Origin of the sequence: Arenibacter sp. F26102, assembly GCF_023015865.1 — a bacterium.
In the GTDB taxonomy this organism is placed as follows: Bacteria; Bacteroidota; Bacteroidia; order Flavobacteriales; family Flavobacteriaceae; genus Arenibacter.
Genome location: NZ_JALKBC010000004.1, coordinates 1 through 57,671 on the forward strand (window position 1 = coordinate 1; position 57,671 = coordinate 57,671).

Genomic DNA, 57,671 nt, shown 5'->3' on the forward strand with positions numbered 1-57,671 from the left:
TACCGTACTTTTTCACATGAGCGGTTACCGGACCTTCAAACATTTTTATCTTTATTATGTCAAGGAGCATTTAAGGGACGAGTTCCCCGTTACGGTCTCCTACAACCGGTTCACCGAACTGATGCAATCCAATATGCTGCACATCGTGATCAACGATAAGGGGGAACTGTTGGACTTCGTGATTACCCAGGCCAACGAGAATGATAGGGCACCGCTGAAGGAGGGCAATGTGTTAAAAAAAATCTTTGGCAGTCTATATGCCGACAAAGGATATATCTCGAAAGAACTCGTGGAAATGCTCTTCGACCAGGGCCTGCACCTGGTCACCGGGATCAGGAACAATATGAAGAATGTGCTGATGGACATGCGGGACAAGATACTNATCGACAATGGGATGGTTCTATGGCTTTAAGCTGCACATCGTGATCAACGATAAGGGGGAACTGTTGGACTTCGTGATTACCCAGGCCAACGAGAATGATAGGGCACCGCTGAAGGAGGGTAAGGTGCTAAAAAAAATCTTTGGCAGTCTATATGCCGACAAAGGATATATCTCGAAAGAACTCGTGGAAATGCTCTTCGACCAGGGCCTGCACTTGGTCACCGGGATCAGGAACAATATGAAGAATGTGCTGATGGACATGCGGGACAAGATACTTCTTCGAAAAAGATCCGTCATCGAAACGATAAACGACCAGCTCAAGAATATCTGCCAGGCAGAACATTCGCGCCACCGAAGCTTTGGAAACTTCATTACCAACTTGGTGGNAAAATCTTTGGCAGTCTATATGCCGACAAAGGATATATCTCGAAAGAACTCGTGGAAATGCTCTTCGACCAGGGCCTGCACCTGGTCACCGGGATCAGGAACAATATGAAGAATGTGCTGATGGACATGCGGGACAAGATACTCCTTCGAAAAAGATCCGTCATCGAAACGGTAAACGACCAGCTCAAGAATATCTGCCAGGCGGAACATTCGCGCCACCGAAGCTTTGGAAACTTCATTACCAACTTGGTGGCCAGCCTTATCGCCTACTCCTTTCAAGAAAAAAAACCGGGAATCAAATTTGAAACAGAAAACACCTCACAATTGACATTATTTTATTAAAAGCTTAGATCGAACTCAGGTTAAAAACAAAACGCAATTATATTCGGTAAATCCTAAATACCTTCCCATGGATCTCAATTTTCCTAAAAATAAAGTATTGGGGGTTTTAATGGCATTATCCAAACCTTTTGTTCAAACAAAAAAATCGAGTGCTAGGCTGAGAATGATTGAATATAGAGGGAGAGTAACTGCTACAATGGCTTATGATGCAAAACCAATAAATGACCATTTTGTAAAAATAGATGATCATACGGTTTTAGGTGTAATGGATAAAAAAGGAGATTCCAGAAATTTCCCTTATGCATTCGTACTTGAGCGAGACGATAAAACAAACTTCGACATAAAATTTTAACCTATTAATAATGGAATTTAAAGGCTAAGTAGTCCTTATCCCCCTAGCTGGATCGAGCTTGCCTCGCCGTCAGGCAGGCGCAACGCTTGTACTTTTGTCTCGTAGGCAGCCAGGCCTTTGTTAAAGGATACAGCAATATAATACCACCCATAATGTCCATGGTCATTGGGACAAAATGTTGCAATTTAGTTAATGTTTTATAGTCTATTATTTTCCTTCAGGAGTCTTTAAACTGTTCAAGTTGCCTGAGTCAATTATTTGAATACTACTGCCCTCAAAATCGTCGCCAATATCCTGGTATCTACCACCAATGTGTTGGGCAAGGAATGCCTCAGAAACCGCAAAGAACGAAAGATTATTTTCTTGTCTTGCAAAGCCATGTCCCTCATCAGGATAAAGTACGTAGGTTACAGGAATTTGTTTCTCGTTCATAGCCTTGACAATCTGATCGGCCTCAGCTTGTTTAACACGTGGATCATTCGCCCCCTGCCCTATCAGCAATGGTTTTATGATACTGTCTACGCGGTTTAACGGTGAGCGTTCTTCAAGTAGAGCAAGGCCTTCCTCGGTATCCGGATCTCCAATGTGCTGAACAAAGACATCACGGAACGATTTCCAATATGGTGGAATTGTATTGAGAAGGGTTGTGAGATTGGATGGGCCAACGATGTCCACACCGCAAGCGAATACATCTGGGGTATAGGTAAGGCCTACCAAGGTGGCATAACCACCATAACTTCCTCCCATAATAGCTACATTTTCCTTTTCGGCAATTTTTTCTTGCACCATCCAGTCCACGGCATCTATTAGGTCATCATGCATCTTACCGGCCCATTCCTTGGCAGCAATATTGATAAATTTCTTCCCAAAGCCGATAGATCCCCTAAAATTGGTGCTTAGTACTACATACCCCCTATTGGCCAACCATTGGTGTAAACCGTTGAATCCAAAATTATCTCTACCCCAAGGTCCGCCATGGACCAATAAAACGGTTGGAGCTGGTTTGGAGGTTCTACCATTAACATCCAATTCTCGGGGTATGGTGAGGTAGGAAACCAATTTATAACCATCCCTGCTCTCAATCTCAACGGGGTACATATTGGCCAATGGCACATCATCAAATTCAGGTTTGGAGGCAACTAGGAATTCGGCTTTTTTCGCCTTTAGGTCATACTTGTAATATTTTAAATATTCCTGTGGCGAATCATAGGATAATATCCAAGTGTTATTATCCGTAGATCTAAAATGTACAGTTAATTCGCCCTCTTTAAATGTATTAAGATAATCCAGGTTCCCCTTTGCTTCTTCGGTCAATGGAACCCATTCCTTGCGTAGATAATTGGTGGCATAGGCCTCAACTTCATAGGTGGTAGGATGCACCAAAATATCGGCAATATCAGATTTTTCGTTTTCCGCTATTACTTTCTTTTCATCGGTTTCCAGATTTAAGGTGTACAGGGCCGCTTTGTCCCTGTCCCTGCTGTCTATCATATAGGCGTTCTGGTTGTTTTTGTCGAATCCAAAGAAACCAAACGTAAGCATATCCTCTTGTGGAACCCTAAAATATTCCTCCCACTTGCCATTATTGTATTTGTAAACAATTTGGCCCCCAGCTGGATTAGTCCTCGTGGCCAGACGGATATTGTTTAGGTTATCGGGCAAAATCTGTAAAAAAGATTCATCTTTCAATACTAGCTTCATTTTGTGGGTATTCAAATCTACTTTGTAGACATCCATATTGGAAGGGTCCGAATTATTTATCTGGATGAGTATTTCCTCTGGATTCTCCCTGGATACGCTTAGAATATCTGCCCTTGGCCGCACGATCTGCCCTGTATTGGGGTCTGTAATCGGTTTCCCATCAGCTCCTATAATCTCCTCCTGTGGGGTAAGGTCAGTATCCGTTTTGCTTTCCACATCCACTAAATGAACATGCCAGTTCTCATCACCACCCTTATCCTGCGCATACAATATATTTCCTGGTTTGTAGCTCCATTGATAGGCCTGTATCCCGCGCAAGGTATCGTTGGTAATTGGCTGGGCGCTCTCCGGATTTTCTATAGGGGCCACCCATATATTCATAACGTTGTTGACCGGGGCTCTATAACTAAAATATTTACCGTCTGGGCTAATCCTTACCTGTATTTTGTCAGGGTTCCCAAAAAAAAGTTCACGGTCTACCAGATCTGGGACTTTGACTTCTGTCATTTCTTTTTCTTTCTCGGCACATCCAAAGATTAAAAAGCAAATTAAAATGAATAAAGAGGTAGTTGTTTTCATATAGTCAATGGTTTAAATTGAAGTAAAAGGTAAGCAATTAATTGCTGATTTACAGTGGTTTATCTCGATTATTTTGTTGATTTAGTAGATAAATTTTATTTTTTTCAACCACTGTTGACTAGTCATTTGTGACTTTTGGCTTAATTATGCCATTCTTGTCCGTAGGGTTTCTAGACACCATGGCAATACAGAGGTCTTAAGCTGACTCTAAAGCAAAATGTTTTGAGCTATTTTTTGGAATATATCTAGAATACTTTTAATGTCACGAGCTAGCCTAATAGTGAGCAGATGTGCCATTTAAGCCAACGGACTAATCAAGGAAATAATAGTGTAGTATTTACTGGGAAGTCGCCTGTAGTTACACCTCTAATTGGAAGAAAATAAGGGCTGGTGCATACTAATACAATGTATGCCCCCACCACCTAAATTAACAGCAAGGGCATCGATCATGGCTATTTTTCGGTCGGGAAAAGCGGATTGCAAAATTTGAGCGGCCTCTTCATCCATAAGTTTCAATTCGTTAGACATGCCTTCCCTCCAACAACGCTGTCCAATGACCACCTTGTTGGTTATAATGAAATTAAGATAGCTGAGTGCCGCCATGACTTTTATGGGCTCTCCATTCGGAAAGGTACTTCCGTTGGTATAGTCCAGAGTCTTAATGTACTCGTAAACATAATCCCCTGGATTCATACTTGAAAAAATTGTTCCGGGTAGCGGCATTCTGATAATAGTAAATGGCTTGCCGTCCTGGTCTGTTGCTTCAGTCAATATTCGGTAATTTTCCTCCATGCGTTTGTGGTTTTCAAAGGCAATTGGATCTTCGAGATCTACACTGTCCACCTTAGCGAAAAGGATTGTGGAATCATTTACAAAGCGGGCAAATTCGTCAACATGACCATTGGTAGTCACTACCGTGTAGGCTTTGTCACCGTCTACGGTGGTTATGGGGCCACGGAAAGTATGATCGTCTTCCACCAAACCCTGTTTTAACCAGATAATCTTTTTAACCCCCAAAAGCCTTTTGTATTCCTTCTCCATATCCACTTTGGTCATTTCTGGATTTCTGTCCATTTCTACTGCTTCCGTAGTAATTAGGGTACCTTTGCCATTCACCTCCCTATTTCCCCCTTCACTGATCATTGTACTGGAAATTATGGGTAGCTGAAAATGTTTGGCAACCCTTTCATCATACAATTCCTCGGTTTTTGTATCTATGTCCAAAGTATCGGAATATCCCCAAGAATTAAAGTTGAAATCGGCAATGGCCCAAGTGTTTTGATTGGTTTCCACAAATATGGGTCCCATATCCCGTGCCCAGATCTCCACGGATGGGAGTTGCAGAAGTTTAAGTTTTGGAAGTTCTCCAAAATGCTTCTTTAGGGATTCCTCGGCTTGGGCCAAAAGTTCTTTGTCCTTGCAAGTTATTACGATATCTATATTCCCCAATAATGCTTCAACAATATCAAGTGTTACTTTTTCTACGGATTCTCCTTCCTTATGGTCCGTTGATGGCCATATTAACCAAATGGCTTCTTGGGTTTCGAACTCTGCTGGTTGATTTAAAACAATTATTGGGTCGGTTTTCTTGGGAGAGGAACAAGAGAGAATAAGCACCACAAATATAAAGCTATATAAGATTGACTTCATACTAACTTGTTTTAAGGATATGTAACGATTAAATATAGTGAATAAACGTATCTGTTGGACATTTATAAGCTAACATTAATATGGCCCTTGGCTGGCACCGACGTCACGCCTACCTCGCGTCAGGCAGGCCCGTGCACCAATACAATTCCTAGCAACAATGTCACTCAGAATTTTATGCTGGGTCGACTACTATTGTGTTTTCCTTACGGTACTACCCCAACCAACCTTCACGGTCTAAAGATCTGTACTGAATGGCTTCGCCAATATGATTTCCAGTGACATCCGTGGCGTTTTCCAGATCGGCGATCGTTCTTGCTACTTTCAGAATCCTGTCATAGGCACGGGCAGAAAGATTTAATCGTTCCATTGCATTTTTCAACAGCTCCTTGGAAGGGTCGTCCATCTTACAATGTTTACGAATGTGCTTGGTATTCATCTGGGCATTGTAGTGTACATTTTCCATTTCTTCAAAGCGCTGGGTCTGAATTTCCCTGGCGGCCGTGACCCTTTTCCTAATTTCCACACTACTTTCCCCTTTGCGTTCTTCTGACAATTTTTCAAAAGGTACCGGGGTTACTTCTATGTGAATATCGATACGGTCCAACAATGGCCCTGAAATTTTGCTTAAATAGCGCTGCATATCAGCAGGTGAAGAGGTTACTGGCGAATCGGGGTCGTTAAAATATCCCCCTGGACTTGGATTCATACTGGCTACCAACATAAAGCTACTGGGATAGGTTACGGTAAACCGTGCCCTTGAAATGGTCACTTCCCTATCCTCCAAAGGTTGTCTCATGACCTCCAATACACCCCTTTTAAATTCGGGGAGTTCATCCAAAAACAAAACTCCGTTATGGCTCAATGATATTTCTCCGGGTTGTGGATAGGCCCCGCCGCCAACCAGGGCGACATCTGAAATAGTGTGATGTGGGCTGCGAAACGGTCTTTGGTTCATAAGTCCCATATTCTTGATCTTCCCCACTACAGAGTGAATTTTGGTAGTTTCCAAAGCCTCATGTAAAGTCATTGGTGGCAATATAGAAGGGAGGCGTTTGGCCAACATGGTCTTCCCCGCACCTGGGGGACCTATCAGGATAATATTATGTCCGCCCGCAGCGGCTATTTCCATACACCGTTTTATGCTTTCCTGCCCTTTGACATCGGAAAAATCAAATTCAGGGAAATCCAGGCTTTTATAAAATTCTTCCTTGGTGTCGATTATGGTCTGCTCCAAGGGAGTATCCTTATCAAAGAAATCGATAACTTCTTTTATATTGTCTATGCCATAGACTTCCAGATTATCCACAATAGCGGCCTCTCGGGCATTATCATTTGGCAAAATAAACCCCTTAAACCCTTCTTCCCTTGCCTTAATAGCGATTGGCAAGGCTCCCTTTATAGGCTGCATACTGCCATCGAGGGAAAGTTCTCCCATGATGATGTATTTTTCAATGGACTCGGATTTTATCTGATTGGAAGCCGACAAGATACCAATAGCTAGGGTAAGGTCGTAGGCCGAACCTTCCTTGCGAAGATCGGCAGGGGCCATATTTATGGTTATTTTTTTTCCGGGAATTTTGTAGCCATTGTTTTGCAATGCTGCTGCAATACGATAATTACTTTCTTTAATGGCATTGTCCGGTAAACCTACTAGATGGTAGCCGATGCCTTTGTCGATATTCACTTCAACGGTTATCGTCGTAGCTTCCACCCCAAAAACCGCACTACCGTAAACTTTTGTAAGCATTTACCTATTATTTCTCTAAATGTAAGTAAATAATATAAATTTTTGGTGTAGCCAATGTGCTAAATTTTAAGGAATTATGGACTTAATGCAATTTAAAGTAGAGAGGTGACTACATATTCGGCCTTCAATATGGGACCTTCGATTTTATGACAGAAACTAGTTCTCTCCACAAAGTTAACAGGATGAGCTAGAAAGGACAAAAGAGGAAAGTCTGACCTGAGTATTTTGGATGTAGGTGGTTTTTGGACACCCCTAGCCTCCCGCCGATAATACTGGACAGGCATTCTCGAGAGGGAAATTGTTTTGAACTGTCAACTTGTAATGATGCGACAAGGGCTCCTTCCCTTGAATAAGGAAGGTGGATCCTCCGCCAGCGGCGGAGAAGACGTAAGGGATTGAAAACCTAGGTCTTCGGGGGGGAATAGATTGGGTATGAGCCTATGACTCAGGATTTCAATCTCCCCTTTCTTTCTCCACCTAAGGGCGGGGAAATTAATTTCCCTCTTCGTTCCAAGAGGGGAGCCATTAGCTAATTGGCAATGAGGCAGTTCCCAAACGGACAATTGTTGATTCAAGAGACAAGTGTTGGAAGTATATTACTTGAAACTGAAAACTACAACTACCAACCTACCACTCATAAGTACAGTATCAAATAGCCACTGCAGTCCACAAATTACTTTTTAGGTTCAAAGACCAGTAATGATTTCTGGGTTTTGATAATCTCCTCTTTGTTCATCATCATTTTTCGAAATTTCCCCTGAATGTACATTTCGGACTGATCGTCATAATGTTCGCTGAAAGGATTCCCGGACTGTCCCGTAGGCAGGATACTGGTACTATTTTCAATATCCGAAAAGTCGATCACCCTCCTTGTGGACGGACCCGAAGTAACTGGGTAGAAACCTGTGTCGTCATAGTTAAAGTACATATTATTGATGACCTCCCTTGTTCCCGAAACGGGGAAAGGACCAACATTAAAGAGAAATCTTAGGGCTTTGATCTGCCCTATGGGATGTCCGTGTTCCAAGGTGTGCAGCTTATTCCAGGTCCATTTGTCCGGGTTATTGCCAAATTCCTCTTCCAAGGACTGGTAGGCCTGTCTAAAGGAAAGGTTTACCCTTTCTTTTTTTGTTTCTACACTGTCTGTGGTGGTTATATCGTCCCACCATACTGAGGTTTCCTTTTCGGCCATATGTGCTATTAGGCGTTTGTGGAAGTGGGTGTCCAACATTTGCCCAAACATCTCTGTTCCCAGTTCATCCGCGAAAGTATTCTTCAATATAAAATATATCCAGCGATTGTATATACCGGGTTCTACTTGTTGCAATTGACTACTGCCGTCCCATAAGTTTAATTTGTCCAGGATAGCGATCTGTTTATCGTTCAATTGCTCCACTTCCATGCTTTTGGATAAATTGGTAACCACTTCGGTATTTACCATAGAGGTATCATCCAACATCATCTCCTGTACGGCCTCCCTGTCCCAGTCATCTTTAGGCTCTAAAAGAGATACAATTCGCTTCGCCCTATCCTCGGGCAAGTAATAACCAGGGTATAATTTGCCGTTTATGGAGTCCGGCTGATTGTTGGCGGAATACACATAGTTCCATGACGGATTAATAGCCATGGGGTTTTCAGAAAAATCCAAATATCGTAAGGGTTCATCTTTTCCTGTACTTCCTTCCAAAATAAACTTGGTATTGGTGCTATCCGGCATTTCGTATAATTTTGCCGTAGCAAACCATGCTACATTGCCCATTGCATCGCCATACATCATGTTTAAACCCGGCGCGTGTACATTGGGAAGTGATTCACGGAATTCTGATAAATTTTGGGCGTGCGACATGCCATAAAGCGCATCCAAGATTTTGTTTTCCACTTTTGTATAGATCCAGGACATGGCTATTGGGCGTGTATCCGATACCTGATCGGCAATTCCATTTAGAATTGGACCGTGATCTGATTTTTTATAGGTGAACATGACATCCTTCTTCCCTTTTACTTTTATAATTTTGGAAATAACTTCATATTTTTTCCATCCAGAGGGTGTTTTATAGGAGTTGGTGTCATCCTCATTTTCTTCCTCATAGTAAAAGTCTATATCATCGTTTTCAAATATAGTAATCCCATATGCCAACTTCCTGTCATGGCCCAAAATGGGAAATGGGACTCCGGCCAAATGATAGCCATACTTTTCGTAGGTAGGGGCATTTAAATGTGCTTCATACCAAACGGAAGGTTGTGCAAAACCAATATGGGGATCGTTCGCCAAAATAACTTTGCCATTCTTGGTCTTATTAGGGGCTATAACCCACGAATTACTCCCTTCGAATAGGGGGACAGGGAAATCCTTAAGCATCTCGGAAACGAGGCCGGCAACCTCATTTTTAATAGAATCGCGAAGGGTAGGTTTATAATTTTTTATCAATGTTGAATTGGGATCTGTGTTTAACCCCAAATCAGTTAAATAGTCAGGCCCTAATTTGTTCTTGATGTTGGTAAGCAAAGGATCGGTCTTATGGGCCATGGCAAAATCAAAAGCCATATAACCAATGGTATTATAGATATCCTTCAGTGTAAATGGTGTTTTTTCCAAACCCGTAAGATGAAATTCAATGGGTGTAGGACCTTCCTCTATATATTGATTTATTCCATCCAAATAAGCTTGTGATAACCGAACCACGGGGCTATTTTTGGAAATCATTTCCACAGTCTTTACGGAGGCATCATCTATCCCTAAAGACAAAAAGAATTTGTCCGTCTTAAGCATATCCTCCCCAAAAATTTCGGACAGCCCGCCTTTGCCGATCCTACGCAACAATTCCATTTGCCATAATCTGTCCTGAGCATGTACATACCCTAGACTTCTAAAAGCATCTTCTTCCGACTTTGCATAAATATGGGGTATACCATAGGTGTCAAAATAAACCTCCACCTTTTGGGTTAGCTTATCCAACTCCTTAGTTCCAGTATATTCTGGACTGTGTGTGTAGATATATACCGCACTGCTAAGAGCTAGGACAACCACGATTCCCAAGATTATCCAAAGTAACTTTCTAAATACTTTCATATATGTGTTTACCTAATTAAAGGTATATTAATTTAGGGTATAAAAAAAGTACCCAATGGGGTACTTTTTCTTTTTTTAATGGGAATATTCTTTCAGAATCTTAGGGTTTTAACAGGGTGAATTCTATTAACGAAGTGTTGTAAACACGATGTGTTTGTTTTTGAAAATCCTCAGGTTTTGCTTCAAAAATGTTGTCTACATAGGTTTGTGGATTTATATCGATGTACGGAAACATGGTACTTTGTACCTGTACCTGTAGTTTATGTCCCTTTTTAAAAGTATGGAAAACATCCTGAAGCTGAATGTCTACCTGCGTCACCTCCCCTGGCACAAATGGCTCTGGTTTAGAAAAATCGTTCCTGAATCTGCCTCGCATGGTCTCGCTACGTACCATTTGATGATAATTTCCCATTTTTAAATACGACTGGGTTTCTTCATAGTTCTCATGATCGGCAGGGTAAACGTCTATTACTTTTACGATCCAATCAGCATCAGTACCTGAGGTGGAAACACTTAGTTTTGCCAAAATATCACCGGCGAGGGTTAGGGGTTCTTCCAAAGGTTCGGTCTCAAAAACCAAAACATCGGGTCTGCGGGCGGCAAAACGCTGATCATCTGTCATGAACTTACGTGGGGTAAACACCATTTTTATGTCCTCTGTATAGGGTACCGGTTTTTTGGGGTCACTTACAAATTCCTGAAATGAATATTCCCTGGTTGCAATTTGTCCAAGTCTTTGGTTGCGCTGTAGGGAATAGGTTTCCTTGGAGGTGTTTTTGGGAGGCCAGCTATCAAAGGATTTCCATTCCTTGGCACCGGTATCAAAAACATAGGCTTCGGGTAAACCAGTGGTCCCTCCCTCTCCTTTAAGAAAGTGATTAAAAAATTTGGTTTCAATATTCTCCTGATAGAATTTGGATATATCATCCCCAAAATAAACATTGCCAATGGCCTGGCGTTTTGTTTCTTTGGACCAGTCCCCGTGGCTCCAAGGTCCCATTACGATTGTATTATAATTGGAACTGTTTTTTTCTATATGCCCGTAGGTGTTTAATGGTCCGTATAGATCTTCGGCATCAAACCACCCTCCTACTGTCATCACTGCTGGTTTAATATTTTCCAGATGCTGGATTATTCCACGCTTTTGCCAAAAGTCATCATAATTTGGGTGCTCTTTTAGTTGTTGCCAAAAGACATTATCTTCCTTATAATACTTATCCAAATTGGATAGTGGGCCGGCATCCAAAAAAAACTGATATTGGTCTTCCGTCCCTAATTCCGGGAAAGAATACCATTCTTCGGTGGTTGGTTGGTCTTTCATATAACCAAATACCGCTGTAGCCCTCCAATAACTAAGTAAATACGCCCCGTTATGATGAAAATCGTCGAAAAAGAAATCCCCGATCGGAGCTTGAGGTGAAACCGCCTTTAATGCAGGATGGGCATCCAGCAGAGAATAGGTAGAATAAAATCCGGGATAGGAAATTCCCCAAATGCCCACATTGCCATTGTGGTTTTGAACATTATTGATCAGCCACTCTATGGTGTCGTAGGTATCCGATGCCTCATCTACTTCCCTTTCTTTTTTATTGGGAATATAAGCCCTCATATTGTCGTAAACACCTTCACTGTTCCATCTGCCCCTTACATCCTGATAGACCACAATATTCCCTTCTTTCATCATTTTTCTGTTGGGCGATATTAGGGCTTTATATTCATTGGAACCGTAGGGCCTACAACTGTATGGCGTCCTGGACATAATAATGGGGTACTTCTTGGAAGTATCCTTGGGAGAATAGATGGTGGTATGCAATTTTATTCCATCCCTCATAGGAATGGTGACTTCTTTTTTGTTGTAAAAATCTATGGGGTTATACGTATCAACAATTCCGGTGCTGGTTTTATTTGTGGTAGGTTGTACCCCTATTCTTCCACACGATACCAGGATAATAGCTGATAAAATAAATATGATCTTTCTCATGAAGGTTGAATTTGTTGTGATTAAATCTGTAGAATTTTCTGCCAATGTCACGTTTACCTATCTTGTCAGAGGCAAGGTTAAACTGTTGAATTACCAAGAACTCTTTTATTTAGCTCTTATTTAAGCTGCCCCAATTCCTTAAAATTACTTGCTCCTTTTTTTAACCACTCCTTGTAGGTGTCCCGATCTGTATATTGGACGGCACTGTTCAAAATTTCCAAATCAGGGGAAAGAAGTACATAATAAGGTTGTGAAGCTGCATTGAAATTTAAAGTCTGGAAAGTACCCCATTTTTCACCAACGGTATTTATTTTCTTTACGCGTCCAGACTCGTATTTAAAATGGAATTGTTCCTCTTCGGGCAATTCCTTTCTGTCATCTATATACAGCGATATTAAAACATATTCGTCTTTAAGAATGGGATAGATATCCGGCTCGCTCCATACCGTTTCTTCCATTTTTCTACAATTTACACAGGCCCAGCCCGTAAAATCCAGCAGGACCGGTTTGTTTACTTTTTGTGCATAAGCAAGGCCTTTGTCAAAATCCTTAAAACAATCTATTCCCAAGGGACAATCGCTCTCTGTTTCAAAAACACTGTAGAAATGAGGTGGTGGAAAACCGCTCAACAGTTTTAAATCGGTAATTTTCGCTAGGCCCAATATCAGATAGACGGCAAAAGCGGTACTAAGGATTGCGGTAAGCTTCCTACCAGCCGACAAGCGTTGTTTGGGGCCGTCATGAGGAAATCTAAATATTCCAAATAAGTAAAGGGAAAGCAATACGAATAATAATATCCATATCCCTAGGAAAATTTCCCGTTTAAAAAATCCCCAATTGCCTACTAAATCGGCATTGGATAGAAATTTAAAAGCCAACACCAGTTCCAAGAACCCAAGGGTAACCTTTACCGTTGTCATCCATCCTCCAGATTTTGGCAAGGAATTTAGCCAAGTTGGGAACAATGCAAATAGACCAAAGGGCAAGGCCAAGGCGACTCCAAAACCGACCATCCCCATGGAAAGGTTGGTAGCCACATCTCCGTCTGCCAAAGCAGTGCTTCCCAATAATCCTCCTAAAATAGGACCGGTGCAAGAGAAGGACACTATGGCCAAGGTAACTGCCATAAAAAAGATACCAAAAGCACCTCCCACCTTGGTGGAGGCCGAATCCATCTTATTGGCCCATGAACTTGGAAGGGTCAACTCATAATATCCAAAAAACGAGAAGGCAAAAAAGATGAAAATGAGAAAGAAAAATAGGTTTAGCCAAACATTGGTAGCAATGGTGTTCAATATTTGTGAATCAACAGAATCGAACAGATGAAAGGGCAAACTCAATAAAAAGTAAATCAGTACTATAAAAAAACCGTACAACAAAGCATTGGCAATCCCCTTAGATCTATTTCCTCCCTGCTTGGTGAAAAAGGAAACCGTTAAGGGTATCATCGGAAAAACACAGGGTGTTAGTAGCGCAATCAATCCGCCTAAAAAACCCAAAACAAAGATGGTCCACAATCCCGATTTTTCATTTACGGCATTGTCTACCCCGCTAACCAGCAATTCCTTGTTCTTTAGGTCCAGTATTAGTGCACTGCTCATATCCAGACTGCGTTGGTCTACCGTCTGGTCCGCAACAGTTACTTCCTCGCCCGTCAAAGAAATATGGAATATTTCATCCTTTGGGATACAAACCTCCTTGCAGATTTGATAGAACAAACCAACATCGACTTGAGTGACCTCTGGATTTAACAATTTTATTTTTTGGGTAAATACGGCCTCGTCCTTAAAGAAGGTTTCATCTACCTCAAAAATATCGGAGTATTCTGTTAGGGTCTGACTTTCCATTGTACCACCCACCAATTCATAGTCCTCACCTACTTTTTCAAAGGAGAATTCGCTGGGTAAGGAGCCATTTTCATCTGTAAACTGTGAATATATGTGCCAACCTTCATGAATGTTGGCCTTAATGATCAGATTATATTCGGTGTCGGATATTTTTTCAGCCTCATAGGTCCATATTGCCGGATTATCATCCGTCTGGGAAAATCCTGGAAAAAAACCGAACACCAGTAAAAACAATCCTAATATGTTCTTCATTATTCGAAAATAATTTTTAAAATTTCTTTAGTCATTTCTGTAATTTTGAAACGGTCATCGGCACGTTTACCTATGACCCAAACAATATCACTCCCAGAGCACAACAACCATTGGTTCTCCTTGGCAAAGATATCCATCTTCTCATCCTTGAAATATTTTGAGACCTTTTTCTTACCCAACATTCCAAGTGGGTAAAAATAATCCCCTTTTTCGCATTTACGGACAGTTAAGGGGTACTTTAACTTTTCTTTATCTACGTAAATCGCTTTAGGGGAACTCTCCCCCATAGATTCTACCTTAATAAATTTTAATGAAATAGGTTCTACTAAAATCTCTTGGCTTTCTTCTATATATATGACCTTAGTTTCCTCTTGTTCTTTTGGTTTTAGTAACAAAAAGTCCCGATCTTTTAGCAATCTATATGTATTGGAATGTACTTCCTTTCCGCTACTGCCACCTAGCAAATCATAAATGTCTTCCCATTGTGTAAAACCGAAATCCCTAAAGAAATGAAATAGATAAGCTTTGGTAGGATTCAGTGCCAATAATGTGGCTACTTTAACCTTTTCTACTTCGCCGACTTTGGAGAACAGCTCACGCCTTAATTGGGTGATATGGCTGGAGGAAATTTCTTGGGTCTGTCCAAGATATTCCTGAGTCTTTAAAAAATTGCTTAAAAAGTTGGGGTTAAGTTCCTTTAGTTTTGGAATTATATTATGGCGGATATTATTTCTTAAATATTTTGTGTTTTCATTACTGGCGTCCTCTCTCCACTTCAAATTGTGTTCTACTGCATAGTCTACAATTTCCGCCCTAGAAAATTTTAATAAGGGCCTGGATATGGTATCTGTGTGTGATGGTATGCCAGTTAGTCCTTCGATACCAGTTCCTCTGGATAGGTTGATAAGAAAGGTTTCCAAACTGTCATCCGCATGATGAGCCGTAACCAGGGTCTTTAAATTGTTCCCTTCCATTAATTCCGAAAACCATTTATAGCGGAGTTCCCGAGCTGCAATTTGTAAGTTCGTTTTATATTTGGCCATATAGCCATGGGTATCAAAACTGGTTACAAAAATATCCTTGGCAAAGCCGGCTGCCATAACTCTAACATGTTCTTCGTCCTTATCACTTTCCGTACCACGTAATTTAAAGTTGCAATGGGCTATTGAAAAATCCATTTTAAGGGTAAAACACAAGTGGCCCAGAACAACACTGTCTATTCCGCCACTGCAGGCCAATAGAAACTTGCCGTCTTTTAGATGGGGAAAGTACTGCTCTATGTGGTTCCTAAAATTCTCTAGCACAGCGCTAATTTACATAACAAAAATGATTGCAGCTATATCTGGCCATAGAAGTCGTTCATCCTGTTCGTTAACCATGAGGCGATCAAATCCAAAGTACCTTTGCTACCAACATCTTTATGTAATTCATGATAGCCGCCCTCAATTAACCGAAGTTCAGTTTTGCTGGAATTGTCGTGGAAGCTTTGGGTTCCGCGATAGTCTATAATTTTGTCTCCTGTACCATGAAGTAAAAGCGTTGGGGTCTTTAGCTTATGAGCATTATTTATGGCCCACTCTCCTGCTTCCATTATTGGAAAGGAATACATTGGGCTCACCCTATCATGAACCAAGGGATCCGCAATATACTTTTCTACTTCTTGGGTTATTCTGGAAATGTGCTGGGGGTTTAAACCAGATGACATGGTTATGGAAGGGAATATTTGCAACATTGCCTGTCCCAAGTTCATTTTCCATTTGGGAGGTTGAAAGGCCAATTTCAGATAAGGGCTTGAAGCTACAATACCGGTGAAATTGGATTTTATCCTCAATGCATGGTTCAATACTAAATTCCCGCCCAAACTATGCCCGTACAGGAAAATAGGTTTATTGGGGTTTAGTAATCTTGCCTTGGTGAAAATATTATCCAATAACGCTATCAGTGCATAATAATTGGGACAATGACCACGTTTTCCGCCCGATTTTCCATGTCCAATATTGTCATAACCAAAAACGGCCATATTTTCCTTCAATAGTCTAGGGACAACATCGTCCAAGTATCGGCCGGAATGTTCCCCGAATCCATGGACCAGAACTACCGCTCCTTTTACTATTTTAGGTCTGGTGTACCAAGCATAAATAGGGATAGCTTTATATTGAATATCTAGCATTTTTATATCCATAGAACTTAAAGTAAAGAATATTACTTACACCTAAATTTAATAAAGGTTAAGGTAGATGGAAAATTGGTGATTAACAACAATGACTTATTAATTTTCAAGCACTTGCCTCATGGCTTTTGCCTTAAGGAGGCATTCTTCATACTCCTTTTCTGGAATTGCCTTGGCGGTTATGGCGCTTCCAACGGAATAAGAAACATATTGGGCCGTTTTGTTATATAGGATACTTCGAATAACTACGTTAAAATCGAAATCGTTTTCAGGGGTAAAATAGCCAACAGAGCCAGAATATAGCCCTCTTTTTGAGGCTTCCAGATTCTCTATTATTCTCATGGCAGAAACTTTTGGGGCTCCGGTCATACTACCCATGGGAAAGGTCTCCATTATAATATCCACGGGGTTTGCAGTACTGGGAACCTCTGCCGATATGGTGGAGATCATTTGGTGCACTTGATCAAACGAATATACCTTGCACAATTCCTCAACTTTAACGGTTCCTCTTAATGCACTTTTGGAAAGATCGTTTCTTACCAAATCCACGATCATAATATTTTCCGCCCTTTCCTTTTCATCATTCTCCAAGGTTTTTACCAACACTTTGTCCTCGTTTATATCCAAGGAACGCTTTGCAGTGCCCTTGATAGGTTGAGATACAATCTTGTTTTTTATTTTTTTAATGTAACGTTCGGGAGAGGAGGACATTAGGTATTTATCGTTGATTTTCAAAAAAGTTGAAAACGGTGCCCGGGTAATGGAATTTAGCTTTTGATAGGTCCTTAATGGGTTAATATCTGTGTTTTCGGCATAAAATTCCTGACAAAAGTTGGCTTCATAAATATCTCCCCTGTGTATATGGTTGAGCATTTTGTTTACCCGCCTAAAATAGTCGTCCTTAAAAATTCTTAGTTTAATGCGAATGTTGGATTCAACCTCCAATTCAGGAGTAAGTGCAACATTTTGATCATTGATGGACACAAAATCCGTTTCAATTTCATCCGATACCATATTTAGATAATGGAAGGTGACCGCTTGGCCCTCTATCCTTATCATCTTCTTCGGTTGAAAAAAGTATAATTCCGGAAAATTCAGTCCGTCTACATTTCCAGATGTTAGCCGTTCAGTATCATTTTTTAAGTCATAGGATAAGTATCCAAAAATCCAATCCTTGGTGTTGGATTGGTATGTTCTTAAATCTTCAAAAGCATTTTGGGTGTCCGTTACAATCGTTGTTAATGCGTCTACTGCAAGCATTCCATCAAAGGAACTGTATTTGCCTTTATGTCCGTTGCTATCCAGCCAAACAACCTCGTAATATTGTTGTGACCAGAGTAATAGGGATTGCTTAAAACTTACAATGTCCGAGACTGTAAAGGATACCTTTTTTCGCAAAGACTGTTAAATTTGTGATAAGAATATTTCCAAAGCTTTTTTATGGGCTAAGGCGAGCTCAGGGTCTGTTATACCCTTTGTTTCTTCAAAGGTATGATTAAAGGATGGTAATGAAAAGGTGGCTACCACTTCCCCTCCAAAACGTTGTAAAATTCCTTTGCTAACCTCTAGGGAGCCTATGGCTCCCCTTCTACCTCCAGAACAGGACATAAGTAAAATCTTAGTGTCTGTGAGGTAATTCCTGTCCACTCGTGATAACCAGTCCAGTACATTCTTGAAGTAGGCGGACGGATTGCTATTGTGTTCGTTTACGGAAATAATCAATCCCTCGGCACTGACAATCTTATCTTTTAGGCTTTTTAGCAAATCGGAATACCCTTCATTTCTTTCCAAATCCTCACTAAATACAGGAAAATTATAATCCACCATATTTATAAGGCTAACATCCTGACCTTTAATAAGTGAGGTGGTGTATTTTACTAATTTGTAATTAATGGAAGTGCTGGAGTTGCTCCCTGCAAAGGCCAATATACGAGACATCCGAAATAATTTAATAATTAAACAACGAAAATACCGTAAAATAGATTGAATTGCGAGGAATTTGTATAATTTTGCACCCGCAAACATCCAAAACCACTGTTATACAAGTATATAGGATGTATACGAAGCTACTATGGGCAATAACAACCTAAGACTTTATTTTATTGATGCCATGAGAGCATGGGCAATCCTTATGATGTTGCAAGGACATTTTGTGGACGGATTGCTTGATAATGTATTTAGGGACAATTCCAATAGCGTATTTTCCGTATGGAAATATTTCAGGGGCGTTACCGCACCAGTGTTCTTTACTGTATCCGGTTTTATATTTACCTACCTATTAATAAAAGGGAACGAAATTGGCTTTAAAAACCCTAGAGTAAAAAAAGGGGGCAAGAGGGGCTTGCAATTGTTAGCTATTGGCTACTTGCTTAGATTAAACTTTTTTGGATTATTGAAAGGTCAGATTTACGGTTCATTTTATCTAGTAGACGTTTTGCACTGTATTGGTCTTTCTATTTTGGGTATTATCGGAATTTATCTTCTTACGATTTCAAGAAATAAATACCTGTTCCCAGGATTGTTACTGGTAACTACCTTGGTTTTATTTGTGTTTGAGCCCAATTATAAACAATACGCCCACCATTACCTGCCAGAGTTATTGGCCAACTACCTAACAAAGGCCAATGGATCCGTATTTACGATTATGCCTTGGTTTGGATATGCAACCATTGGAGCTTTTATGTCGGTATTGTTTACCAGGTTCAAGAATTTCAAATATTTATATCCGACTGCCATAGCTAGTTTTACTATTGTTGGCTTCGGTCTTTTGTTTTATTCCTCAGGTTTCTTTTTAAAGTTATATAACTGGACGGGAATGCTTATTTTTTCGAAGGTTTATTTCAATAACTATCTGTTTATAAGATTAGGGGATGTATCCTTGGTTTTTGCCGTATTCATGTTGTTTAGAAGATTTATGAGTAATAGTACAGTACTCAAAATAGGGCAAAGTACGCTCTCCATTTATGTGATTCATTATATTATATTGTATGGAAGCTTTACCGGTTTGGGACTTTATTACTTCTTAAACCACAGCCTTTCCCCTACATTGGTAATTCCAGGTGCCCTTGCTTTTATGTTGGTAACTACGGTATTGGCCTTGCAATATGAAAGGAACAAAGTTTTTATAAAACTGCAATTGTCCACTGCTGTCAAGACGGTCCAATTAAAAGGAGAGTCCTGGTTAAGTGAAGAAGGTCAGCCCCTATTAAAAGCTTTTGTCTTAAAAACTAAGCTAACGTTGATACGCTTATTTAGATTGGTAAAAAATTAGTAGTACACTCTTTTTCCTAATTACCTTTCCCTTATTTTCGCATAAAAATTATAAATGAGCGATACGAATAATAAATTTTCACCAATTGCGGTGGAATTGGAGAAGGATAAAAAATATAAGTGGTGTACTTGTAGCCATAGTAGTGTTCAACCCTTTTGCGATGGTTCCCATAAGGCGGAAAACGCCACACCCCCTTTGGTCTTTATTGCAGAAGAGGATAAAAAGGCCCATCTGTGTACTTGTAAACTTACCAAGAATCCACCTTTTTGTGATGGTACTCACAAATTGTAAATACAATTTGTATCCCGATAAATAATATTTAGGGAATTACTATAATAAAATAGCCCCGTTAGACACAATCTAACGGGGCTATTATTATCAAGTTGTTTAATTAATTATTTAAACATGCAAAGCTCTATTGTCAGTAGCAGCTAAGGCTGCTTCTTTTACAGCCTCTGCAAAGGTCGGATGTGCATGGCTCATTCTGGAAATATCTTCGGCCGAAGCTCTGAATTCCATTGCAGTTACAGCTTCCGCAATAAGATCTGCCATTCGGGCTCCGATCATATGGACTCCCAAGACTTCATCGGTCTCCTTATCGGCCAATATTTTCACAAAACCATCCAGATCCATACTGGCCCTAGCTCGTCCCAAGGCACGCATGGGAAACTGACCCACTTTATATTCAACTCCAGCTTCTTTTAGTTCTTCTTCCGTTTTTCCTACGGCGGCTACTTCAGGCCAGGTGTAAACCACACCCGGAATTAGGTTGTAATCTATATGTGGCTTTTGTCCGGCCAGTATTTCGGCAACGAAAGTTCCCTCCTCTTCTGCCTTGTGCGCCAGCATGGCACCTCTTACCACATCTCCAATAGCATAAATATTGGATACATTGGTCTGTAAATGTTCATTTACGGCAATGGTCCCGTTCTTTTCCATTTTAACTCCGGAAGCTTCAATGTTCAGTCCATCCGTAAAAGGTCTTCTGCCTACTGAAACCAAACAATAGTCTCCAGTAAAGCTTATCGCTTCCCCTTTTTTGTTCTCGGCTTTTACAATTACTTCTTTGCCTTTGGCCTCGACAGATGTAACCTTATGTGATAAATTAAATTTCACCTTTTGCTTCTTCATTACTTTCAAAAGTTCTTTTGAAAGTGCTCCATCCATCCCAGGAATAATGCGGTCCATATATTCGATGACCGTTACCTCTGCACCAAGGCGCTTATATACCTGTCCCAATTCCAATCCAATAACACCGCCCCCAATAACTATTAAATGTTTTGGTATTTCTTTGAGTTTTAAAGCTTCCGTTGAGGTTATGACACGCTTCTTGTCCAATTTTATAAATGGTAGGCTCGATGGCTTGGATCCCGTGGCAATAATTATATTTTTAGCCTCAATGGTTTCAGTTTTACCATCGTTCTTTTTAATGTTGACATGTGTTGCATCCTTGAAACTTCCCATGCCTTCATAAACATCAATTTTATTTTTATCCATTAGAAACTTAACCCCTGAACAAGTCTGATCAACAACCGACTGTTTCCTCGCAATCATTTTTTCAAGGTTAACCTTGATTTCACCCGGAATTTCAATTCCATGATCTTCAAAATGCTTAACGGCATCTTCATAATGGTGGGAAGAATCCAATAATGCTTTGGAAGGAATGCAACCTACGTTAAGGCAGGTTCCACCTAAGGTTGAATATTTTTCTATTATAGCAGTTTTCATTCCTAACTGGGCACAACGGATGGCTGCAACATATCCACCGGGACCTGAGCCTATTATGGCTACGTCGTATTGGGTCATATTATTATTGTATTGAAAAGATTAGTTTAATCATTGTGAACACAAAAATACAAATGTTTTGTTGTTGGACAACATTCATATTCCTTGGTATATGAACGTTTTATGGACAAATGTTATTACATAAATACTTCTGTGGTACTTTTTACCTCATTGATCACGAATGAACTTTGGGTACTTCCAATATGATTTATGGCGGTAAGTTTAGTAATCATGAACTCCCTGTACTCTTCCATGTTGGCCACATATATTTTTAGGATATAGTCGTAATCCCCGCTGGTGTGATAACATTCTGCTACCTCATTTAATTTGAGTATCTCCCGTTCAAACTGCAGAACATACTCTTTAATGTGTTGAACCAGTTTAATATGGCAAAGCACGGTAAAGGCCTTGTCTACCTTCTTTTTGTCTACCAGGGCTACATATTTGGTTATTACCCCAAGCTTCTCCAATCTTTTTATGCGCTCGTAAATGGCGGTAACCGATAAATTTAATTGAAGGGCATACTCCTTAGTGGTCTTTTTGCTGTCCTTTTGTAGCAAACCCAGTAATTTTATGTCTATTTCGTCGAATTTCATGGTGATTTATTTTCTTTGGCTCGGCTATATTTCTCTATCTCGCATAAAAATAAACTAAATATATTATAATATATAGATTTATAATCTACCTATCTATAAGTTGGTTGATTAATTACTATTATTCTTTTATTTTTATAGTAAAATAAATATTTAGTTATGGATTTTAAGGCATCTGATGATTTACAGGATTTACAGTATTTTGGTGAATATGGAGGGGTCAATCCCTCTATATCCGACTCTTCTACCTATACTTTTTTATCAGCAAAGACCATGTTCGATACCTTCGAGGGCAATACCGAAGGTTGTTATCTGTACAGTAGGCACTCCTCTCCTTCCAACCTTTATTTGGGAGAGGCATTAGCTGCTTTGGAGGGTACTGAAACTGCCAATGTAACCGCCAGTGGTATGGGAGCTATTAGTGCGGTAATATTGCAGCTGTGCAATGCTGGGGACCATATTGTGAGCAGCAGGACCATATACGGTGGCACTTACGCCCTAATGAAGAACTTTTTAAAGAAATTCAATATTACCACTTCCTTTGTGGATACGACAAAATTGGAGGAAGTGGCCATGGCCATTACCCCCAAAACACAAATGATCTATTGTGAGTCCGTTAGTAACCCCTTATTGGAAGTGGCCGATATTGAGGCCCTTTCCAAGTTGGCCAAAAAGCATAACATTCCCTTAGTGGTGGACAATACCTTTTCACCTTTATCTGTTTCTCCTGCCAAATTGGGGGCCGATATTGTTATTCACAGTTTAACGAAGTTTATTAATGGTACTAGCGATTGTGTGGCGGGAGTGGTTTGTGGTTCCAAAGATTTCTGTTTGGGATTAAAGGATGTGAATAATGGTGCAGGCATGTTATTGGGTAGCACATTGGATAGTTTAAGGGCTTCTTCCATCTTAAAGAATATGAGAACGCTGCATATAAGGATGAAAAAACATAGTGAAAATGCCATGTACTTAGCCCAAAATTTTGAAAAGGACGGATTACGTGTGGCATATCCGGGGTTAAAATCGCATGCTGGGCATAGAGTTATGAAAAAACAATTTAATCCGGAATATGGCTTTGGTGGATTAATGACTTTGGACGTAGGCTCCTTGGAAAATGCCAATGCCCTGATGGAATTAATGCAAAAGAAACATTTGGGATATTTGGCAGTTAGTTTAGGCTTTTACAAAACCTTATTTAGTGCACCGGGAACCTCCACTTCTTCAGAAATTCCAATGGAAGAACAATTGGAGATGGGCTTGTCCAATGGTCTAATTCGGTTTTCAATAGGATTGGATGACCATATAGATAGGACATATAGGGCAATGAAAGACTGTTTGGTCCAATTGAAAATTTTAAAAAATATAAAGGAAGGGGTCTAATATTGGGTTTGCAGAACAGATATCAAAATCGTAATATTACGAAGAAACAAATAGCTACTAGATGCAAAACCTTAGCACTAATCCCTCCGGACCTGAGAATGAACATATTGTAGAAAATAAGGAACTAAATATCTGGGAGGCCCTTATCCCAGTTGTTCTTTTAATGATGATGTTGGCCTATAATATTTTCTATGCCGATGGAGAATGGTTCGGGGAATATTCCAATCAGATTATTTTATTGATCGGTGGTGGTATAAGTGCCATTGTGGGGTTTTTTAATAAAACCTCTCTAAGAACTATGGGCATGGAAGTTCTGGAAAATTTAAAAAGTGTTCTCGTACCAATTATGATATTGTTTTTGGTAGGGGCCTTGGCAGGTACTTGGTTGGTGAGTGGTGTTATTCCTGCCATGGTCTATTACGGACTTAAGGTTTTGAATCCCTCCATTTTTTTGCCAGCTTCTGTGGTAATTGCTGCGATAATCTCCGTGGCCACTGGAAGTTCATGGACTACGTCCGCAACGGTGGGCATAGCACTAGTGGGTATTGGGACCGCATTGGGCATTGATCCCGGTATGATTGCCGGTGCGGTAATTTCAGGAGCTTATTTTGGGGACAAGATGTCCCCTTTAAGCGATACCACCAATTTGGCACCCGCCATGGCAGGGACTGACTTGTTTACCCATATAAAATACATGACCATTACAACCGTGCCTACTATATTGATAACTTTGGTTGTGTTTACGGTAATTAGCTTCAATATAGAAACTTCTGGGAGTGCGGATGTAAGTGCACTATTGAACACAATTAATAGTACCTTTAATATAAGCCCGTATTTATTTATAGTGCCAGGAGTGGTAATAGCGCTTATACTTCTTAAAACAAAGCCGCTGATTGCCTTGGGGACTGGGGTGGGATTGGCTGGGGTGTTTGCCCTATTTTTTCAAGCCGAAGTATTGAAAACCCTCTCAGATTCCAATGTAACCGCTATTTTTAATGCAATTTTTGTTGATACGGCCATAGTAACCGAAAACGAAAAATTGAACGAGCTGTTCAGTGCCGGTGGAATGCAAGGCATGCTTTGGACTATATTGCTTATTTGCTGTGCCATGGTATTTGGGGGTATAATGGACGGTATTGGGGCCTTGGCCCGAATTACCAAATCCTTACTATCCATTGCAGCATCCGTATTTGGTTTGTTTGCTAGTACAGTTATGAGCTGTATAGGGTTAAATGCCATTGCCAGTGATCAATACCTGGCAATTGTAATCCCTGGTAAAATGTTCAAGAAGGCCTTTCAGGACAAGGGCTTGGCTCCTGAGAATTTGAGTCGGACTTTGGAAGATTCTGGTACCGTAACGTCTGTATTAATTCCATGGAATACATGTGGGGCGTACCAATCGAGCGTATTGGGGGTCGGTGTTGCCGAATACTTTGTTTATGCCGTTTTTAATTGGTTAAGTCCTTTTATGACGCTGTTTTTCGCGGCACTACATCTCAAAATCAGACAGCTTAGGACATCTTCGGTAGCTGCTTGATCAGAGGGTAATAGACAAAACATTATTCCTAAATTATTTGTAGTTATTGCTTTCGGAATTTTTCAACCAATTAACCGATCATCGAACTATTTTTAATCAGGTAATGAGTAAGCCTCTTTTTGCAAAATGGGTTATAGATCAATAATTGATTTTTCTAAAAACTCGCTTCATTTTCAATAAAAACATATTTCCTATTTTTCACCCCTCGCCTTTGCTATATCGTGAAATTATACATTCTATTTTTTGCATCTTCGCAACTAAAATCGATAAAGGGCGTAGGTATATACAATAGTTATATAGGAATAAGTTTTTTAAATCCAGAATATGGTAATCCGCCTTATTTAGATGTAATTTTACATCAGAAATTAATAGTATAAAATTTATAAATATGACTTTAGTAGGTAAAAAATTTCCAAATCTTAGCGTTAATGCAATGAACGATTTGGGCGATACTTTCAAATTGAATGTTTTGGAGGAAGCACAAAAAAATAACAAAAAAGTAATCTTGTTTTGGTATCCAAAAGACTTCACTTTTGTTTGCCCAACAGAATTGCATGCTTTTCAGGCTGCTTTGGGAGAATTTGAAAAAAGAAACACTTTGGTTATAGGTGCTTCCTGTGACACGGCCGAAGTTCATTTTGCTTGGTTGAGTACATCTAAGGATAATGGTGGAATTGAAGGCGTTACTTATCCCATCCTTGCGGACAGCAATAGAAACTTGGCTTCCACTTTAGGTATTTTGGACATTACCAATGAGCAGTATAATGAGGAAACAGGTGTTATCATGGTAGATGGTGACAATGTAACTTACCGTGCCACTTATTTAATAGATGAAGAAGGTACTGTATTCCATGAAGGGATTAATCATATGCCATTGGGTAGAAATGTAAATGAGTATTTGCGTTTGATCGATGCATATACACATGTTCAGGAAAAAGGAGAAGTTTGTCCTGCCAACTGGGAAGAGGGTAAAGACGCAATGACTGCTGACAGGAATGGTGTTGCCAGTTATTTGTCTGCACACGCAAACTAGGCTCAATACATAAATATAGGGAGCCAATCGTTAAATAAAATTGGCTCCCTTTTTATAAATTAAAATAAGAAATTATGCTGCTTGAATTGGAAAATGATAATCTTAAAGAGATTATTGATCAAAATAAAAATGTGGTAGTCCAATATTCTGCTACCTGGTGTGGCAATTGTAGAATAATGAAACCCAAATTTAAAAAAGAAGCGTCAGCGAATGATGATATTACATTTGTTCTTGCCGATGCAGAAAAGTTCCCTGAATCCAGAAAATTGGCCAATGTGGACAATCTTCCAACTTTCGCCATTTTTAGTGATGGTGAATTCAAGAATCAGGTACAGACTAATAAATATGATGTTTTAAAAGAATTGATAAGTGAAATTACCAGTAATTAAACACCTAACCGGTTTCATCGCGGAAAATGATGAGGACTATGTGTTGGAAACCATAGAAACGTTGGAATCCATAACCGAAGTTTCTTCATTAAAAGACGAGGAACTGGATGTTATTGGAGAATTGATCTCCAATTTATATGGAGCCTTGGAGGTACAAAAATCCATTAAGGAAGGTAAGCCCCAAAAGGAGGCTTTGAACGAATTTATGCAAAGGGTCGTTGGTTCTATTGACAAATAGATGTAAAAGTAGCTATCAAACCAATTGCAGTAAATCCCTCTATTCCTCTGTGCAATTCATAGGATAGAGGGATTTTCTTTTTATTTACGTCCTTTGGACGGGCTTTTTATTAACCTACTTTTTTATGCAATATTCCTAACATATCAATCATATATTTTTTATTTTCACCCAAAATTTAAAAAGAATAACATGGCTATTGTAACGCTTAAAGGACATCCAATAAATACTATAGGTTCACTCCCTGCTAAAGGCAGCGAGGCTCCCAGCTTTTCCTTGACTAAAAAAGATTTATCAACCAGTACTTTTTCCGATTATAAGGGAAAAAAAATAGTACTGAATATTTTTCCTAGTGTAGATACGGGTACGTGTGCACAATCTGTTAGACAATTTAATGAGAAAGCTTCAGTATTGGCAAACACTAAGGTTTTATGTATTTCCAAGGACCTTCCATTTGCCCAGAATCGCTTCTGTGGGGCAGAAGGATTGGAAAATGTAGAAATGTTGTCCGATTTTAGGGATGGTAACTTTGGAAAAGCTTTTGGTGTTGAATTTATTGATGGACCTCTTATGTCCTTGCATTCCAGATCCGTAGTTGTTTTAGATGAAGAAGGAAAAGTTATTTATACGGAACAAGTTGCAGAAACCGTGGATGAGCCTAATTATGATGCAGCCCTAGAAGTATTGATGGATGCCTAAAGAAAGTTTTTTAGTGAATCGTATTAAGAGTGTTGGATTCGCTTTTAAGGGAGCGCTACTTTTGGTAAGAACAGAGTCGAGTATTAAGATTCAGGTTTTTATAACTCTGGTCATGACGGCGGCGGGATTCTATTTTGAAATTTCCAACACGGAATGGATACTTCAAATTTTGGCCATTGGATTGGTGCTAGGTATTGAAGGCCTAAATACGGCTATTGAGAAAATAGCTGATTTTGTCCAACCCGAATACGATGAAAAAATTGGATTTATAAAGGATATTTCTGCGGGTGCCGTTATGTTGGTGTCTATTGCCGCTTCCATTATTGGCCTTATTATATATGTTCCAAAGCTTTTTTGATCACTATTGATGATGCCTACTAATATATCTGGTTTAGGGGTAGTTTCCTTAAAATGATATATCCAAGGGAAAAGTTCGGATGAGTTCATAAGTAAATTTGTAATTTAGCCTCCAGAATTGAAGATTTAATGGCAAAAAAGGTAAGAAAACCAAAGTCAACACCCAATAAAAAAGGCTTTTCCTTAAAATTATCGCAACAAAACAAAATTATTTTTGGGGGGTTGTTAATGCTTTTAAGTATTGCCCTTTTCTTTTCTTTTGTCTCCTTCTATTTTACATGGCAGGACGATCAAAGCTTGCTTTCGGAATTTGCGAATAGGAACGAGCAAGCAAGAAATTTATTGAACAAATTTGGAGCTAACGTAAGTCATTTTATCCTTTATAAAGGATTTGGTATTTCTTCTATCATATTTACTTTTCTGCTTTTTACAACCGGGCTGTACCTATTTTTAAGTATGCAAAAACATGGCCTGCTCCGAAAATGGATCTGGGGATTGGTGTTTATTATCTGGTTCTCCGTCGCCCTTGGCTTTTTTGCCTCTGGAAAGCCACTTCTAGGGGGTATGGTTGGGTATGAAATGAACGATTTCCTCCAAGATTATGGAGGCAAAGTCGGTGTCTTTTTGCTATTGCTTTTCGGCTTGATCGTAATTTTGGTTAGATTGTTTCAATTTTCTCCGGACAAGGCCGTGGCTTATTTAAATACCAAGGGTAAATCTTTGGCCTCAGAATTTAAGAATGGTAAAACTCCTATAGTGGATAACGATAGGGAGAACGACATTCTATATACGGAGGAAAAGGTAGAAACCCCTATCGTAATTGATACTTATACCCACAAAAAAGATATTCCTCCTCTGGAGAAAGAAGTCGAAGATGAGGAATTTGAAGTAAAAGTGGGGCCAGAGGAAGAGACTATTGCCATGGAGGTAGAGAAAATAAATGAGGAGAAAGAAGAGTCCGATAATATTTCCGATAAACTTGTGGAAGATTTTGGTGAATTTGATCCTACCTTGGAACTGGGCAATTTTAAATTCCCTCCATTAGATCTTTTGGATCAGCATGGGGCTACGGGAGGAATTACAATAAATCAAGAGGAGCTCGAAGAAAATAAGAATAAGATTGTAGAGACCTTAAAGAATTATAAAATTGGCATCGCGCAAATTAAGGCAACTATAGGGCCTACCGTTACCCTATATGAAATTGTTCCGGATGCCGGGGTGCGGATTTCCAAAATAAAAAACTTGGAGGACGATATTGCCTTATCCCTTGCGGCGCTTGGGATACGAATAATAGCTCCTATTCCTGGCAAGGGTACCATTGGTATCGAGGTCCCGAATAAAAACGCTACTATTGTTTCTATGCGTTCCGTAATAGCATCCAGCAAATTTCAAAAAGCGGAAATGCAATTGCCCATTGCCTTTGGCAAGACCATAAGCAACGAAACTTTTGTGGTAGATTTGGCAAAAATGCCCCACTTGTTAATGGCAGGAGCTACTGGACAGGGTAAATCCGTGGGATTAAATGCCGTATTGACCTCCCTGCTCTATAAAAAGCACCCTGCGGAAGTTAAGTTTGTGCTAATAGATCCCAAGAAAGTAGAGCTTACCCTATTCAACAAAATAGAAAGGCATTATTTGGCCAAATTGCCAGATTCCGAGGAGGCTATAATTACCGACAATAATAAGGTGATAAATACCCTAAATTCACTTTGTATTGAAATGGACAACCGCTACGAGTTGTTAAAGGTGGCCATGGTGAGAAATATTAAGGAGTATAATACCAAGTTTAAGGCGAGAAAACTAAACCCTAATGACGGGCACATGTTTCTTCCTTATATTGTTTTGGTTATTGATGAGTTTGCCGATTTAATTATGACCGCAGGTAAGGAAGTGGAAACTCCAATTGCAAGGTTGGCACAATTGGCCAGGGCAATCGGCATCCATTTGATTATTGCCACCCAAAGGCCTTCGGTTAACGTAATTACTGGGATTATAAAGGCCAACTTCCCGGCAAGAATAGCCTTTAGGGTAACTTCAAAAATAGATTCAAGAACTATTCTTGATGCTCAGGGTGCCGATCAATTAATTGGACGTGGGGATATGCTGTATACACAGGGCAATGATGTTACAAGAATTCAATGTGCTTTTGTGGATACTCCAGAGGTTGCCAAGATTACAGAATTTATAGGTTCGCAGAGAGCCTATCCGGATGCGCATTTACTTCCGGAATATGTGGGGAACGACGATTCTGGCACAAGTATTGATTATAATATCTCTGATCGTGATGCCATGTTCAGGGATGCGGCAGAGGTAATTGTTATTGCACAGCAAGGTTCGGCCTCCTTAATACAGCGAAAGTTGAAATTAGGGTACAATAGAGCGGGGAGAATTATAGATCAACTGGAGGCCGCAGGTATCGTTGGTCCGTTTGAAGGCAGTAAAGCTCGCCAGGTTCTGGTACCGGATATTTATGCCTTAGATCAACTCTTGAGCAATGAAAGGCCATAAACGGTACATTAAAAATTTAAAAAGAAGACAAATGAAACTTAAATTATCTATTATATTACTGGTATTATCTACTTCAATCTCTATGGCCCAAAACTCAGCGAAGGCCAAATCTTTGTTGGATGAAGTGTATAATAAAGTAAAAAGTTATGACAATATTTTTGTAGACTTTAAATATAGCCTTAATAATGAAGAGGCCAATATAAATACCGAGACACGGGGAGATGTTACGATGCAGGGTGATAAATATTTATTTAACTATTTAGGGTCCAAACAATTATACGATGGTAAAAAAGTATATACTGTAGTTCCGGAAAATGAAGAAGTTACTATTGAAGAAAAGCTGGATGATGAAAACACCATCACTCCTTCAAAAATGCTTACCTTTTATAAACAAGGTCACAATTATGACTGGGACATTCTACAAAATATACAGGGAAGAAAAATACAGTTTGTAAGGTTGACACCAATTGATACCAATTCAGAGATCAAATCCATATTATTGGGAATAGATGTGGAGACCAAGCATATCTATAAGCTTATTGAAACGGGGAAGAACGGCACTAAAACTACCATTACTGTTAATTCTTTTAAAATAGACCAGCCTTTGTCCAAAACCTTATTTATTTTTGACGAGAGCAAGTATAAAAATGATGGGTACTACATCATAAGAAATTAGGCCATTGAGAATTCTAGACCGATATATATTATCGAGCTTCCTTTTTAATTTTTTCAGCTCGTTTGTAATACTGATGTTTATCTTCGTATTTCAGACGATTTGGCTGTTTATTGATGATTTTGCAGGTAAGGGCTTGGATATTTTTATCATCGGGAAATTCTTGTTTTACCTTATGCCCAATCTAATGGAACGGGTAATTCCTTTAACCGTGTTGCTTTCTTCAATCCTAACCTTTGGCTCCTTTGCCGAGAATTATGAATTTGCAGCTATGAAGGCCTCTGGAATTTCCTTGCAGAGGGCAATGCTGCCCCTTATTGTTTTTGTCACTTTTTTGGGAGGGGTTACCTTTTATTTTGCAAATAACATTATCCCCATTTCGGAGCAAAAAATTTATAACTTAAGAAGGAATATTGCCAAGGTAAAACCGGCCGCGATAATTTCGGAAGGTGTTTTCAGTGATTTGGAAGGCACGGAGATGAACATGAAGGTTGACCGTAAATATGGTCAAAATGATCGGTTCTTGGAAAATGTCATCATCCATGAGAAATCTAAAATAAAAGTAAATACAACCGTAATCAAAGCTAAATCAGGGGAACTTATCAGTAGCGAGGATTCCGATATTTTACAGTTGGTATTGAAAGATGGACATTACTATTCTGATATGCCCACGAAGAATAACAAGGAAAAGAAGAAGAATCCTTTTACCAAGGCCAATTTTAAAACCTATACCATAAACAAGGATCTTTCCGATCTAAATGATGTGGACTTGGATGAAGAGCGTGATGTAAGTACAGATAAGATGAAGAACATATCGCGCTTAAATAAGGATATTGACTCCCTAAAGGAGGACAACGTAAAATTGGTAACCGCTTTCTCCAAGAATATAGTGGGAAGAATGGGGGCTTTTGTACCGTTAAAAAAACCAGATTCATTAAGCCAAATTACAATAGACAAGAAAAAGAAGGAAAGGGATTCGTTGGGCACTACCCTATCCACCGATGACATTGTTGCACTTTTCCCTTCATGGCACCAAACGCAAATAGTAAATTCGGCTAAAAGTTCCACGTCCAATATAATCACAAGTATACAGGGAAAGAAAAATGAGCTTCATATAAAATATAAGATTTATCGTCTGCATATTTTATCACTACATAAAAAATATGCCTTAGCCTTATCGTGTATTATTTTGTTCTTTGTTGGAGCGCCACTGGGAGCCATAATTAGAAAAGGAGGTTTGGGACTACCTATGGTAATCGCCATTGTCTTATTCCTTACCTATTACTTTATTGGTGTATTTGCCGGTAATTATGCCAAGGAGGGGAATATTAATCCAATTATAGGCGCATGGCTTTCTACGTTTATAATGTTACCTTTAGGTGTGTTTTTAACCAGGCGTGCAACGGCCGATAAGGGCTTGATGTCCTTTGGAAGTATTTTTGATTATTTTAAAGGCATATTTAAGAAGAAAGATAAAATTGCTGCAACATGACAACAAAAGTTAGCAAAACCATTACACTAAATACCATTGAAGAAGCCATTGAGGATATAAGACAAGGCAAGGTTATTATTGTAGTGGACGATGAAAATAGGGAAAATGAAGGGGATTTTTTGGCAGCTGCAGAATTGGCCACCCCCGAATTGATCAATTTTATGGCCACCCATGGCAGGGGGCTTATCTGCGCTCCACTTACTGAAGGTAGATGTAAGGAATTAGGCCTGCACATGATGGTCCACAATAATACAGATCCTATGGAAACTGCATTCACTGTTTCTGTAGATTTAAGGGGCTATGGGGTAACTACTGGCATTTCTGCCGCAGATCGTGCAAGTACCATTAAGGCCTTGACCGATGATAATATAAAATCACATGATCTTGGAAGGCCAGGACATATATTTCCGTTAGTCGCTAAAGAAGGTGGCGTGTTAAGAAGAACAGGGCATACGGAGGCCGCTATTGATTTTGCCCGTTTAGCCGGACTAAAACCAGCTGGGGTCATAGTAGAAATTATGAACGAAGATGGCACTATGGCCAGATTGCCTCAATTGGTAAAAGTAGCCAAAACATTTGACCTTAAGATCGTTTCCATCGAAGCCTTGATCGCCTATCGTATGGAGCATGACAGTCTTATCCGTAAAAAGGAAGATTTTAATATTGTTACCAGATTTGGGGAATTTAGATTGAGGGCCTATCAGCAGACCACTAATAATCAAGTACATATAGCATTGACCAAAGGTACCTGGAAAAAGGACGAAAAGGTCCTTACCCGGATCAATTCAACCTTAATTAACAATGACATTTTAGGTACGCTTACAAATAACCCGGATAAAAAATTGGAAGACATGTTCAATGCCATCAATGAAGAGGGAAAAGGAGCATTTGTTTTTATTAATCAGGAAACCGAATCCTTGAATTTACTGGGAAGATTGGGTGAGCTGAAGGAGTTGCAAAAGAAGGGTATATTCAAGGCGCCCAAAGTGGATATGGATGCCAAGGATTTTGGTGTAGGCGCACAAATTTTACACGATTTGGATATTGCCAAAATAAGGCTGTTGTCCAATTCTACCCAAACTAAAAGAGTGGGTATTGTGGGTTATGGACTGGAAATAGTAGAATACGTTACGTATTAATAAGGACGAATAAATTTGAAATAAAAAATGCCGAAGGATCAATTTCCTTCGGCATTTTTTTTAGCTCAAAGTAGTTCCGACCTATAAGGGTCTTACCCAGATGTTTCTGAATTGTGTTTTGTTGCCGTGGTCCTGAAGTGAAAGTACATCATCACCATGGGCAGATGGGTAATTGTGCAAACCAATATAATAGGTGGTACCATTGATCTCTACGTTATTTTGTACTAGAACACCATTATGAAGCACAGTAATCCTCGCCTTGGCATCCAATCGGCCATCTTTTTTAAATCTAGGGGCTGTATAGATTACGTCATAAGTGTTCCATTCCAAAGGACCGCGCATGGCATTTACCAAAGGTGCATGGTCTTTATATATACTGCCGGCCTGTCCGTTTCTGTAGGTACGGTTATTGTACGAATCCAATATTTGCAATTCATATCTGTTCTGCAAAAATAATCCGCTATTGCCCCTACCCTGGCTTGAACCTGCCACCTCATCCGGAGCGCTAAATTCTATGTGTATCTGGCAGTCACCAAATTTCATTTTTGTACTTATACCTCCAGAACCAGGAACTACTTCCATATGGTTATTGTCGATAATTTTCCATGGGGCAGGTTGTGCATTGTCTTTTTGCTTTACCCAATGATCCAAGTTTGTGCCATCAAATAAGATTATGGCATCCGAAGGGGCGTCACCCAATGTTTTTGCAGGAGTCACCACACTTACTTCTGGCTCCCATATTTCCGTCATTTCTGCCTTCATGGGCATAGGTGATACTTCAGGAGGAGTACTAATATGTTTGTTTTGTGCTCCTATTTGCAAAGAAAAAGCAATGGAAAATAGGAAAAGGAAAATAGTCTTGGAATTCATATTATTAATGGATTTAACGTAAATTATTTGAGGACTAAATATAGGAATATTACTTAAACTTATCCAAAGGTTTGGATATGTTTCCATTATGGAAGGGAATTATTTGGTAACCTTGGATTTTGTAGATATTTGACAATTTTACTTGATGAGATTACTTGGAGGGTAGCCAAATTGCTTTTTAAAACATCTACTAAAATATAAAGGGTCGTTAAATCCTACCAGGCCAGTCACCTCACTAACATTATATTTTTTGGTATTTAGCAGATGTGCGGCTTTTTTTAACCTAATAGTTCTTATAAATTCATTTGGAGCCAAATCTGTTATCTCTTTGATTTTTCTGTACAATTTGGAAGAACTCATGCCTAATTCATGACACAAAAAAGCGGTATTAAGCTCCAGGTTACCCATGTCGTCTTCGATCAATTGTGTGAGTTTCTCCATAAAAAGTTCATCAGCGGGCGAGTGTGTCAAGGTGGTAACTTCACTTTCCACTTCTCCTGAAAATTTATTTTTCAGCTCCATACGTGATTTGATGATGTTCTCAATTCTGGTTTTTAACAAGGAAGGTTCAAAGGGCTTTACCAAATACCCATCTGCACCACTGCTATACCCTCGAATTTTATCATCACTGTCTGAAAGTGCTGTCAATAAAATAACGGGTACATGACTTATGTCGTCATCGTTCTTTAAAATTTTACAGAATTCCAGCCCATCCATTTCCGGCATCATAATATCGGCTATACATAATACGGGTTTTACTTTTCTACATTGTTCAAGGCCCACTTTACCGTTTTCCGCTTCAAAAACTTTGTAATGGTCCGATAGGTACTCCACTAAATAATTTCGCAATTCAACATTGTCCTCAATGATAAGTATCCTTTCTTTTAAGTGGGTACTTTGAATTATCTTTTTAGCTGTTATTAATTGTGGAGATGCCTCAGGAGTATCAGGCTTTACTACCTCAAAAATTTCATCGTCAGAATAGGCTATCCTGGAAATTGGAATTTTTAATGTGAAAGTACTACCTTTTTCTAACTCACTCTCCACCTCTATAGTTCCTTTGTGCAATTCCACCAATGCCTTTACCAGGGACAAACCTATACCGGAGCCGGTATTATTTTCTTTACTGTTGGAAGCTTGAAAAAATCTTGAAAATATTTTTTCTTGACTCTCTATGGGGATTCCAATACCATCATCGCTGACTTCAACTACTAATTGTTGTACATTATTCACCATACTCGTATTTACAAATAGGTCTATATGACCGTATTTATGGGTGAATTTCAGAGCATTTGAAAGTAAATTATACAGTATTTTATCATATTTGTCCCAGTCTAGATAGCCTTCAATATCTTGATTATCGCAGACAATATTAAAGTTGATTTTCTTATCATCTGCCAGTTCTTGAAAAGATCTAAAGGTATTGGTAGTGCGTTGAAAAATATTGGTTTTAGTGACTTTCAATTGCAATTCCCCAGATTGGGCCCTTCGAAAATCCAGTACCTGATTCACTAGGTTTAAAAGTCTATTGGCATTTTGGTAGATTAAATTGAATCTGCTTTGCTGGAATTGGTTGCTAGATTCTTTCGACTCTTCTATTAATTGTTGTGCAGGACCTAGTATGAGAGTTAGAGGGGTTCTTAATTCGTGTGATATATTGGTGAAAAATTTAAGTTTTTCATTGTTCAATTTCTCATCTCGCTCCCTTTTTACCTTTTCCAATAATAGTTCTTGTTTTAGAATTAATCTAGCTTTTATCTGTTTTCTAACAAAATAGAACACAACAGTAAGAACTAATAACGCCAATAAGAGAGCCTTGTAGGTTAACCAAAATGGGGGTATAATTTTTATATCATAACTAGAAATGGGACTCCATACTCCATGACTGTTCATAGCCTTTACCTCAAAAACATAGTTCCCAAAAAAAAGATTGGTGTACTGCACGGTACGTTGACCCATATCAACCGTATTCCATACTTTGTCAAATCCTACCAATCTATAACTATACTTATTAAAGCGCTCATTAGTATAGGAAGGACTGGAAAAAGTGAGTGAAAAATTCTTGTTAACATTTTCCAAAACCATTCCACGACTTAAATTTATGTCCGAGGTAAGTATTTGCTGATCATTTAGGGTGTTGCCTACTTCCAAATCGGTATTCTGAATCTTGATATTCGTAATCACTGGAGGAGGTGAAATGGTATTGTCTTTAATACTTGAAGGTGAAAAAGTGATAATTTCGTTTTTTCCTCCTAAATAGATATTTGAATCATCGGCGTAGTAAAAGCCGGTTAGACTAAATACGTCCAACCTATTACCACTATCGGTATAAAATATTTTCAGTTCATTGGATTCAATTTTGTATTGGGCAAGTTGGTTATTGTTCATATTTAACCAAAGGTTGCCCCTGCTATCTGCCACCACATCGGTTATCCAGCTGCTCTGCAATTCCACAGCCTCCATAACAGGGACAAAATCGTCTAGATCGGGATCGTAGTAATCCAATCCCTTGCGTGTCGCCGCCCAAATTTTCCCAGATGGATCAATCGTAATATCGCTTACATTTTCATGTGAAAGTCCAATGTTTTCGCCTAAATCGGCATTATATACATGCGTATTTCCACTTACGGGGTCAAATCGAATAGCTCCAATTTGGGTGGCGAACCAAATTGTACCATCATTATCGACCACACATTTGTTAATGGGGCGTGAAGGCAATAATATTCCCGTTCCATTAATAGGTGAAAATGTATCTGTGTTGATAATTACCGCCCCTTCTCCATGAGCGCCAACCACCATTTTTTTATTTCCTAAATCTGCGAATGCAAGAATTGGTGACCTACTAAAGCCAACATCCAATACGGAGGCTTTACCAGTGCTGTAATCGTAACGTAAAATATGACCTTCCCATAGGCCACAGTAAAATATGTTGCCATCTATTGTAAAAATACTGGCTATGTCCTTTTGGCTATTGAACAAGGGACTATAACGACCATTATCCGAAATAAAGAGGCCATTATGTCTTGTAGCCACTATGATTTTATTGTCTTTGGTTTTTGCAAATCCGCGAATACGGGGTACCTGATTCCCAATATATTGGGAAATATCAGAGTTATAATTAAATTGATTATTATAAGGATCGTATTTCTCCAGGCCGTCTTCCGTGCCAATCCATAGCACGCCTGAGGCATCAAAATACAATGCTGCCACCAAATTATCCACCAAGGAATCATCATCAGATAATTCCGAGTAATACCATCGGTATTCTTGTAGGACAATATCCTCCAGTTCATCTACCACCAAGATGCCGCCTAGTGTACCCAGCCAATATTCACCGTTGGGCGCCCTTGCTACCGAAATAAAGTATGGCCCCAATTTATCCCTTACCTTAGAATCTTGTAAATACAGATTTTTGAAAGAATCGGTTTGCTCTTCTAATTTAAATAGCCCTCTCCTGCTGCCCACAAATATATCCGATTTGTGGTCCTCATAGATAAAATTGACATATGGGTTTGTTTCAGTCGACTCTGGAACTTCCAAAGTGTACTCCCTTATTTGTGCGATGTTACCTGTATTGTCCAAGGAGATTTTGGCAATTCCCGCGCTTCCATAACTTGCAAGCCATATATATCCATTGGAATCTTCAATAATTTCCTTAATGTAGTTAAAGCCTTCCAGTACCACTTTTTTAAAATGCTGGGTTTGGGGATTATAGATAAAAAGGCCTTTATCCTTGGTTCCTACCCACACTTGCTTGTACCTATCTACATGTACGGACCTTATCTCCCCGTCGTGCAAAGCGTTTGGATCATTAACATTTGGAAGGAAGGTTTGGAAGGTGTGGGTATCCAATTTATAAAGTACGAGTCCTTTTCTTGTGCCGATCCACAATTGATTGGATTCCCTATCCAATTCCAAGTCGGTAATATCATCGTCTGGGATGGTATTGTTTAGTTCGGAAGAGCTGGTATAATTTTTAAACTCGTAACCGTCAAAACGGTTCAATCCTGAAAAAGTACCCAACCACAAAAAGCCTTGATCGTCCTGAAGAATATGCCTTACAGAATTATGGGAAAGGCCATTAAAATCATTGTAATGTTCAAACTTTATAGTCTGCGCGTGTAGGTTCCATACGGAGACCATAAATGCCAACAGAAGTTTAAGTTTGTTTCCCATAATGTAAATAATACTATCGTTTAAAAAGCCAATATAAGGAACCTTGGTTGCCAAAGTTTAAAAACCTCAAATAAATAGGCCATATAGTGGACTAGTATATTTGAGGTGTTTTATGCTGTTCCTTAAAATCCTAAAGCCTCACTCCATCTTTATTATTGCTGTGAATTATTGGAAGGTACGGATCCCATGGTAAATTCCAAAACAGCCCCATTTAAAATATCGGAATGATTAATATGATTTTGGTCCGATACCATTCCATTTATTTTTACCACATTTAAATAAGGTTTATCCGAGGAAGTACCTGGGGCATTGATGACGAATTCCTTGCCATTTGGCAAGCTTATTGTGATTTTATCAAAAATGGGGCTGCCAAATTCGTATATAGGATTGTCTTCTGTACCCCCGTTTATTTGAAAAAGTCCTATTTTCATCAACACAGCCAAACTACCCATTAACCCCTGGTCCTCATCCCCGTTGTATCCGGTTGCGGGAGACAGACCGCTAAAGGCTCTATCCACTACTTTTCTGGACCAGAACTGCGTTAAATCCGGTCTTCCCAATTTATTAAATACAAAGGCTGTTTGCATGGAAGGCTGATTGCCATAGTTGATTGGTATTTTTCTATATTCGGGATGCAATTCCAGGGCATGTGAATTACCAGAAGTAAATCCTAGTTTTTCCGCCGTTTCGAATTGAAGGTTGAGTTTCTCCACGGCCTTATCATTTCCTCCCATAAGATTTGCCAGACCACTAAGATCGTGGGGCACAAACCAAGTGGCTTGGGCCGAGTTGGATTCTACAAAGCCATGCTGATGTTCGTACGGATCGAAGTTTTGCTTCCATACACCATCTACATCTTTTGGTCTCATCCAACCTACGTTCTTATCAAATACATTTTTATAATTTAAAGAACGATTCATGAAATAGTTGTAATCTACTTCATTTCCTATTTTTTTAGCCAATTGTGCCAAGGTCCAATCCTGATAGGCATACTCCATGGTTACCCCTGCACCCTCCTGATGGCCACCAAACTTACCTTCTGGTATGGGATAGGGTACGTAACCATCCCTGATGTAGTATTTTAATCCACCACCAAGTGCGGTATTATGCTCATAGCCTGCCTTTTCCATAATTCCCCCTGGCATATGATTTATCTTCAACGCCTCATATATATCCTCCAAATTTTCCGTAACTACACCTTTCTGTATGGCACTGACAATAAATGGTGTGGAAGAGGCCCCAGTCATTACATAGGTATAATTACCGCCCGAGGGTCCACGGGGAACCAATCCACCATCCTTTTGGTACTGCAATAAGGATTGTACAAACTCTTCCATAATTTCAGGATATACTAAGCCCCATAACGTGTTTATCGTCCATTGGGCTCCCCAAAATGAATCGGAATTATAGTGGTTGAATTTTGGTTTTCCCGCTTCATCCAAAGGTATTTGTCCAATTCTAAAGTTCTCCCCCGTATTATCCGGGTATGCCCCGTTAATATCACTTATAACCCTTCTACCTTGCAAGGAATGCCATAGATCAGTATAAAATCTTTTTTGGGAGGTTTCCGTACCACCCGATACTTTTATTCTTCCCAAGGCATTGTTCCACTCTTGCTTGGACTCCTTTACAATTCTTTCAAAATCCCAATGGGAGAGTTCAGCATCTATATTGGCTTTGGCATTTTCTGCAGAAGTATATGAAATGCCTACTTTCATCAAAAGCTGGTCGGTGTCATTGTCCAATGCGATCAAAAAGTTTCCAGTTTCTTCATCCTTGTTTACCTCTGTTACTTCCCTGTCCAAAATAATATGGAAAAATAATTTTGCTGGTTTTGGCCTTCTATGGGTCGGTGCCATTACAAGCTCACCAGTAAAATTTGTAGCATCTACTTTAATTAGGTTGCCATCTAAATTTTCACAAGGTCCCAACATACCATTAAGGTTAAAAAGAATGGCCGCATCCTTATTTTTTGGATAGACATATTTATGAAAACCAACCCTTTTGGTGCTAGTGAGCTCTACATTAATTCCATATTTCTCCAAAGCTAAAGAATGATATCCTGGCGACACTTTTTCATTGTCATGACTGAATTTGGATTTAAAATCCTTATAAATGGATTTCTTGTTATCCTCGGTTATCGTAACCGGAAGTACGGATAGTCCCGAAAGTTGCCAGGCATGGATATGGCTGAAACCTTGAATGGTATCTACCTTATATCTATATCCACTTCCCCAGGCACCGTCCACTTCCGTATCCGGACTTAGATTTACCATGCCGAAAGGGCGACTGGCGGATGAAAAGAAAAACCATCGTGAATTTTCGGTGTCCAAATGTGGATAAACCATGTCGACTGGTGATGCAGTATTTGACCCTAGATTTTGCGGAGGGGCTTGTTCTGTTTTACAGGAATAGCAAGTTATTGCCGTTAGTAATCCTATAATAAGTCCCGAATAAAACTTTTTCATATGTATACTTTTATAATTTAGCCTCTAAGTTTAATTTAATTGCGGTTAGCATATCTATAGTAGGAAAGCCATTATTTGGTCTTCGGATTTGTGGGGAATACCACTTGGCCCATTTACCAATTTTGTCGCCGGTGTTCCTATTTTGATAAATGACCTCTAATTTTTGATTTATGTCTGGCCAGAGGTCCAAGGCCTGATTTATGTAAATTGTTTTCCCAGTATCCTCATATTGTTTTTTTAACAAGGCCATATTATGTAATGTAACCTCAAACGAGATTAGGTCGTTGTAAAGCAGTGCAGGTAGATAAACGTATGAATAATAGAAATCAGTTTCCAAACCTACTTTATCCAAGCCTTTGTTGGCCTCTTCCACGGATTGTTGAATGTAATTCTGTGTTTTCTTTACGTGCTCAAAATCATTTTCGACCCTTTTAAAATCATGTGGTACCGGAGTTTTTCCAGGTCTTTGTATCGGGGAATCGGAAAGGTATGAAATAGCCTCCCGTATTTCCCATAAATGCTGTACGTAACCTATTCTCCCTTCTTGTGCTTGGTGTAACAATTTCATGGAGGATATGGCAGATTCACACTGATTTTCCTTAAAATATCTTTTGGTCCATTGTTTATAGAAATCATTATGATCAAAACTATCTGGATCCTGGCAAACTTCACTATAGGCTTCCAAATTAATTAGGAATGGTCTAAAATTCTGTCCATTAACCAAACAATATTTATCCGCACCGTATTCTTGGAACATATTTTTCATTACAGTCTCCACGGTTTCCGGATACGGGTTATGTACAGTGTGGTTCAACCAAAAACCGGCATGCATATAAGTTCCAAAATTGTAGCCATCGGTAGTATTGGGCAAATGTTCAAAATCGCCAAAACCATCATCGGACCAGGCCACTATCCAATCTTTTGGAGGCCTAAATCCGTCGTTCCACATCTCCATGCCATCGGAATAACAGATCAATACCTTATCCGCATTGGGTTTGTATTGATCCACCAATTCGCCAAATACCTTATACACATCATTGAATACCTCAATTTTATTCTCGCCACAAGTACTTTCATATTCCCAATCCCATACCTGATGTCTTGGTCTGAGAATAAATATGTCTGTCTTTTTAAGAGGAGTTTCCTCCAGATAATACTTCCATGCCTTTACCCACTCTTCTTTATATTCTCTCCAACAAGTAGCCTTTTCCTCAGACATGGGATGTATTTGATAACCCAAAGCGAAATCTATCTGAACTTTCATTCCTTTTTGGTGGGCGTAATCGATCATCTTATCCAGATATTCTATGTCTATTTTATAATCGGGACTAAGCTCTTTATATTCTGGGCGTAAAAAAAATTCTGGACGTCCCAACATATCAAAAAACTGGATGGCGTTGTAGCGTAATCTAACGAGAGAGTTTATCATTTGGGTATAACTTTCCCAATCGTACTCCAATAATTTACCTCGGTAATTGGCCAGTTCATCCACATCGTTTTCGAAATAACATAGAATGGGAACTTTTGGAGGGGCAATTCTTCGATTTTCAAAACTGACCAAATCCAAGTTCGTTTTCTTTGAAGCCTTCTTCTCTGTCCAATATTCAAGAGGGTCAATACCTAAAATTTCTTTGGAATAGTCGTAGACGGCGTACTGAAAACCTTGTACATCCGATCCGGCAAGAACAATGGCCTCCTGATTATTTTCCAATTTAGTTTTGTGCCATATCCCTCCCCTTGGTCCCGGGTTGTCATCAGATAGAACTATGGCTTTCTTATTAACCAAGCTGGCGATAAGGCTATTGGATTGGGGAGTGCCCAAAATAAATGTAGGTGTGCCTTTTGGAATATTATCGATATCGGAAATTATACGGCCTTCCAGTCCGAGCACTTTTGATAGGTCTGACTTTAAATCTTCGGCAGTACTTATTTCTACCTCGTTTGCTTCATTTCCCACCACCAAATAATAATGTTCCGTTTGTGGGCTGGAACAGGATGACAGTATTAGCATCCCTAAAAATAGGCCCCAAATGTTTCTTGGTATTATATGGAAGATTTTGATCATTCTAATTCTGCTGTTAAATATACTATCCTTTATGGAATTGTTGATTGTTTTTTAATAAATATGGACAGGGATAAACGAACCCCCGTCCATAATTTTAACTAACAACTAATCTAACAACTCTTGGGGAAATTTCAGTTTTAATATTTCGGGTTCTGTATCATCGTTCCTGGTGAAAGCTCAAGCTCCTTAACCGGTATTGGTCTCAACAAGTGCTTTGTAGCATCGAAGGCACCATGGTCAACCACATGGGGGTTGTATATGTTGATTCTCTCTTCCAACTTCCCCATACGCTTTAAGACAGCCCATCTATTCTCTTCCCCAGCAAGTTCTAATGCGCGTTCGGCAAGTATAACATCCAAATCTATGGTAGAATAATGATCAGCTATACCCGTAGCACGTTCCCTTACCCTATTTAAGTGAAAGAGTGCCTGTGCGGTGTTACCAGCACCCAGGAATGCTTCTGCTGCCAACAAATGTGTTCCTGCTACCCGGTAAACATAGGTGTCACGTGCCCCTAATCCTTCTTCCTGAAAAATTTCATCATCAAATTTTTTGAATATAGGAAAGTTCGTGAAATTTGGATTTAATTCATATTTATAATTTACATCACCAACCTCATCCGGTCTCCCAAATAAATATTGATCGGGCTGATATACCCAATAGCGATCCAATTTATCAACCAACTCAGCCATGTCTATTGCTTCTTTTGGGAAATAAATAATTGTATCGCCTACGGCAATCTCGTCGGCCCCGACCGAAAATCCAGGTTCATCTGCAAATAGGACCCTGTGCATGGTTACATCTTCCCTAGTATCGTTATCCTCGAACAATGAATAAAAATATGGTGTAGGCATTAGATTATCCCCGGATTTGCCATAAGAATTATTTCTACTTATACCTGGTAATTGTTCTACTCCTGTCATAAACAAAGAGTGTTTGTTATTACCTCTATCCTGAACAAACCCTGTATTGCCCCATTGTGCAGCAAAGAGTATTTCAGGATTTACCTGATTGTCATAATCAAAAAGTTGTGCGAAGGTCTGGCTTCTAATATCATATGAGCCAATGGCCTGAACGGCTAAATCTGCAGCCGTTTGAAAATCGTTACTACCAGCAAAAGATTTATAAGCCCTTGTTAAATATACCTCGGCCAATACGTGTTGTGCCGCCCTTTTAGAGATTCTTCCTGTTTCTGGCATATCTTCCAAGTTTGGAATAGCAGCTTCCAATTCTGAAATTATTGTAGCATAAGTCTCTTCTTCGGTAGATCGGGTATAGTCGTTTCGGATACTCTGAGGTTCTTCCATATCTAGTACAATCCCTCCAAATTGTTGTGCCAAATAGAAAAATGACATAGCTCTTAAGGCCCTAGCTTGTGCTATACCGTAGGCCTTCTCGTCTAATCTGCTCTCACTCCAATCAATTTCAATTTCAAATCTATTGATAGCGGTATTGGCTTTTGAAATAACATTATAATTGGAGTTCCAAAGACCGTTAGTTTGGGGAGCATTGAATGAATTATAATCATTCTCCGCAGAAAAGGAAAATATTTCCCCTCTACTCGTAAAGACATCTGTTCCGGCAAACTGATAATTATGATTATTGTATACCCCTCTCATCGAGGTATAAAGTCCTACAATTAATTGATCTGCAGTATCCTCCGTCAGAAAATTTTCTGCGGTTATATTGGAAAAGACATCTTCCTCTATATACGAATCACAGGCATTTAATAGTATTGAGAAAGCTATTAAAGCTAGGATATGTTTTGTTTTATTTATTATTTTCATGACAGTTTGTTTAAAATTAGTAAGCCAACTTTAGTCCGAATAATACGGTCTTGACCATATATCCGGCGTTATAGGAGTTCTGCAGACCTGTTTCAGGGTCTGGACCAGCGTAATCTGTAAAAGTGAACGGATTTTGTACGTCCAAAGACAAACGTAGGCTTGACATTTTTAATTTATCCAGTAGTTGCTGTGGAAATTGATAGCCCACTCCGATGTTACCAATTTTCACAAAGTCGTAATTGGTATAATAATTATTACCTGTAGCCCCGTATTCAAGAGCTGGATTTTTTGAGTCTGGATTATTCGGAGTCCAGTAATCTAGATTAACCTTATTGAATTTGGCATCATCGTTTTGCCATGGAACAAAATTATTATAAAATTCAGAGTGACCGTAAGACCCCTGTCTGGTATATGCCTGAATTGACAGATCAAGGTTGCCATAGGTAAAAGTATTCGTCATACCACCAATCCAATCTGGTGAAATGGAACCAATAACCTTTTTGTCATTTTCATCTCGGTCCCCGCTGTTGTCCAAGTCCCTATATTTATTCTGACCAGGGAAGCTGCCATCATATGCAAAAGCTTCAGCTGCTTCATCCAATTGCCAAATACCTTCAATTTCATAGGAATAGATGGCATCAACTGGCTGCCCAATCTGTAAAACACCATGATTGCCATAAGGTTCTTTTTCTAGGTCTCCATCCAACTTTAAAATTTCATTTTTGTTTTTCGCAAAGTTTAAACTAGTTTTCCATCTAAATTTATCGGTTTGCACGTTCACCGTATTAAGGGTTACCTCTACACCTTTATTTTGAACGGACCCATAGTTGCCCACCGCCGTACCGTAGCCTGTGATGTTCGACAAAGTTTTGTTCAGAATGGCATCGACCGTTTTTTTGTTGTATACCTCTACTCCCAATCCTATCCTGTTTTTCAGAATACTTAGATCCAAACCTACATTCACCTCCTTTGAACGTTCCCATGTAAGTGTATTATTGGGCAATCCATTAACATCTACGCCATTGGTATGTTCATTTCCAAACAAATAATCGGATTCACCTAAAAAAGCAAGGGAACTATAGGCACTAACCGGACTGTCATTTCCGGATTCACCGTAACTAACCCGAAATTTTAGATTGTTTAACCAGCCAGCATCCTGCAAAAAGTCCTCATCACTTGCTTTCCAAGCGAAGGCAGCGGAGGGGAAGAATGCCCATTCATTATTTAGTGCAAGTTTGGAGGAACCGTCATACCTACCAGTAAAAGTAAAGAGATATTTATCAAGAATATTATAGTTTAAACGGCCAGCAAAAGATGCCAGGGTCTCCTTATAATAATTGGTGTTATATCCTCTAGGGTCTAAGCCAGCACCTGTGTTGTAAAATGAATAGGCATCTGTATCAAAATCCCTAGTTTCTATGGCACTAAATTCCCTTTGGTTATAATATACAGATGAAATAAGGGTAGTCTTTAAATTATGCCCTTGAGCTAGATCAAAATCCAAATCCACAATATTATCCCAAGTATAGGCCGTGTTAAAATAGGCATTATAATAGGCCCGTGTTCTACTGGGTTCGTTTCTTGCTGATTTTGTTAACAACCCAAAATGTCCACCATATCTTTCAGTTTGAATATTAGGAGCAAATTGTGTTTTAAAACTGATCCAATCTGCTGGCTTGTAATTCAAAAACACGTTGGCTATAACATCTAACGACTTTGTATTACTCAACCAAGAGCCTTGTGATTCGTAATATGGATTTAGAAACCTTCCGTCTTGATCATCCGGAAATAGAATAATATTGCCTTCGGAATCTCGAGAGTTGACCGTGGGAGCTAAACGAAGAGTACTTCTGAACAATTCATTACTTCCAGTTTCACGCTCCGATAAGGCCAAATATGCTTTTAAACCTACCGTAAAAGTATTGGAGACTTTTTTTGTTAGGGATGCACTTAAATTATATCTGTCATAACTTTCAATGCCTACTACCCCTTCGTTGCTAAGGTATCCTATAGACCCATTATAGGTTAATCCTTTGCTCCCACCAGACATACCAAGGGAGTGGCTCGTTTGAACGCCTGCATGCCTGTAATCACCGGCCCAATCTGTGTAACGACGATTGGCAACATTGTCGGCCTCTTCATTGGAGGTCCTAATTTCCCTAGACATATCAACAGTTAAATTATTATAATCCTCAACGGTTGGGTAGATACCTTGGCTCGGATTAAACATCTGCCTCCAGGCAGTACTTCTCAAAACTTTATCCACAAAATTCACATACTCATCCCCATTGTACATATCGGGCACGTTGGTTGCCGTATTAAGGCCTAAGGTTGCTTCATAGGTAAACACCGTTCTGCCTTCAACTCCGTTTTTGGTGGTTATGATTATAACTCCATTTGCACCTCGGGCACCGTAAATGGCAGTGGCTGAAGCATCCTTCAATACATCCATTTGCTGGATATCGGAAGGGTTCAAAATATTAATATCTTCAAAAAATACTCCATCGACCACATATAACGGTTTGGAAAGATCGTTGTCCAAGTTGTCACTTAATCCATCTCGGGTGGCATCATTATTTTTAATTACCGTATTCCCTCGTATATCAATGGAAAGTGGTGCACCGGGCTTGTTATTAGTAGTTCTAACATCAACCCCTGCTATCCTACCCTGAATGGCTTGTCCTAAATCAGTTTTTTTCTGTTCGGTCAATGCCTCGGTATTTAAGGAGGCAACGGCTCCGGTTAGGTCGCTTTTCTTTACCGAACCATATCCAATAACAACCACTTCTTCAAGACCAGTAGCATCTTCTACAAGAGTTATGGTGTAATTGGATGAACCATCCAAGGGGATTTCTTTGGGCACATATCCTATATATGATACCACCAACCGCGCGTTTGCATCTTTGACATTAATGGTGAAATTGCCATCAAAGTCCGTCACCACTCCATTGGCAGTGCCTTTTACTACTACGTTCGCCCCTGGGAGCGGAACGTTTTGTTCGTCCATTACTGTTCCCGTCACATTAGTCTGAGCCCAGGAAACAGATGTGATACCCATCAGAAAGACTAGTATCAAAAATTTAAGTTTCTTCATGTTTTACTTGAGTTTGTTATTTATCAGATGCTAAACTAATGTTAACAAAATGTGAAGGAATGGACATATTTCCCAAAAACATGGAGGAATTGATCAAAACCAATAAAAGAGGGCCATGAGCCCTCTTTTAAGATAATATTTAAACGGAATTGTTACCAGGTTCTTAGGACATATTGCCAATATGAAACCTGAAAAATTAGAAATTCAAGTGTTAATTATGTCTTGTTGATGACAATATTTTGGAGAACATTTACCATTTTTTCAGCCCTTGAAGTAACCTCCTCATCTGTCCATCCCAATTTGATCAAACAGGATATATTTCTACTTACCCAATGATCGGACTTGGAGAAATTAGAGGCCTCATAGTTTGGAAGTCCGGCTTTGATCTCTTTGGAAAAACCATTGAGGCCATTAAGCTCTTTTAAATGACCCCATTTTCGGTAATAATGCCAATTATTGTCGAACCAATAAAAGCAGGCATCCACCCCATTTTCAGAAAAAGCCTTGATCGTCTTTCTGGCCATTTCTTCTGTTGGTAGATAGAAACTGAGAAAGGAATAGTTCTCAACACCATTTTTTGGAACGCGCCTAAAGCTAATTCCAGGGATTTTTTCCAAGGCCGATCGCAAAACGGAATAATTTTTTTTCTGGGTTGCCATAAAATCGTCCAAGCGTTCAATCTGTGCCAAACCTACAGCGGCATGTAGTTCCGAAATTCTATAGTTATACCCTAGGATGGGATGGTCCTCCGCTCCCCTATCCTTTCCAATATGGTCATGACCATGATCGGAATATTGGTCGGCACTTTTATAATATTCCTTGTTATTGGTAATAATAGCACCGCCTTCCCCACAGGTAATGGTCTTTACATAGTCGAACGAAAAACACCCCAAATCCCCATAGCTGCCCAAAGGTTTTCCTTCATAGCTTCCACCAATGGCCTGACAGGCATCTTCCAGTAGAATTAGGTTATGTTTGTCGCATATACTTTTTAATGGTGCCAAATCCGCCATAGATCCGCACATATGCACAGGCATCACGGCTTTGGTTTTACTGGTAACGGCCTTTTCAACTGCTTCGGGATCTAAGGTAAGTGTATCGTCCACATCCACCAAAATAGGAATGGCTCCAACGGAAAGGACCGCTTCAAAACTTGCAACAAAGGTAAACGTGGGCAAAATAACTTCGTCCCCTGCCCCTACCTTTCCACAAGCCAAAGCAACTGTTAAGGCGGCTGTTCCACTGCTCACCAGTTGTGCATGATTCACTTGCATACGCTTTTCCAGTGCCTTTTCCAATTCCTTAGCTTTCCAATGACCATTCCTCATGCCATCAAAACCATATCTCATTAATACTCCTGAATCCAATACGTCATTTAACTGTTCACGTTCCTTATCTCCAAAAAGCTCAAATCCTGGCATATTTTACAATTTATTTATGATTTATGTTCGATTGAATTTAATTTAATGGTGCGACTAGGGTATGTGGATGATGCTGTCATCAAGATCTCTACGTACTTTTTTTAGAGTTGCAAACATATCATCAGTTGCCCTGTATCCCACGGGAAGCACTAAAACCGAAGTCAGTTTAAGTTTGTCCAGTCCCAACAACTCGTCATAGGAATTTGGTTGAAACCCTTCCATGGGACAGGCATCAATTTCTTCCAGGGCACAAACGGTCAATAGGGTCCCCAAGGCCAAATACGCCTGATTTGTGGCCCAACCCCTAACCTCTTCCCTTTCTTTTTTTGAAAAGCTTTCGACCAGTGCACCCTTGAAGGGATCAAGTATTTCATCGGAAGTATTTCGTATTTGTTGTACCCTTGCGAAATAGTCATGAATAAATTTCTTGTCAATTTGCTTTTCAATACAAATAACAAAAACGTGCGATGCTTCTGCCACTTGATTTTGACCATAGGAAAACTTGACCAGGTCCTGCTGTAGGACCTTATTGTTAACCACCAATAATTTAATGGGTTGCAAGCCATAAGATGTGGCGGTTAAATTAAAAGCTTGCTTCAATTTATCTAGTTTTTCCTCTGGCAAGAGCTTGTCAGGATTAAACTTCTTTACTGCATAACGCCATTCCAATTTCTTAATAATATCCAAAGCTAATTTTCTTTTAATTAAAAAACCATAGTTTAATGGACATACATATGACCACTATAATCAATAGAATTTTTACAATTCCGTCTCCTTTGTCCACAGACCATCTGCTGGTGAGCCATCCACCAAGAGTTTGTCCAGATGCCAAAGTTAACCCAATTTCCCAATCCAATTTCCCGTTCAACCCGAAAAGTATTAAGGCTGCACTGGTGTATATTACCATGACAACGGCTTTAATAACGTTCGACTTCATTAAGGTAAGGTGATTGATGGAGGACAATACCAATAATACAAAAATACCGGTTCCCGCCTGAATGAATCCACCGTATATACCAATAAAGAAAAACGCAACTATGGCCCAGAATTGCCGTTTTCCGGTTATGAGCTCTTCAAAATCGTTGATATGAATTTTCGGTTTAATAACCATAACAATTACAATCATGACCATTACTATGGCCAATATTTTATTGAATGCGGTGTCATTGATGTCGATTGCCAATTTGGAACCAATTAAGGTACCTGCGGTTGCCACGATGGAGAGATACAGTATAAATGGACTGGTAATCTCTTTCCCTTTGCTTTTATAACCGGCGACATTGGCAATTCCCTGTGTTAAGATGGCTATTCTATTGGTGCCGTTGGCAACACTGGCAGGGAGGCCCATAAAGATAAGCATTGGTAAAGTTAGAAGGGAACCACCGGCAGCCAAGGTATTAAGAGCTCCCACGGCGAAACCTACCAAAGCCAAAAGCACATAGTGGTACCATTCTTCCATTGGGCAAAAATAAGGTCTTCACCAGAATCTATCATTATTAAAATAATTAAATAAAAATCCCCTTTTCTTTTAAAAAGAATAAAAAGGTTTCTATATTTGCACCCGCTAAGGAGAAATGGCAGAGTGGTCGAATGCGGCAGTCTTGAAAACTGTTGAGGGTCACACCTCCGGGGGTTCGAATCCCTCTTTCTCCGCTGGGAATTGTGCAAATTCCACCAAAAAGCCCGTAAACATTACGTTTACGGGCTTTATTTATTTTATATGGTATCAAATGATACCATATAATACCATATAAAAGGTGCGTAATTCGGTGCGTAAATTTTCAATATAAAGTACACACCGAATTCTTTGTTAAATATTCATTTTCAGATAGTTACAGGTGCACTTTTTTGATTTGTTTTATTATCTTTAAGAAGATAATAAACTACGCACCTATGCAAACTACATTTTCAGTTCTATTTTACCCAAGAAGAAGCGACATTGATCAGAATGGGAATGCCCCCATTTACTTAAGAATTACTGTTAATGGCAAACGGAGTGAAATTAGTATTAAACGAAAAGTTTTAATTTCAAAATGGAATTCTGAGGCAGGAAAAATTCGAGGTACAACCACTGATGTTCGAGAACTAAACAGGTATATGGATGCTATTAGAAGTAGGATTTATAGTATACAAGGCCAGTTGACAGATAAACAAGAGATCATTACTGCGGAGAAAATCAAAAATATATATCAAGGTAAAGTAATCAAACAAAAGATGCTGATAGAAATTTTCCTTGCACATAATAACAAAATTGAGAAGTTGGTAGGTAAAGAATTTGCACCTGGAACTATTGAGCGTTATAAAACTGCAAAAAAGCACGTATCCGATTACATTAAAAAGGAATATAATCTAACCGATATCCCAGTTAAAGATGTTGATAATAGATTTATTACTGGTTTAGAATACTATCTCAAAACTGAACGTAAATGTGCTCATAATACTGCCATAAAATATGTAACCAACTTTAAGAAAATTATCCGTATAGCCTTCGCTAACGATTGGATTACTAAGGACCCATTTGTGAATTGGAAAGGAAAATTAAAAATTGTTGAAAGGGAATTCCTAACGGAAGCAGAAATCCAAACGATGATTGAAAAGGAATTGCATACGGATAGATTGGATCAAGTGAAGGATATTTTTCTTTTCTCCTGCTTTACCGGATTAGCCTATGCTGATGTTAAAAAGCTTTCAAAAAACGATATCATCTTGGGAATTGACGGTGAGAAATGGATAAAAATAAAACGTTCTAAAACCGATACTCGCAGTAGTATACCATTGCTTCCAACTGCTATGTCCATCCTGGAAAAGTATAATAGTCATCCAGATGTTTCTAATAAGGACAGATTACTGCCAGTTTTGACTAATCAAAAGATGAATGCTTACATCAAGGAAATTGCCGACTTGTGTGGGATTTCCAAAAATCTCACCTTTCATTTGGCTAGACATACATTTGCTACCACAATTACGCTGTCTAATGGGGTGCCTATTGAAACTGTGAGTAAAATGCTCGGGCATAAATCATTGAGAACTACACAGCATTATGCCAAAATATTGGATTTAAAAGTGAGTGAGGATATGCAACATCTTAGAAAGAAGCTATCGTTCGAAATAGATAGAAAAACTTCATAAATTGATTTTCATATCCAGGAGTGAAATAATAGGAAGTAAAAACCTTGAATTATCTCGCTGAATTTTAGAATGGCGTACACTATTCATTATCGATTGGTCTTCATTTATAAATGGCCTTGACATGCTAGAATTTCATTAGAGATTTTGGATTAATTTAGGGAAGTATAACTGAAATAAAGAAAATGTTTGGTACTGCAACATCCCTACTTTACCACCAACCCAATCCAATGGATAGTTCGTGTTCATGTTCCCTTTTTAGTCTCTTATTCATCCTTATATACATATCTTTTCCTTTACAAGACTGCTTCGCCCAGAAGACCACTTCCTTGAAGGAAATTAAGATATTAAATCCGACCTATGAGGAAATAATGGAATTGGAAGATGAAGCCTACGAAAATAATGAACTTGAGAGACTTCGTATTTTAACTGATATACACATTCAGAAAGCAAAAAGTGAGGAAAACCCCTTGGAAATGGCAAGCGGATATTACTACCGTACAATCATAGAGGAACCAGAATTGGCGGTTACCTATTCAGACTCCATAATTTTAGCGACGGCGGATAGTGATGATCCAAAATATCCCACCTTTGGTTATATTCTTAAAGCTATAATTCTTTACGACTTAGGCGATTACCGACAGGCGATGCACAACTACCTAACCGCATATGATCTGGCAGTGGAAAAAAAGAATTACGAGGACCAACTTACCTGTTCCATGGCCATAGCAGCAATTAGAAATATAAATGGGCAACCACATGCAGCTGCCGACATTTACACCAGATCATTGAATTCATTAAAGAAGGAGAAGGATTATGAGAATATTCATTATGCCGATTATATGCTGTTGATGTACAATCTTTCTTTGGCTCACTTAAGGTTATCTCAAATGGACTCCGCGCGGTACTATATAGAGTCAGGTGTTCGTAAGGCGATCTCTGCAAAGGATACCTTGGAATATCGTGATTTAGTTTTAGTGGGGGCCCAGTTGGATTATTATGAAGGGAATTATCAGAAAGCAAAGGATACCCTAATAAAGTATTCTGGCCAATTGGATGGGAATAGCAAGGCCATGAAATTGTATTATCTAGGGAAAATGGCACAAAATTCAGGAGACCATCCCATGGCCATTAATTATTTTCAACAAATTGATTCCATTGTGGAAGTCACAAAAAAGCCGTTTGATGAGATCAAGGATGTATACCAGCAATTAATAAGGCACTATGGTCTGCAAGATGAACAGCAGCGGGAAATTGAGTCTATCGAAAAACTCATCTTTTTTGATAGTTTAATGACTAAAGACCATAAAGGAGTTATTATGCAGGCCACCATGGCCTATGATATTCCCTATCTCAAACTTCAAAAAAAGAAAGCAGAGGAACAGCTGAAGGTTAAATCTACTTGGATCATCATATTGGGGGTAATGGCTGGGTTTGTTGCCCTGATAGGCATCTACTTCTATATCAGGGTACGGAAGACGAAAAAAAAAGTAAAAGAACTGATGGATGGTATTAAACCCATTAAATCTTCCTCCCGAAAAGTGGGCACACATCCTGAATCGGTTCCTGAAGAGATACGGAATGAACTCTTGATGAAATTGGAAGCGTTCGAGAAGTCGGACCTTTATTTGAGAAAAGATCTTGATATGGCCCAATTAGCTCAAGAAATGGATACCAATACCTCTTATTTGTCTATTATTATCAACCATTACAAACAGATGAGTTTCCCGAAATATATAAAAGATCTAAAAATTACCACAGCGATTGAGAGGCTTTCAAAAGACCCAGAACTATTGAAATACAACTATCAGGGATTGGCGGAAACCTTTGGCTTCAAAACTGGGGAATCTTTTTCAAAAGCATTCCACCAGAAGACTGGGGTATATCCTTCCAATTTATTAAAGGAATTAAAGATCAGGAAGAACACCCAGCAATAACGGATCGGCAACGATGACCGTATCCCACTGTTAAATTTCCTATTATTCTCCCTTATTTTATAAATGCCCCATTGCATTTATAAATGACCTTCGGGACTATTTTTATTTCTTTATTTTTCTTATGATATTTAATAGGGAAACATTAATGGATTCTTTGATGATGTACTAAAACGATTCATTAGGGATTTTAAAGGATAGGACAATGGATTGGCTACGATCCCAGGAAGAAATTGAATCTTAATTGCATCATATAGAACGATCATTCTTAAATAAGATAGTATCGTACGATAAGGTTATTTCTTATTGCCAACATATTTTGGAGGAATATCGTATAGCTGTTGTTTCCCATGGCTTCCCTGACGAAGATGCTGAAATTCAGTTTTTTAAAAAGGATAAACCGTTCCTTTTTGGTCTTCTTCTACAATATAATCACCAGCTTTCTTTTGAATTGAATTTCCCTAATATCCCCTATGGCGGGAATGATGATATTATCAATAAAAAAATAGAGGAAGTAACTGCCTTTCTCTCAGGCCATAAGGATATGGTCCTATACCTTGAACTGCAAAGTAAAACATTCGATTCTCAATTTTTTCTAAGGAAGAACAAAGGACAATTTACCTACCTATGTCGTCATGACCATAGTTTTGATTCCGAATTCTGTACTTCACATGATGGATTGATTGCCAATTTAGTTGGATATCAAGGATTTCTTAAATACCTCCAAAATAAATTGGGGATGTCCAGCACCATTGGGTCTGCTTCAAAAGTGGTAATGCCAGAAATAGAATGGACCGGATCCAAGGTAGCTTTGGTCGAATTAGGGTTCGCCCTATATCATAGTGGGTCCATTAACCACGGACGTGCTAGCATAAAGTCTGTAATGCGGTTTTTGGAGCAGGTTACGGCAATGGATTTAGGGGATTATCACCATACTTCCATTCGTTTAAGAAACCGCACCAATCCAACAAAATTTGTGGATAAACTTAAAAATTCCTTGCAGAAATGGATAAGTGAGGTCGATGAATAAAAAAAGCCAGTCATAGCCAATTGGCAATTTGTTTTCTCGGCTTAACAGTAGTATTATTTTGATAAAAATATTACTCTTTTTAGATCGTTCCGCCTATTTTTAGCCCCGATTTTATCCAAAAATGAATTTAGCCAACTGGCTATGACTTGGCAATTTATTCCATAACTCCTTTTCAACTTTGTATCCGAATCACAGACAACTACAATTAGGTAGCATCTGTATTAAATCAATGGATATGCCAACAGCTATTATCACTACGGACGATCTTCGGGAATTTAAACTGGAACTTCTCGAGGAAATCAAGGAATTGTTGAACGAAAACCAGTCTAAAATGACGAAGAAGGAATGGCTCAGGAGTACTCAGGTTATGGATATGCTCCAGATTAGTATGACCACCCTTCACGGCCTCCGGGTTAACGGAACCCTTCCTTTTACCAAAATAGGGGGACTTATTTTTTATGAAGTAAGAGAAATCGAAAAAGTACTTATGGAGAATACCGTGAAACCCTTTAAGACAAAGAGATGAATTACATAAGACATCTAAATTCAGTTTTTGAATTGTTTACGAAGGATTCTAGGTTAAACCCCACGCATATCAGTATTTATATCGCTCTTTTCCAACTGTGGAACATCAACCGTTTTACAGATTCTTTTTATATCAACCGGGAGGAAGTGATGCGTATTGCAAAAGTAGGTTCAAAGAGTACTTATCATCGCTGTTTAAGAGAATTGGACTATTGGAAATACATCAGGTATTTGCCCTCGCACAATCCGTACAAAGGAAGCCGGGTACACATGCTCAAATTCGGGATAACTAGAGGGACTAGCACTAGGGCAACTATAGGTTCAGGTAGTGGCCAAGTAGAGGGACAAGCATTAGTACCTTATATAAACATTAATAAACAAAATAAAAACATTTATAAACATAAGCTACCCAAAAATGAAAATGAGGTTTTGGATTTTTTTAAAAAAGAAAAATGGCCCGCTAATGAAGCAAAAAAATTCTTCAACCATTACAATTCTATCGGGTGGAAAGTTGGTGGAAAAATTACGATACTGGATTGGCATTCTACGGCCAAGAACTGGATGTTAAAGGGCGAAGAAATACAAAAAGAAAAAACGCTGCACGGACCGTCCCAAAAACGGGACAACTTAAAAATCACTAAAGACAAGGACTATGGACAACCCCTCTAAAATAATCGAAGACGGTACGGAATATACCCTTGGTGTGTTCGACGGGAAAGAAGTGCTCTATGATTTCGACAAGATCTTGATTTACTTGAACGCAAAAGGAAAACTGCTCTTTGGCAAGCAATTCCAGATTTATGACCAGGATAGGGAGATCGTATTTAAGCTCTGCAATTACTTCATCAATGACAAAGGATTTTGCCATAAAGAGAATATAGACCCCACAAAAGGTATTCTTCTTACCGGTCCAGTGGGCTGTGGCAAGACAAGCCTAATGAAGTTGATCCGCCATCTTGTACCGGAGCAACGCCCTTACCAAGTGATTCCCTCAAGGAATATTACATTCAGCTTTAACCATTTGGGCTATAAGACCATCGAGGAGTTTGGGAACGGTAGATCCTACTGCTTCGATGATCTGGGGATAGAGCCGATTGGCCGCTACTATGGTAGGGACTGCAATGTGATGGGCGAAGTGCTATTATCCAGATATGAACTGTTTCTTCAGACTAAGGGGAAGGTCAAGACCCACGCCACCACAAACCTTAACGCCGAGGAACTGGAAGAGCTTTACGGCAACCGTGTCCGCAGTCGGATGCGCGATATTTTTAACCTGATCGCATGTGATAAGAATACTAACGACAAACGCAAGTAATTATGAAACTGGCCACATTTAATATCCAAAACCTTTTCCATCGGGACCGGACCAATTCGGAAAGAACATTTGGCAAATGTATGTCCGACTGGGTCAATGAACTCGATGGCCTTCTTAAGAAAAACGATCGGCACGGATCAAATGCCGAGCGTATCCAAGAACTTAGCTTTTTGCTCGGGTTCGACAAAACATATCACCAACCTTATGCGGTAATGCGCCGCAGGGCCGGCTATCTTTTTCTAAAGGGCAAAAATTACTCCAAGGAGCTGGCCGCCAATGAGATTAACGATTGGAACGGTTGGGTCTCCC

At 39.3% G+C, this 57,671-nt stretch carries 44 protein-coding genes, 1 tRNA gene and 1 pseudogene (1 of these 46 running past the window's edge); 25 read left to right on the top strand and 21 right to left on the bottom strand.

The features are described from left to right. From MWU78_RS06215 to MWU78_RS06230, 4 genes and pseudogenes are all read left to right on the top strand, one after another. On the top strand, positions 1 to 412 hold a 412-nt coding region (locus MWU78_RS06215), incomplete at its 5' end, for a transposase (RefSeq protein WP_246996027.1). Continuing rightward, positions 390 to 878 carry an IS982 family transposase gene (locus tag MWU78_RS06220; protein ID WP_246996029.1) on the top strand — a complete coding sequence of 163 codons (489 nt, stop codon included), beginning with the start codon at positions 390 to 392 and terminating at the stop codon, positions 876 to 878. The genes MWU78_RS06215 and MWU78_RS06220, both read left to right, overlap by 23 nt. Beyond that, positions 773 to 1,111, top strand: a pseudogene (locus MWU78_RS06225) (transposase); the annotation flags it as partial. The gene MWU78_RS06220 and the pseudogene MWU78_RS06225, both read left to right, overlap by 106 nt. A gap of 67 nt (positions 1,112 to 1,178) precedes the next feature. After that, the gene (locus MWU78_RS06230; RefSeq protein ID WP_246996031.1) at positions 1,179 to 1,463 is read left to right on the top strand and encodes a DUF4334 domain-containing protein; all 285 of its coding nucleotides are present in this window, start codon (positions 1,179 to 1,181) and stop codon (positions 1,461 to 1,463) included. 207 nt (positions 1,464 to 1,670) lie between these two features. Here MWU78_RS06230 and MWU78_RS06235 read toward each other — a convergent pair whose 3' ends face one another. From MWU78_RS06235 to MWU78_RS06280, 10 genes are all read right to left on the bottom strand, one after another. Beyond that, on the bottom strand, positions 1,671 to 3,743 hold the full coding sequence (locus tag MWU78_RS06235) for a S9 family peptidase (protein ID WP_246996033.1): 2,073 nt from the start codon (positions 3,741 to 3,743) through the stop codon (positions 1,671 to 1,673). A 366-nt stretch (positions 3,744 to 4,109) separates the two neighbouring features. Then, entirely contained in the window at positions 4,110 to 5,393 is a 1,284-nt protein-coding gene (locus MWU78_RS06240) for an agmatine deiminase family protein (protein ID WP_246996035.1), read from the bottom strand. 211 nt (positions 5,394 to 5,604) lie between these two features. Then, on the bottom strand, positions 5,605 to 7,140 hold the full coding sequence (locus MWU78_RS06245) for a YifB family Mg chelatase-like AAA ATPase (protein WP_246996037.1): 1,536 nt from the start codon (positions 7,138 to 7,140) through the stop codon (positions 5,605 to 5,607). A 673-nt stretch (positions 7,141 to 7,813) separates the two neighbouring features. After that, positions 7,814 to 10,210: a penicillin acylase family protein gene (locus MWU78_RS06250; protein WP_246996039.1), complete on the bottom strand. Its 2,397-nt coding sequence runs from the start codon at positions 10,208 to 10,210 to the stop codon at positions 7,814 to 7,816. A gap of 100 nt (positions 10,211 to 10,310) precedes the next feature. Beyond that, positions 10,311 to 12,191, bottom strand: a complete 1,881-nt coding sequence (locus MWU78_RS06255) for a CocE/NonD family hydrolase (RefSeq protein ID WP_246996041.1) — start codon at positions 12,189 to 12,191, stop codon at positions 10,311 to 10,313. Positions 12,192 to 12,307: 116 nt separating this feature from the next. Further along, positions 12,308 to 14,290: a thioredoxin family protein gene (locus tag MWU78_RS06260; protein WP_246996043.1), complete on the bottom strand. Its 1,983-nt coding sequence runs from the start codon at positions 14,288 to 14,290 to the stop codon at positions 12,308 to 12,310. Further along, on the bottom strand, positions 14,290 to 15,594 hold the full coding sequence (gene tilS / locus MWU78_RS06265) for a tRNA lysidine(34) synthetase TilS (RefSeq protein ID WP_246996046.1): 1,305 nt from the start codon (positions 15,592 to 15,594) through the stop codon (positions 14,290 to 14,292). The genes MWU78_RS06260 and tilS overlap by 1 nt, the downstream gene beginning before the upstream one ends. Positions 15,595 to 15,626: 32 nt before the next feature. Beyond that, complete coding sequence (locus MWU78_RS06270) at positions 15,627 to 16,460, bottom strand: alpha/beta hydrolase (RefSeq protein ID WP_246996048.1); 834 nt, start codon at positions 16,458 to 16,460, stop codon at positions 15,627 to 15,629. Positions 16,461 to 16,559: 99 nt separating this feature from the next. Beyond that, the gene (locus tag MWU78_RS06275) at positions 16,560 to 17,858 is read right to left on the bottom strand and encodes an anthranilate synthase component I family protein (protein ID WP_246996050.1); all 1,299 of its coding nucleotides are present in this window, start codon (positions 17,856 to 17,858) and stop codon (positions 16,560 to 16,562) included. A gap of 6 nt (positions 17,859 to 17,864) precedes the next feature. Further along, positions 17,865 to 18,398: an NAD(P)H-dependent oxidoreductase gene (locus MWU78_RS06280; protein WP_246996052.1), complete on the bottom strand. Its 534-nt coding sequence runs from the start codon at positions 18,396 to 18,398 to the stop codon at positions 17,865 to 17,867. A gap of 133 nt (positions 18,399 to 18,531) precedes the next feature. Here MWU78_RS06280 and MWU78_RS06285 point away from each other — a divergent pair, with 133 nt between their 5' ends. Together MWU78_RS06285 and MWU78_RS06290 are read left to right on the top strand one after the other, a co-directional pair. Continuing rightward, positions 18,532 to 19,731, top strand: a complete 1,200-nt coding sequence (locus tag MWU78_RS06285) for a heparan-alpha-glucosaminide N-acetyltransferase domain-containing protein (RefSeq protein ID WP_246996054.1) — start codon at positions 18,532 to 18,534, stop codon at positions 19,729 to 19,731. Positions 19,732 to 19,785: 54 nt separating this feature from the next. Next, a complete protein-coding gene (locus MWU78_RS06290) occupies positions 19,786 to 20,022 on the top strand; it encodes a CDGSH iron-sulfur domain-containing protein (RefSeq protein WP_246996056.1) in 237 nt (78 codons plus the stop codon). Between the two features lie 108 nt (positions 20,023 to 20,130). Here MWU78_RS06290 and lpdA read toward each other — a convergent pair whose 3' ends face one another. Both lpdA and MWU78_RS06300 read right to left on the bottom strand, forming a co-directional pair. Further along, positions 20,131 to 21,537 carry a dihydrolipoyl dehydrogenase gene (gene lpdA / locus MWU78_RS06295; RefSeq protein WP_246996058.1) on the bottom strand — a complete coding sequence of 469 codons (1,407 nt, stop codon included), beginning with the start codon at positions 21,535 to 21,537 and terminating at the stop codon, positions 20,131 to 20,133. A 116-nt stretch (positions 21,538 to 21,653) separates the two neighbouring features. Next, positions 21,654 to 22,112, bottom strand: coding sequence for an Lrp/AsnC family transcriptional regulator (locus tag MWU78_RS06300; RefSeq protein WP_246996060.1), 459 nt, complete (start codon positions 22,110 to 22,112; stop codon positions 21,654 to 21,656). Positions 22,113 to 22,268: 156 nt separating this feature from the next. Between MWU78_RS06300 and MWU78_RS06305 the strand changes: the two genes are divergently transcribed. The 11 genes from MWU78_RS06305 (at position 22,269) to ribB (ending at position 33,551) form a co-directional block, all read left to right on the top strand. Next, complete coding sequence (locus tag MWU78_RS06305; RefSeq protein WP_246996062.1) at positions 22,269 to 23,489, top strand: aminotransferase class I/II-fold pyridoxal phosphate-dependent enzyme; 1,221 nt, start codon at positions 22,269 to 22,271, stop codon at positions 23,487 to 23,489. 61 nt (positions 23,490 to 23,550) lie between these two features. After that, on the top strand, positions 23,551 to 25,026 hold the full coding sequence (gene nhaC / locus MWU78_RS06310) for a Na+/H+ antiporter NhaC (RefSeq protein ID WP_246996064.1): 1,476 nt from the start codon (positions 23,551 to 23,553) through the stop codon (positions 25,024 to 25,026). 388 nt (positions 25,027 to 25,414) lie between these two features. Continuing rightward, positions 25,415 to 26,059, top strand: coding sequence for a peroxiredoxin (locus MWU78_RS06315; protein WP_246996066.1), 645 nt, complete (start codon positions 25,415 to 25,417; stop codon positions 26,057 to 26,059). Positions 26,060 to 26,133: 74 nt separating this feature from the next. Further along, positions 26,134 to 26,448 carry a thioredoxin family protein gene (locus tag MWU78_RS06320; RefSeq protein WP_246996068.1) on the top strand — a complete coding sequence of 105 codons (315 nt, stop codon included), beginning with the start codon at positions 26,134 to 26,136 and terminating at the stop codon, positions 26,446 to 26,448. Continuing rightward, on the top strand, positions 26,429 to 26,686 hold the full coding sequence (locus MWU78_RS06325; protein WP_031444034.1) for a hypothetical protein: 258 nt from the start codon (positions 26,429 to 26,431) through the stop codon (positions 26,684 to 26,686). The genes MWU78_RS06320 and MWU78_RS06325 overlap by 20 nt, the downstream gene beginning before the upstream one ends. A gap of 189 nt (positions 26,687 to 26,875) precedes the next feature. Then, positions 26,876 to 27,382 (top strand): thiol peroxidase, encoded by a 507-nt coding sequence (tpx, locus tag MWU78_RS06330; RefSeq protein WP_246996072.1) that lies wholly within the window; start codon positions 26,876 to 26,878, stop codon positions 27,380 to 27,382. Next, positions 27,375 to 27,740, top strand: coding sequence for a diacylglycerol kinase family protein (locus tag MWU78_RS06335; protein ID WP_246996074.1), 366 nt, complete (start codon positions 27,375 to 27,377; stop codon positions 27,738 to 27,740). Before tpx ends, MWU78_RS06335 begins: the two co-directional genes overlap by 8 nt. 128 nt (positions 27,741 to 27,868) lie before the next feature. Further along, entirely contained in the window at positions 27,869 to 30,247 is a 2,379-nt protein-coding gene (locus MWU78_RS06340) for a DNA translocase FtsK (protein WP_246996076.1), read from the top strand. 31 nt (positions 30,248 to 30,278) lie between these two features. After that, positions 30,279 to 30,923: an outer membrane lipoprotein carrier protein LolA gene (locus MWU78_RS06345; RefSeq protein WP_246996079.1), complete on the top strand. Its 645-nt coding sequence runs from the start codon at positions 30,279 to 30,281 to the stop codon at positions 30,921 to 30,923. A 25-nt stretch (positions 30,924 to 30,948) separates the two neighbouring features. After that, positions 30,949 to 32,412: an LptF/LptG family permease gene (locus MWU78_RS06350; RefSeq protein ID WP_348647075.1), complete on the top strand. Its 1,464-nt coding sequence runs from the start codon at positions 30,949 to 30,951 to the stop codon at positions 32,410 to 32,412. Continuing rightward, positions 32,409 to 33,551 (top strand): 3,4-dihydroxy-2-butanone-4-phosphate synthase, encoded by a 1,143-nt coding sequence (gene ribB, locus MWU78_RS06355; protein ID WP_246996083.1) that lies wholly within the window; start codon positions 32,409 to 32,411, stop codon positions 33,549 to 33,551. Before MWU78_RS06350 ends, ribB begins: the two co-directional genes overlap by 4 nt. Before the next feature lie 81 nt (positions 33,552 to 33,632). Here ribB and MWU78_RS06360 read toward each other — a convergent pair whose 3' ends face one another. From MWU78_RS06360 to MWU78_RS06400, 9 genes are all read right to left on the bottom strand, one after another. Then, a complete protein-coding gene (locus MWU78_RS06360) occupies positions 33,633 to 34,421 on the bottom strand; it encodes a DUF1080 domain-containing protein (protein WP_246996085.1) in 789 nt (262 codons plus the stop codon). Between the two features lie 138 nt (positions 34,422 to 34,559). Next, on the bottom strand, positions 34,560 to 38,597 hold the full coding sequence (locus tag MWU78_RS06365) for a two-component regulator propeller domain-containing protein (RefSeq protein ID WP_246996087.1): 4,038 nt from the start codon (positions 38,595 to 38,597) through the stop codon (positions 34,560 to 34,562). 152 nt (positions 38,598 to 38,749) lie between these two features. Further along, the gene (locus MWU78_RS06370) at positions 38,750 to 41,065 is read right to left on the bottom strand and encodes a GH92 family glycosyl hydrolase (RefSeq protein WP_246996089.1); all 2,316 of its coding nucleotides are present in this window, start codon (positions 41,063 to 41,065) and stop codon (positions 38,750 to 38,752) included. Between the two features lie 10 nt (positions 41,066 to 41,075). Continuing rightward, positions 41,076 to 43,130, bottom strand: a complete 2,055-nt coding sequence (locus tag MWU78_RS06375) for a glycosyl hydrolase 115 family protein (RefSeq protein ID WP_246996092.1) — start codon at positions 43,128 to 43,130, stop codon at positions 41,076 to 41,078. A gap of 137 nt (positions 43,131 to 43,267) precedes the next feature. Next, complete coding sequence (locus MWU78_RS06380) at positions 43,268 to 44,917, bottom strand: RagB/SusD family nutrient uptake outer membrane protein (RefSeq protein WP_246996094.1); 1,650 nt, start codon at positions 44,915 to 44,917, stop codon at positions 43,268 to 43,270. A 16-nt stretch (positions 44,918 to 44,933) separates the two neighbouring features. Next, the gene (locus MWU78_RS06385) at positions 44,934 to 48,011 is read right to left on the bottom strand and encodes a TonB-dependent receptor (protein ID WP_246996097.1); all 3,078 of its coding nucleotides are present in this window, start codon (positions 48,009 to 48,011) and stop codon (positions 44,934 to 44,936) included. Between the two features lie 215 nt (positions 48,012 to 48,226). Beyond that, positions 48,227 to 49,432 carry a DegT/DnrJ/EryC1/StrS family aminotransferase gene (locus tag MWU78_RS06390; protein WP_246996099.1) on the bottom strand — a complete coding sequence of 402 codons (1,206 nt, stop codon included), beginning with the start codon at positions 49,430 to 49,432 and terminating at the stop codon, positions 48,227 to 48,229. Positions 49,433 to 49,486: 54 nt separating this feature from the next. Then, positions 49,487 to 50,119, bottom strand: a complete 633-nt coding sequence (locus MWU78_RS06395) for an NAD(P)H-dependent oxidoreductase (protein ID WP_246996101.1) — start codon at positions 50,117 to 50,119, stop codon at positions 49,487 to 49,489. Between the two features lie 13 nt (positions 50,120 to 50,132). Then, positions 50,133 to 50,891, bottom strand: coding sequence for a sulfite exporter TauE/SafE family protein (locus MWU78_RS06400; RefSeq protein ID WP_246996103.1), 759 nt, complete (start codon positions 50,889 to 50,891; stop codon positions 50,133 to 50,135). Positions 50,892 to 51,000: 109 nt separating this feature from the next. Here MWU78_RS06400 and MWU78_RS06405 point away from each other — a divergent pair. The 8 genes from MWU78_RS06405 to MWU78_RS06440 all read left to right on the top strand — a co-directional run. After that, positions 51,001 to 51,085: transfer RNA gene (locus MWU78_RS06405), tRNA-Ser, on the top strand. A 240-nt stretch (positions 51,086 to 51,325) separates the two neighbouring features. Then, a complete protein-coding gene (locus MWU78_RS06410) occupies positions 51,326 to 52,561 on the top strand; it encodes a site-specific integrase (protein WP_246996106.1) in 1,236 nt (411 codons plus the stop codon). Between the two features lie 326 nt (positions 52,562 to 52,887). Beyond that, complete coding sequence (locus MWU78_RS06415) at positions 52,888 to 54,495, top strand: helix-turn-helix domain-containing protein (protein WP_246996107.1); 1,608 nt, start codon at positions 52,888 to 52,890, stop codon at positions 54,493 to 54,495. A 241-nt stretch (positions 54,496 to 54,736) separates the two neighbouring features. After that, entirely contained in the window at positions 54,737 to 55,522 is a 786-nt protein-coding gene (locus MWU78_RS06420; RefSeq protein ID WP_246996109.1) for an RteC domain-containing protein, read from the top strand. 235 nt (positions 55,523 to 55,757) lie between these two features. Then, on the top strand, positions 55,758 to 56,048 hold the full coding sequence (locus MWU78_RS06425; RefSeq protein ID WP_246996111.1) for a helix-turn-helix domain-containing protein: 291 nt from the start codon (positions 55,758 to 55,760) through the stop codon (positions 56,046 to 56,048). Beyond that, positions 56,045 to 56,716 carry a hypothetical protein gene (locus MWU78_RS06430; protein ID WP_246996113.1) on the top strand — a complete coding sequence of 224 codons (672 nt, stop codon included), beginning with the start codon at positions 56,045 to 56,047 and terminating at the stop codon, positions 56,714 to 56,716. The genes MWU78_RS06425 and MWU78_RS06430 overlap by 4 nt, the downstream gene beginning before the upstream one ends. After that, positions 56,700 to 57,362: an ATPase gene (locus MWU78_RS06435; protein WP_246996115.1), complete on the top strand. Its 663-nt coding sequence runs from the start codon at positions 56,700 to 56,702 to the stop codon at positions 57,360 to 57,362. The genes MWU78_RS06430 and MWU78_RS06435 overlap by 17 nt, the downstream gene beginning before the upstream one ends. 2 nt (positions 57,363 to 57,364) lie before the next feature. Beyond that, positions 57,365 to 57,671, top strand: the 5' end (the start) of a protein-coding gene (locus tag MWU78_RS06440; protein ID WP_246996117.1) for a hypothetical protein. Its footprint extends 821 nt past the window's final position; 307 of the gene's 1,128 nt are visible here — the first part of the coding sequence; it begins with the start codon at positions 57,365 to 57,367; the stop codon falls past the right edge of the window.

Bases quoted from the DNA above. Each gene is read 5' to 3' on its own strand.
- nhaC (WP_246996064.1), top strand. From the start codon at position 23,551: ATGCAAAACCTTAGCACTAATCCCTCCGGACCTGAGAATGAACATATT.
- MWU78_RS06315 (WP_246996066.1), top strand. From the start codon at position 25,415: ATGACTTTAGTAGGTAAAAAATTTCCAAATCTTAGCGTTAATGCAATG.
- MWU78_RS06260 (WP_246996043.1), bottom strand. From the start codon at position 14,290: ATGAAGAACATATTAGGATTGTTTTTACTGGTGTTCGGTTTTTTTCCA.
- MWU78_RS06320 (WP_246996068.1), top strand. From the start codon at position 26,134: ATGCTGCTTGAATTGGAAAATGATAATCTTAAAGAGATTATTGATCAA.
- MWU78_RS06370 (WP_246996089.1), bottom strand. From the start codon at position 41,065: ATGAAAAAGTTTTATTCGGGACTTATTATAGGATTACTAACGGCAATA.
- MWU78_RS06285 (WP_246996054.1), top strand. From the start codon at position 18,532: ATGGGCAATAACAACCTAAGACTTTATTTTATTGATGCCATGAGAGCA.
- MWU78_RS06425 (WP_246996111.1), top strand. From the start codon at position 55,758: ATGCCAACAGCTATTATCACTACGGACGATCTTCGGGAATTTAAACTG.
- MWU78_RS06365 (WP_246996087.1), bottom strand. From the start codon at position 38,597: ATGGGAAACAAACTTAAACTTCTGTTGGCATTTATGGTCTCCGTATGG.
- MWU78_RS06400 (WP_246996103.1), bottom strand. From the start codon at position 50,891: ATGGAAGAATGGTACCACTATGTGCTTTTGGCTTTGGTAGGTTTCGCC.
- MWU78_RS06240 (WP_246996035.1), bottom strand. From the start codon at position 5,393: ATGAAGTCAATCTTATATAGCTTTATATTTGTGGTGCTTATTCTCTCT.
- MWU78_RS06430 (WP_246996113.1), top strand. From the start codon at position 56,045: ATGAATTACATAAGACATCTAAATTCAGTTTTTGAATTGTTTACGAAG.
- MWU78_RS06385 (WP_246996097.1), bottom strand. From the start codon at position 48,011: ATGAAGAAACTTAAATTTTTGATACTAGTCTTTCTGATGGGTATCACA.
- MWU78_RS06390 (WP_246996099.1), bottom strand. From the start codon at position 49,432: ATGCCAGGATTTGAGCTTTTTGGAGATAAGGAACGTGAACAGTTAAAT.
- MWU78_RS06305 (WP_246996062.1), top strand. From the start codon at position 22,269: ATGGATTTTAAGGCATCTGATGATTTACAGGATTTACAGTATTTTGGT.
- MWU78_RS06410 (WP_246996106.1), top strand. From the start codon at position 51,326: ATGCAAACTACATTTTCAGTTCTATTTTACCCAAGAAGAAGCGACATT.
- MWU78_RS06230 (WP_246996031.1), top strand. From the start codon at position 1,179: ATGGATCTCAATTTTCCTAAAAATAAAGTATTGGGGGTTTTAATGGCA.
- MWU78_RS06290 (WP_246996056.1), top strand. From the start codon at position 19,786: ATGAGCGATACGAATAATAAATTTTCACCAATTGCGGTGGAATTGGAG.
- lpdA (WP_246996058.1), bottom strand. From the start codon at position 21,537: ATGACCCAATACGACGTAGCCATAATAGGCTCAGGTCCCGGTGGATAT.
- MWU78_RS06245 (WP_246996037.1), bottom strand. From the start codon at position 7,140: ATGCTTACAAAAGTTTACGGTAGTGCGGTTTTTGGGGTGGAAGCTACG.
- MWU78_RS06255 (WP_246996041.1), bottom strand. From the start codon at position 12,191: ATGAGAAAGATCATATTTATTTTATCAGCTATTATCCTGGTATCGTGT.
- ribB (WP_246996083.1), top strand. From the start codon at position 32,409: ATGACAACAAAAGTTAGCAAAACCATTACACTAAATACCATTGAAGAA.
- tpx (WP_246996072.1), top strand. From the start codon at position 26,876: ATGGCTATTGTAACGCTTAAAGGACATCCAATAAATACTATAGGTTCA.
- MWU78_RS06280 (WP_246996052.1), bottom strand. From the start codon at position 18,398: ATGTCTCGTATATTGGCCTTTGCAGGGAGCAACTCCAGCACTTCCATT.
- MWU78_RS06335 (WP_246996074.1), top strand. From the start codon at position 27,375: ATGCCTAAAGAAAGTTTTTTAGTGAATCGTATTAAGAGTGTTGGATTC.
- MWU78_RS06380 (WP_246996094.1), bottom strand. From the start codon at position 44,917: ATGAAAATAATAAATAAAACAAAACATATCCTAGCTTTAATAGCTTTC.
- MWU78_RS06270 (WP_246996048.1), bottom strand. From the start codon at position 16,460: ATGCTAGATATTCAATATAAAGCTATCCCTATTTATGCTTGGTACACC.
- MWU78_RS06375 (WP_246996092.1), bottom strand. From the start codon at position 43,130: ATGATCAAAATCTTCCATATAATACCAAGAAACATTTGGGGCCTATTT.
- MWU78_RS06250 (WP_246996039.1), bottom strand. From the start codon at position 10,210: ATGAAAGTATTTAGAAAGTTACTTTGGATAATCTTGGGAATCGTGGTT.
- MWU78_RS06345 (WP_246996079.1), top strand. From the start codon at position 30,279: ATGAAACTTAAATTATCTATTATATTACTGGTATTATCTACTTCAATC.
- MWU78_RS06360 (WP_246996085.1), bottom strand. From the start codon at position 34,421: ATGAATTCCAAGACTATTTTCCTTTTCCTATTTTCCATTGCTTTTTCT.
- MWU78_RS06340 (WP_246996076.1), top strand. From the start codon at position 27,869: ATGGCAAAAAAGGTAAGAAAACCAAAGTCAACACCCAATAAAAAAGGC.
- MWU78_RS06300 (WP_246996060.1), bottom strand. From the start codon at position 22,112: ATGAAATTCGACGAAATAGACATAAAATTACTGGGTTTGCTACAAAAG.
- MWU78_RS06435 (WP_246996115.1), top strand. From the start codon at position 56,700: ATGGACAACCCCTCTAAAATAATCGAAGACGGTACGGAATATACCCTT.
- MWU78_RS06235 (WP_246996033.1), bottom strand. From the start codon at position 3,743: ATGAAAACAACTACCTCTTTATTCATTTTAATTTGCTTTTTAATCTTT.